Genomic DNA, 56864 nt, shown 5'->3' on the forward strand with positions numbered 1-56864 from the left:
TACGCCCTCATTGTTGTGTTTATGAGCGGGCTTTGGAGTGCCCGCCTATCGGGAGCAGTCGGTCCGGATTGCCTGGTCAAGGTTGTCCGACCTATGGAATATCATATTATGGTATTCCAAACTTTGCGCAAGCACTTTGCCATACCGGTTATCCGCCAACGCTGGGTTTCCAGCCTCAGATGAAGGGTATGCTTTCCACGACTTCCAAGTCGTAACCGGTCAAGCCTGCGTATTTCAGCGGTGGTCCGAGGTGACGCAGTTTGCCCACGCCCAGGTCCTGCAATATCTGCGCGCCGGTACCCACTTCCGAATAAATCCGCGACTGCGACCGGCTGAACTGACGCGGCGCCTGGGTCAACTGCGGTACGCGTTCCAGCAGTGCCTGGGACGATTCATGGTTGGCCAGCACCACCACCACGCCGCTGCCTTCTGCTGCCACGCTTTGCAGGGCGGCCCACAAGGTCCAGTTGGACGGCCCACTGTAGTCGGCGCCGACCAGGTCGCGTAGCGGGTCGATCACGTGCACACGCACCAGTGCCGGTTCATCGCGGCGCAGTTGGCCCATGACCATGGCCATGTGCACGCCGCCGTCGATGCGGTCTTCAAAGGTGATCAGGCGGAAGGTGCCGTGCACCGTGGGCAGGTCGCGTTCGCCGATGCGTACCACGGTGCGCTCGGTGCTGAGGCGGTAGTGGATCAGGTCGGCGATGGTGCCGATCTTGATCCCGTGCTTGCGTGCAAAGACTTCCAGGTCGGGGCGGCGGGCCATGGTGCCGTCGTCGTTCATCACTTCGACAATCACAGAGGCCGGCGCGTGCCCGGCCAGGCGCGCCAGGTCGCAGCCGGCTTCGGTGTGGCCGGCGCGGGTCAGCACGCCGCCGTCCCTGGCGCGCAGCGGGAAAATATGCCCCGGCTGCACGATGTCGGCGGGGCCCGCGTTGATGTCCACAGCCGCTGCTACAGTGCGTGCGCGGTCGGCGGCGGAGATGCCGGTGGTCACCCCGGTGGCGGCTTCGATGGACACGGTAAACGCAGTGCTGAACACGCTCCCATTGCTGGGCACCATCTGCTCCAGGCCCAGGCGTTGGCAATGTTCATCGGTGAGGGTCAGGCAGATCAGGCCACGGGCTTCGCGGGCCATGAAGCTGATAGTCTCGGCGGTGCAGCACGCAGCGGGCAGCAGCAGATCGCCTTCGTTTTCCCGGTCTTCGTCGTCGACCAGAAGGACCATCTTGCCCTGGCGGTAGTCTTCGATGATGTCTGCGATGTTGTTGAAGGACATGAAAGGTGCTCAACTTTTATGGTTGTGTGTATTATGGTATACCACAGATTCTAAACAAGAGGATGTCCCGATGAAGGCCTATTGGATTGCCCATGTGGATGTGTCCGATGCAGAGCAATACACCCAGTACACCCAGCGCGCACCGGCGGCGTTTGCGAAGTTCGGCGGGCGATTTCTGGCCAGGGGCGGGCGCAGTGAGGCGATGGAAGGCGGGCCGGCACGGCAGCGCAATGTGGTGATTGAGTTTGAAAGTTATGAGCAGGCGGTGGCGTGCTATGAGTCCGCCGAATATCAGCAGGCCAAGGGGCACAGAGCGGGGGCGGGAGAGGCGCAGATCATTATTGTGGAAGGGCTGGCGCCCTAGGTATACCTGGCCGAGTGTGGTCCTAATGTGGGAGGGGCTTGCCCCCTCCCACATTTTGAACCGTGTTCAGGCTGAAGATCAGCGCATGAAGTGAATCTTGCCGCTGTCATCATTCCCCATGTAGATGCCATACACCCCAGCCTGGCGTTCCTCGATGTAACGCTCGAGGATCTGCCGGATCGCCGGGTAGTAGATGCTGTCCCACGGAATGTCCTCGGGGGCGAAGAATGTGTAGGCCTGGGTTTCCGGGCCGAACTGGCCGGTGATCTCCAGCGCGATGGCGCGGAAGATGATGTACACCTCGCTGATCTTCGGCACGCTGAAAATCGAGTAGGGCGAGACGATCTCGGCGCGCACGCCGCTCTCTTCCCAGACTTCGCGCAACGCCGCCTCTTCGGTGGTTTCGCCACCTTCCATGAAGCCTGCCGGCAGCGTCCAGGTGCCGGGGCGCGGGGGGATTGCGCGCTGGCACAGCAGGTACTTGCCGTCCTGCTCGATGATGCAGCCGGCGATGATCTTGGGATTGATGTAGTGGATATAGCCGCAGCCCCGGCACATCAGGCGCTCGTGGGTGTCGCCCGGTTGCAGCTGATGACCGAGGTCACGGCTGCCGCAGGTCGGGCAGAAGCTGGGGCTGGGCACGGTCAGTGACCTATGCGCGGTTCTTTAAGCGCGATTGGCAGGGTGATCTCGGGGAGCTTGCCGGTTTCTTCCTGTTTGCGCTTGAGGTAATCCAGGGCCACGGCTGCCGCTGCACGCACGTGATCGACGCAGGCCTGGTGGGCGGCGAGGGGGTCACCGCTCTTGATCGCCTGGACCATGCGTTCCATTTCCTGGTTGCTGGCGCCACGCCGGTTTTGCTGGGACACCGAGGTCGCGCGCAGGTAGCTGATACGCGCCTGCAACTGGCGCAACTGGGTGGCGGCTACGTGGTTGCCGGAGCCTGCGAGCAACACATCGTAGAAGCCCTGCACGGAGTCGATGACTTGCTGCAGTTCGCCTTCCTTGAGGGCCTTGCGGTTTTCCTCGAGGGCTTTTTCCAGGGCCTTGATGTCCTTGGCTTTGGCGCGCAGGGTGAACAACTGCACGATCAAACCTTCGAGTACGCAGCGCAGTTCATAGATATCGACGGCATCGGCCAGGGTGATGATCGCCACCTGCGGACCCTTGGCATCGGCGAATTCCACCAGGCCTTCGGACTCCAGGTGACGCAAGGCTTCGCGCACCGACGTGCGGCTGACGCCGAGGCGATCGCACAGGTCGCGCTCCACCAGGCGGTCACCGGGCAGCAGCTGGAAATTCATGATGGCGCTGCGCAGTTTCTCCAGCACGATTTCGCGCAGGGTGACCGGGTTGTGATTGACCTTGAAGCTGTCGTCGAGGGGCGCGCGTTTCATGGGGTCTGCTCTGAATGTAGCGGTTAACTGGAGGCCTCGGCATCGGCTTCGGCGAAGGCTTCACGGGCCAGCCGGAAGCTGTCCACGGCAGCGGGAACCCCGCAATAAATGCCGACCTGAAGCAAAATTTCGCGTATTTGTTCACGACTCAGCCCGTTGCGCAAGGCGCCGCGCACGTGCAGTTTGAGTTCGTGAGGCCGATTGAGGGCCGAAATCATTGCCAAGTTTATCATGCTGCGTTCCTTAAGCGACAAACCCTCCCGGCCCCACACATGGCCCCAGCAGTACTCGGTGACCATTTCCTGCAGTGGCCGGGTGAAGTCGTCGGCGTTGTCGATTGAACGCTGTACGTAGGCCTCACCCAGCACCTGAGTACGGATTTTCAGGCCTTGTGCATATTTGTCGTTGCTCATGGTTCAGCGCTCCTCAGGCCAGGGTCGGCAGTGGGCCCAGCTTGCCCTTGTGATAGATCATCGGCGTGACCGGCTGCACGGGCAGGATCAGGTTCTTCACCGCGCCAACAATGATCGCGTGGTCACCGCCGTCGTATTCGCGCCACAACTCGCACTCGATGATGGCCGTGGCGTTGGCCAGCAGCGGGTTGCCCAGCTCACTGAGGTGCCACTCGATGCCCTTGGCCTTTTCCTTGCCTTTGCTGGCAAAGGCATAGGCTTCAGCGGTCTGGCCGGCGGACAGCAGGTGAATCGCGAAGCGCTTGCTGTCGCGCAGGATCGGGTAGGTGTCCGACGCGTAGTTGGGGCAGAACAGCACCAGGGCCGGCTCGATCGACAGTGCACTGAATGCGCTGGCGGTGATGCCGACGATGCCGCCGTCCGGATCGAGGGTGGTGACCACCGTGACGCCCGATGGGAACGAGCTCATGACGTCTTTGTAAATGCCGGGTTCGATCATGGTTGTGGACTCTTAACGCATCACAAAGGGATCAGGCATGGGCGCCTGGGAGAGGTTGATCCACACCGTCTTCAGCTCGGTGTAGGCCAGCACCGAATCGATGCCGCTTTCGCGCCCGTAGCCGCTGTTCTTGAAGCCGCCGATGGGCGCCATGGCCGAGACGGCGCGGTAGGTGTTGACCCAGATAATCCCCGAGCGCACGTCTCGGGCCAGTCGATGGGCGCGGCCCAGGTCGCGGGTCCAGATGCCGGCGGCAAGGCCGAACTGCGAGTCGTTGGCAATCGCCAGCGCTTGGGCTTCGTCTTTGAAACGGATCACCGAAGCCACTGGGCCGAACACTTCTTCCTGCATGATTTTCATCGAGTTGGTGTCGCACTCAAACAACGTCGGCTCATAGAACCAGCCTTCACCGAGGTTCGACGGGCGCTTGCCACCGGTGCGCAGGCGTGCGCCTTCGGCGATGGCATCCGCCACCAGGCCTTCGACCACGGCCAGCTGCTGGGCGGTGGCCATGGGGCCCATTTCGCTGGCATCGTCCAGAGGGTTGCCGATGCGGATGCGCTCGGCGCGCTGCACCAGGCGCTCGACGAATTCATCGTAGATGTCTTCCTGGACCAACAGGCGCGAACCGGACACGCAACTCTGGCCCGAGGCCGCAAAAATACCGGCAATCGCACCGTTGATGGCGCTGTCGAGGTCAGCGTCGGCAAAAATGATATTCGGTGATTTACCGCCCAGCTCCAGCGACAGCTTGGCGAAGTTCTCCGCGCTGCTGCGCACCACATGGCGTGCGGTGGCCGCGCCGCCGGTGAAGGCGATTTTGCGCACCAGTGGGTGGCGGGTGAGGGCGGCGCCGGTACTCGGGCCGTAGCCGGTCACCACGTTGACTACGCCCGGCGGAATCCCGGCTTCGAGGGCCAGACGCGCCAGTTCCAGGATAGTCGCCGAAGCGTGTTCCGAGGGTTTGATGACGATGGTATTGCCCGCCGCGAGGGCCGGCGCGAGTTTGATCGCCGTCAGGTACAGCGGGCTGTTCCACGGAATGATCGCGGCGACCACGCCCATGGCTTCGTGGACCGTGTAGGCGAACAGGTCCGGTTTGTCCAGCGGCAAGGTGCCGCCTTCGAGCTTGTCGGCCAGGCCTGCGGTGTAATGGAAGAACTCCGGCAGGTAGCGGACCTGGCCGCGGGTCTCGCGGATCAGCTTGCCGTTGTCGCGGCTTTCCAGCTGCGCCAGTTGTTCTGTGTTCTCGGCGATCAAGTCACCCAGGCGGCGCAGCAATTTGCCCCGTGCAGTGGCGCTGAGGCCGCGCCAGGCCGGGCTCTCGAAAGCCGTTTGCGCGGCCTGTACGGCGCGGTCCACGTCGGCTTCATCGGCATCGGGCAATTGCGCCCACGGTTCGGCCAGGGCCGGGTTGAGGCTGTCGAAAGTCTTGCCGGACAGGGCATCGACCCATTCACCGCCGATGCACATCTGGAAGCGTGCGAGTGTCATGCAACGATCCCCTTTATTGGATTGTTTTGGGCGTACACGGTATTCAGGAACCCCAGCAGCAGGCTGTTGACCAGGCGCGGTGATTCCACCGGCATCATATGTCGTTGCTCGGCCAGCACCGCAACCGTGGCACCGGGAATGCGGTCGGCCAGTTGCCGGGCCATTTCCGGTGTCGAGCCGGGGTCAAGTTCGCCGGTGGCGACCAGGGTGGGTGCGCGCAGCCCCTTGAGGTCGTCGGCGCGATACATGTCCTGGGTCGCAAACAGCTCGTAGGTGGTGAGGTAGCCCTGGGGGTCATTGCCCGCCAGGGTCTGGCGCAGTGCGGCGATCTGCGCCGGGTTGGCCGCCTGGTATTCACGGCTGAACCAGCGCGACAGCGCCGCCTCCGCGTTCGCATCCGGCCCGTGCTCGGCGGCCTGGGCCGTGCGCGCGATTACGCCGGCACGTTGCTTGGGACTGCGGTTGAACACACTGTTAAGCACCACCAGGCTTTTGAGACGGTCGGGGTAATGCAGGGCAAACGCCCGTGCGACCAGGCCGCCCATGGAGAACCCGATCACCGTGGCCTGGGGCAGTTGCAGGTGGTCGAGCAGTTCCAGCAACTGGTCCGCATAGCCGAGCAACGGTGTGCCGGCGGCCGGGCGCGGGCTCGCGCCATGGCCGAGCATGTCATAGCTGATCACGTGGTAATGGGTGGCCAGGCCAACGACTTGCCCGCCCCACATTTCTTTATTCAGGCCCACGCCGTGGATCAAAACCACAGGCTGGCCTTGGCCGGTCGCCAGATAACTGGTGCCAGCCGGGGTGCGTTCAGCGGTGAGCCGAATCATGGAGCGCTCCTGCATGCTTTTTGTTATGGCGGGTTTCGCCTACTGGGCTTTTTCAGCCGCCAGCTCTTCCAGGTCGATGTAACGGTTGCCGATCCGTGGATGCAGGCGCCCGCCATCGGCGCAGCCCAGCACGACGACGATTTCGTCAGCGCGCGGCGCGTCTTCGATTTGCATTTCCAGGGTGATGTAGTGCGAGCGCAGGCCTTCGTCGTCCTTGTGCATCATCGGAATCTGGATCGAGGTGCCCGGACCGCCGCGCTTGTTGGTGAAGCTCAGGTAGCTCTTGGCCTTGACCGCTTCACGGTAGTGGTTGCCGAAGCGCAGGGTATGGATGATCGCGCTCGCGTGTTCGATCTCGCCATCGGCACCTACCACGGCGGCTTTGCCGTAGGCCTCGATTTTTTCGGCGCCACCGATGATGCCCACCAGGCGCTCGACCATCAGCGCGCCGAGGTCGGAGCAGTTGGCGCGGATCTGCGGCTTCAGGTCTTCGACGAAACCACGACCCAGCCAGGGGTTTTTCAGGACCACGGCCAGGCCGACCATTTTCACGGGCGTGTCGGAGGCTTTGCCGCCCTCGATAAAGGTCTCTTCTACATAACTGACGATCTTGCGGATTTCGAAACTCATGGGCTGCTCCGTCTAAGTAAGTGTCTGCGTATGATGGTATACCATAATACGAGAATCGCAATAGGCGGCAGTAAGATCCCAGGCAAGCGCGCATGCGAGCGCTCGAGCAGTGGCTTGATGAGTAGTGAGGATGCAGTGATCAGGCGGTGGAGGGCTCACCGCCTGTTTTGGGAGGGAGAGTCAGTACTTGAAGCGGCCCACCAGACCTTTGAGTTGCCCGGAAATATCGGTCAAGCGCCCCGAACCGGTCTGCGCCGAATGGGCAAACTCTTCAACCAGTTGCGCATCGGCGTGAATCTGCGCGATGTGTCGGTTGATCTCCTCGGCCACTTGGTGCTGTTCTTCGGCAGCGGTGGCGATCTGGGTGTTCTGGTCGCGAATCGAGTCCACCGAACCGCGGATCTTGTCGAAGCTGTCGCGGGCCTGTTGGATGCGTTCCACGCTGGTGTGGGACACCAGCAGGCTGCCTTGCATCTGCTGGGTGACTTCCTGGGTGCGGCGGGCAAGGTTGCCCAGCAGGCTGTCGATCTCGCCGGTGGAGTCGGCGGTGCGTCGGGCCAGGGCGCGGACTTCGTCGGCAACCACCGCGAAACCGCGGCCCTGGTCGCCGGCGCGTGCCGCTTCAATGGCGGCGTTGAGCGCCAGCAGGTTGGTCTGTTCGGCAATCGAACGGATGGTGTCGAGGATGGTGTTGATGTTCTGGCTGTCTTGTTCAAGCAACTGCATGGTCTGCGTGGATTTCTGCAGATCTTCGCTGAGCTTGAGCACGCTGCCGGTGGCTTCGCCGATGTGCTGCTGGCCATTGTGCACATCCCGATAGCCCTCATCGGCGCTCGACGCCGCGGCGCTGCATGAGCGCGCGACTTCGTTGGCGGTGGCCACCATTTCGTTGAAGGCGGTGCTCACCAGTTCCACGGCTTCGCGTTGGCGGCCGGCAGCCTGGTTCATGTTGTTGGCCACTTCGCTGGTGTCGGCGGCGGCGGTTTGCAGGTCCGAGGACGCGTTGCCGATGCGTTGCACCAGTTGCGCAATCATGCTCAGGAACTGGTTGAACCAGCCGGCCAGGCTGGCGGTTTCGTCCTTGCCCTGCACTTTGAGCTGGCGCGTGAGGTCGCCTTCACCTTCGGCGATTTCCTGCAGGCCATCGGCCACGCCGCGAATAGGGCGCACGATCACCCGGGCGAAACTGGCGCCGACGATAGCGAAGACCAGCGCCAATACGGCGGCGATGGCGGCAATCAGCCAGGTCAGGCGGGTGGCGCCGGCCATCACTTCGTCACGCTTGATCAGGCCGATAAAGCGCCAGCCCAGGTCTTTGGAGCTGACCACGTTGGCCATGTAGGCCACGCCGTCGATGTTCACTTCGGTCACGCCATCGCCGTGCTTGGCCAGTTCGGCGTAGTTGGGCCCCAGGTCGGCCAGCGGCTTGAAGTTGTGTTTGGCATCGCTGGGGTCCACCAGCACGTTGCCATCGGCTTCCACCAGCATCAGGTAGCCGCTGTCGCCCAGCTTGATGGTGCGCACCAGTTCAGTGAGCTGCTTGAGCGACACGTCCAGGCCGACCACGCCAAGGAGGTTGCCAGTGGTGTCGGCGACGGTACGTACGGTACCGATCAGCACCACATCGTCCGGCGCCCAGTAGTAGGCGCCGGTGCGCACGGTCTTGCCTGGCGCCGCGATGGCGGCCTGGTACCAGGGGCGCACACGTGGGTCGTATTGAGTCAGTTTGGCGTCGTCCGGCCAGCTGGCGTAGCCGCCATCGCGCAGGCCCAGGGACAGGTAGGCGGTGCTGGGGTGGCTTTTGGCGAACTGGTCGAAGATCGCCAGCAGTTCGGTATTGGTCGGGGTGAGCGGGATTTGCGCGGCGTCCGCGCCGGCATAGCTTTTCAAGTCCTTGGCCGCGACAACGCGCGGGTCCTTGGCCACGTACTCGACGTTCTGGCTGATGCCGTCGAAAAACTGCTTCATGCCGTTGTCGATCTGGCGGATCTCGCGACCGCTGCTGTCGAGGAAGTTGGCGAGGGCTCCTTCGCGCACATTCAGCACCACGATAATGGCGACCAGCACGACCGGAAGGCACGCGATGGCCGCAAACGCCCATGTCAGCTTCTGCTTGATATTCATGACTTCACCCGCGGGTATTTATAGTTTTGGCAAGGGGAGAAACGGTCGTGCTGTGCGTCGCAGGCGTTGTTATGCAGAGAAGGCCATGCTTACCCTCGGTTTATCGACCGAGGGCGCCAGCACTTGAGGGGAGGGAGAATTCAGCCGATCTGGTCGCCAGCCAGGGCGTCACGGCGCATGGATTGCAGGTTCTTCTCGATGGTTTCGCAGATCGCTTCCATTTGAATCTGATGTTCACTGGAGCGAAACGGGCTTTGCAGGTCGGTGCCGATACGTTCGATCGCCAGCAGCATGAAACCCACCACCGTGGAGGCCAGCGGGGTGAACCAGCCCAGGGATTCCACGAGGCCCACGGGGACGATCAGGCAGAACAGCGAGATGAACAGGCGTGGGAAATACACATAGGGGTAGGGCAGCGGTGTGTTGGCGATCCGCTCCATGCCGCCCTGGGCATTGGACAGGTCCACCAGCGTCGACTCCAGCCGCGCCAGGCGGATGCTGTCCAGGTGACCGGCCTTGTATTCGCGGGCCAGCAAGGCGGCCGAGCCCGGTCAGGATATCGTTGGCGAAGTTGTTGGTGGCGCCGTTGCGGGCAAATTCCTCGTCAGGGATGAACGCGCGCACTTCCTCGGGGCAAGGCTCGCCCTTGAGGTGCGCGGCCAGGCAATTCACATAAGCCACATGACGGCGCAACAGCGTGGATTTGATCGGGTTCACTTCGCTGCCGGGGTCATCCAGCAGGGTCAGTACCTGGCGTGCGAAGCTGCGCGAGTTGTTGACCATCGCGCCCCATAAGGTGCGCGCTTCCCACCAGCGGTTGTAGGCGCTGCTGTTACGAAAACTGATCAGCACCACCAACGCCGAGCCGAGCAAGGTCAGGGGCATCAGCGGCAGGTTGATCTTGGTGTTGAGGAACAGCATGAAATCCACCGTGACGGCGATATCCCACAACAACAGCCAGAACAGGGCCCAGCCGACATAGCCCATGGTCTTGATGATAAGGCGGTATTTCTTGAGAAGGGCAGCTTTCAAACGAGAACCTCGCGGCGTGCGGTTGGTAACAGTGCCAGGTTACGACGCCAGTGAGAGGTGAAGGTTCGCCTGAGCAAATCCGCTTCGGCAAATCTGGAACAAGTTTGGTACTGATGACGTCTTGCGCGGCAATCGCTGTACATTGCGGGCGAGGCAAAAAGCCATTAACCGCAGGGTTTATTACCACGTGATTTGTTTTAGGGCCGGGCTGCAGGGATTTCGTAGCTGAGATCAGTGGAATCAAGTTGGATGATCAGGGCTCTTTCATGCATGTCAGTTCGTTGAAGTCGGCTATGTGTAATACCGCGCAAGCGCTCGAACGTCATAAGGATTTTGAATCGTGCTTGAGAGCGCATTACCACGTGCTGCTCGTGCCTTATTCCAGACGACCGTTTTTTTATAAGAGTGCACTTAAATACAGCCGTTTGATGGTGTCGTTTGCCTTATTGAGTGAGTACTTCGCCACACCCTTACCGTTATTGTCCGAAGTTAAAACCCTGTGCGTGACGCGCAGGTATTGTTCGAAAAACAGCCTGGAATCGATCTTTCTATTGTTTCGCGCGCTGGGCTTCATGGAAGTTGCGCCGCACCCCGAAGACAGTCGCTTCCGCGTGTTTGCGCCCTCGGACGAAGCCTGCCGTGAAGCGCGCCTGATGCTGACGTCCCTCACGGAGTCCCTGGCGCGCCTGTACCCCGAAAGGGCGATTTTCCAACAGCTTCGCGAGTTGGATGACCGTGGCTTCCTGGCCCTTTACTTCAGGGGATTTGCCGTCATTCTCGACGCCGACCTCACGGTCGATGTCCTGCTGCCGGAGTGTTACTGGCTGGTGAAAAGAGACGCCGGCCACCTGTTGATGCTGGCCATTTATAACGATGCCTTTGCCCCGGACAACGATCGGACAACGTTCAGGTCATCTTCTTATCTGGCATTGGCCAAGCAACTTTCGGTGTCCAAGACCCACGTTATCCGCATGGTTCAGGAAGGCGTGGAAAAAGGCTATTTCAAAGCTCACTCCAAAACCCGGCTGGAAGTGCTGCCACCCTTCGTCAGCCTGGTAAAGCGGTTCATGGCCTTTTCATTTGCGATTGGCCTGCATGCTATAGAAATGGGAGCGTAAGGATGCCTGCTCACTTGAAGTTAAGGCCCAGGATGCGCAGTTTGCTGTCGCCTGCGGTGACGCAAGCCGAATGGATCGGCATCGTGGCCTGGACAGTTATCGGGCTGATCCAGGCCATGATGTTCGACCTGTCCATGTTGAGCGTCACCCTTGGCTTGTTGTTGGTGTGTCGACTTCATTCGCTGACCACCCACTTTCTGCTTTGGCGCTTACTCGGGGTGACCTACATCGTGCTGTTGTCGGTGGGGTTTGCTTATGTCATCGAGGTCAATCCGCAGTTGCGTATCTATGGCTTGCCCTTGGCCGTCACGTTGGTCGTGGGCAGCGCGATCCTGTTCATCAGTGTTCAGGATTACCTGGTCGGCGCGCTGTCGGTCTGGCTCATCCTGTGGTCTCCAATGCAGGCAGAGCTTTATGCCGGCACCCAGAGCTACCTGCTGATCTTTTGCGCCTCTTCGGTGTCGATCGGTTTTGTCCTCAGTTACTCCTATTTGAAAAACCTGCGTTCGGTGTTGCTGGTGGAAAGTGAGTTTCGCACGTTGGCCGAGACCGATTACCTGACCTCTATCCTCAACCGGCGCGCGTTCATGCAAAGCTTCGAAACGTTGCTTGGCAGTGGCCAGGGCGGCTACTTCATCATGCTGGACGTCGACAGCTTCAAGGCCATGAATGACCGCTATGGCCACGACGTGGGGGACAAGATCCTACGGGCCATGGCGCTTTGCCTGAAAAACGCCAAAGGCAGCCACAGCTTTGGAAGGATCGGCGGGGAAGAGTTCGGTGTGCTGGTGCAGGGCGATGACCCGGCGCTGGCCTGCGAATTTGTGCTGGACTTGTTGCAGGCGATTCGTTGCAGCGTCGCGGCACCGCACAACTACACGTGCAGTGCCGGCATGGCGCGGTTTTCGTCAGGTGATGAGTTGTCGGCGGTACTCAAGATCGCCGACAAAAACCTGTATGGCGCCAAGCGCAATGGCAAGGATTGTGTGCATCTGGACGGTGCGCCGTTGCGGCCTGTCACCGCCTGAAGCCTGGGTAGCGGGGTTTACCGCTGGGCAAGCACACTGGCCAGCAACCCGGGGAAGCGGCCCTCGAGCTCTTCACGGCGCAACGAGTTCATATGGGTGGTGCCGACGTTGCGCGTGTTCACCAGGCCGGCATCGCGTAATACGCGGAAGTGGTGGGACATGCTGGATTTGGGCCGCCCGCCGTCCAGTTCGCCACAACTGGCTTCGGGCACGCCGGCCAGGCAGCGCACGATGTCCAGGCGCACGGGGTCGCTGAGGGCGTAAAGCACGCGCTCGAGGGTCAGTTCTTGTGGGGTAGGGTGTTTGAAGGCTCGCATGCAGCGGATCATAACAGGGGGGTATCGCTCAATACCATAGTTCGATTACCATCGAACTATCGAATCACTCACCCTTCCCCGGAGTATCAGATGTCCGCTTTGTTCGAACCGTTCAAACTCAAAGACGTTACCTTGCGCAATCGCATTGCCATCCCGCCGATGTGCCAGTACATGGCCGACGACGGCATGGTCAACGACTGGCACCACGTGCACCTGGCCGGCATGGCCCGTGGCGGTGCCGGCCTGCTAGTGGTCGAGGCCACCGCGGTCGCGCCTGAAGGGCGTATCACCCCAGGCTGCGCCGGTATCTGGAGCGATGCCCACGCCGAAGCGTTCGTGCCGATGGTCAAGGCCATCAAGGCCGCCGGTTCCGTACCGGGCATCCAGATTGCCCACGCCGGCCGCAAAGCCAGCGCCAACCGTCCGTGGGAAGGCGACGACCACATCCCGGCCTCCGATGCCCGCAGCTGGGAAACCATCGCCCCGTCGGCGATTGCATTCGGCGCGAACCTGCCCAACGTACCGCGTGCCATGACCCTGGATGACATCGCCCGCGTCCAGCAGGACTTCGTCGACGCCGCCCGTCGTGCGCGTGACGCGGGTTTTGAATGGATCGAACTGCACTTCGCCCATGGCTACCTGGGCCAGAGCTTTTTCTCCGAACATTCCAACCAGCGTACCGACGCCTACGGTGGCAGCTTCGACAACCGCAGCCGTTTCCTCCTGGAAACCCTGGCCGCCGTGCGTGAAGTCTGGCCGGAAAACCTGCCGCTCACCGCACGCTTCGGTGTGATCGAATACGACGGCCGCGATGAGCAGACCCTCACCGAGTCCATCGAGCTGGCCCGCCGCTTCAAGGCCGGTGGCCTGGACCTGCTGAGCGTCAGCGTCGGCTTCACCATTCCCGACACCAACATCCCGTGGGGCCCAGCGTTCATGGGGCCGATTGCCGAACGAGTGCGCCGTGAGGCGGGCATTCCGGTGACGTCGGCGTGGGGTTTTGGTACGCCGCAACTGGCCGAAGGCGCGCTGCAGGCCGGGCATCTTGATTTGGTGTCCGTAGGCCGTGCGCACTTGGCTGATCCGCATTGGGCGTACTTTGCGGCCAAGGAGCTGGGTGTGGACAAGTCGTCCTGGACCTTGCCGGCGCCTTACGCGCACTGGCTGGAACGCTATCGCTGAGCTAGCGACTCGGTAAAACTGTGGGAGGGGGCAAGCCCCCCCCCACATTTGGTTTATATACATCAGGAATACTGCGCCGCTGGGTACAAAGCAGATACGCGAAAAATAACGAATGAGAATGGATATCAAACGAGAATGGCTTGATATATGATGCGCGGCGAATTCTTGGCAGGTATGCCGCCCCATCTGGCTCATTCACTAGGTTCACATTTCATGCGTCGTACCCTGATTTCCATCTGTGTGCTTCAGGCGTTTTCCCCCTTGGCGTGGGCAGAGGATGCTCCGGCTGAAAAAACCAGTATCGAGCTGCAAGCGACCAACGTGACCGCTGCTGAGCAGTTTGAGTCAGCTCAGGGGCCGGTGCAGGGCTACCATGCCACACGATCAGCCAGTGCGACGCGCACCGACACCTCGATTCACGAAACCCCGCAGTCCATCAGCGTAGTGTCCAAAGACGTGGTCGAAGACATCGGCGCGACACGCCTGCAGGATGCCCTCGATTATGCCGGCGGTGTCGGTCGGGCCAACAACTTCGGTGGCCAGGGCCTGACCACGTTCACCGTGCGTGGCTTCACCACCGGTGAGTTCTACCGCAACGGTTTCCCGATCAACCGCGGTTACCCGAACATGCCGGATGCCAATACCATCGAGCGTCTCGAAGTGTTGCGCGGCCCCGCGACCATGCTCTATGGCCGTGGCGACCCCGGCGGCACGTTCAACGTGGTGTCCAAGCAGCCGCTGGCCGAACGTAGCGTGACCCTGGGCAGCCAGGTCAATGACCAGGGCATGAAGCGCGGCACCCTCGATGCCTCTGGCCCGCTGGACGAAGAAGGCCGCCTGGCCTATCGCCTGAACGTGGTGGGCGAGGGCGGCGATACCTTTCGCGATCACGTCGAGACCGAGCGTTACGGCGTGGCACCGGTGATTACCTGGCAGGCCAGCGATGACACCAAGGTGATCTTCGAAGGCGATTTCATGCGCAACAACCACCCGCTGGACCGTGGCCTGACGCGCTTTCCCAACCAGCGCGGCACCGCTTCGCGTGACACGTTCTGGGGCGACAAGGATGCCGGCAAGCTGCATAACGACAACAACATGGCGCAGTTGCGTTTCGAGCATGCGCTCAATGACAACTGGACCCTGGGCGGTGGTTTTCAATGGCTGGACGGCAGCTTGAAAGGCAACGCCATCGAGGCGAACGGGCCCGGCAGCCTGGGCGCCGACGGCCGCACCCTGCAGCGCAACTTCAACTACCGCAAGCTGGAGTGGACCGACAAGGACTACCAGCTCAACCTGACCGGGCATTTCTCCACCGGCGGGTTCGATCACACCCTGCTGACCGGCGTCGAGTACGAGGACTACGACTACCAGTCGATCATCCAGCGTTCCGCCGCCGCTGCGGGTACTTACCCGATCGACATCTTCAACCCGGTATATGGCCAAACCCGTCCGCCGCTGACCCGCACGCCGACCCACGATAAGGAAAACCTCAAGACCTACGCCGCCTTCGTGCAGGACCAGGTGGCCCTGACCGAGCGCTTGAAAGTGCTGGCCGGCGCTCGCTTCGAACGGTTCGAGCATGATTACCAAACCTACGTGCCAGGCGCTAAAAACTGGCAGGCCGCCGACAATGCCGTCACCCCGCGCGTGGGCGTGATGTACGACCTGACAGACACCGTCGCGGTCTACGCCGATGCCGCGCGCTCGTTCAAGCCCAACACTGGCGCGAGCCGCGAGGGCGGTGGTTTCGCGCCGGAAAAAGGCAAGTCCTATGAGATGGGCATCAAGTGGGAAGCGCTTGATCGCCAACTGAGCGTTGACGCCGCGATCTACCAGATCGAGAAGAAAAACGTGCTGGCCACCGACCCGCTTGACAACACCTTGAGCGTCGCGACCGGCCAGGTGCGCAGTCGCGGGTTCGACCTCAACGTGGCGGGCAACCTCACGCCGGAGTGGCGCGTGATCGGCGGCTACGCCTACGTGGACGCCGAAGTTACCCGCGACACCACCCTGCGCGCCGGCACGCGCTTGATGAACATCCCGCGCAACAGCTTCAGCCTGCTCAACGTCTACGAATTCCAGGATGGCGCCCTCAAGGGCCTGGGCCTGGGCGCCGGTGGCAAATACGTCGATCAGCGCGCCGGGCAGACCGCCAACACCGCGTTTTCGATGGACGCCTACACCGTGGTCGACCTGCTGGGCTACTACAAGGTCAACGAACAGGTGCGCCTGAACCTAGACGTGAAAAACCTGTTCAACCGCGAGTATGAGGAAGGGGCGTTCGGCAATATCTACGCCTACCCTGGCGCACCACGCACCGTACAGCTTGGAATCTCCTACACCCTCTGACGCTGTACACCGTTCCAAATGTGGGAGGGGGCTTGCTCCCGATTGCAGTGTGTCAGTCTCAATATTTTTGACTGATACACCGCTATCGGGAGCAAGCCCCCTCCCACATTTGATCCCATTTATCCCTTGAGCGGGCTACAACGGCGTCAACACATTCATCACCGTATCCAGCGCCACTCGCGTGTCATCCAGCTGCACCAGCGAGGCGTGCCGCGCGCCCAGGGCGTCGCGATTCTGGATGGCGGTGAGTATCGCCTTGTGCCGGGGCAGGCTCAGGCCCTGGATGTCCGGGCGGCGGTTGGTGATGTTGATCGACTCGCGCAACGGCAGCGACAGCATGTTGCACATATAGGCGAGCAGGTCGTTGCGGGTGGCGTCGGCAATGGCGCGGTGAAAGTCCAGGTCGGCCTGCAACAGTTCGTCGTGGGTCTTGGCGGTTTCCATGCCTTGGTAGGCTTTTTCGATGGTGGCGATGTCTTCATCGGTGGCGGTGGTCGCGGCCATGGCGGCGATTTCCGGTTCGAGAATGCGGCGCACCCCGGCCAGGGTGTTGAAGAACTCACTGTGGGGCGTGGACTGCATCAACCAGGACAGCACGTCCGGGTCGAGCAGGTGCCATTTCAAGCGCGGCCGCACCACGGCACCCACCCGGGGCTTGGAATACACCAGGCCCTTGGCGCTGAGCACCCGCGTCGCCTCGCGCAACACCGAACGGCTGACCTTGTATTCCTCGCACAGCGTGGCTTCCATGGGCAGTCTTTCTTCCGGCTTGAAGCGCCCGGAAACGATGTGCATGCCCAACTCCTGAACGATCTGGGCATGCATGCTCTTGCGCGGCTTGGGCGGCTGGTGATCCATAACGACGGGCAGGCTCTGGCTTAAATTCGCCGCATCATAGCATCCCAATTAGTGGGAATGCCGTGGGACTTCGGCGCCACGGCAGCCCACCAGGAAGTCGAAGTCGCAGCCCTGGTCGGCCTGCAGTACATGGTCGATGTACAGCTGGCGATAGCCACCGACGATGAGTTTTTCGGTGGGCGCCAGGTCCGCCATGCGCGCCGCCAGCTCGGCGTCGGGGATGTCCAGGTGCAAGCGACCATTGGCGCAGTCCAGTTCGATCCAGTCACCTTCCTTCACGGCGGCCAACGGCCCGCCCGCAGCGGCTTCCGGTGCCACGTGCAGCACCACCGTGCCGTACGCGGTGCCGCTCATGCGCGCGTCGGAAATGCGCACCATGTCGGTCACGCCCTGGGCCAGCAACTTGGCCGGCAGCCCCATGTTGCCGACTTCGGCCATGCCTGGGTAACCCTTGGGCCCGCAGTTTTTCATGACCAGGATCGAGCTGGCGTCCACTTCGAGCTCCGGATCGTTGATGCGTGCCTTGTACATGTCGAAGTTTTCGAACACCACCGCACGGCCACGGTGCTGCATCAGTTCGGCGCTGGCGGCGGACGGCTTGAGTACCGCGCCCAGGGGGGCCAGGTTGCCGCGCAGCACGCAGATGCCGCCGTCGGCGCGGATCGGGTTGTCGAGGGTGCGGATCACTTCGTCCTGGCCGTAGATCGGTGAGTCCTTGGTGTTCTCGCCCAGCGACTTGCCGTTGACGGTCAAGGCGTTCGGATGCGGGATCAGGTCGGCCTCGCCCAGGCGGCGCAGTACGGCAGGCAGGCCGCCGGCGTAGTAGAACTCTTCCATCAGGAAGCGCCCCGAGGGTTGCAGGTCAACGATGGTTGGCATGCCACGGCCGATGCGGGTCCAGTCATCCAGGTCCAGTTCCACGCCGATACGGCCGGCGATGGCTTTCAAGTGAATCACCGCGTTGGTCGAGCCGCCAATGGCTGCGTTTACCCGGATCGCATTCTCGAAGGCTTCCTTGGTGAGGATCTTCGACAGCTTCAAATCTTCGCGCACCATTTCCACGGCGCGCATGCCCGACATGTGCGCCAGTACATAGCGCCGTGCATCCACCGCCGGAATCGCCGCGTTGTGGGGCAGGGAAGTGCCGAGGGCCTCGGCCATGCAGGCCATGGTCGACGCGGTGCCCATGGTGTTGCAGGTACCCGCCGAGCGCGACATGCCGCCTTCGGCCGCAAGGAAGTCATCCAGCGTAATAGTGCCGGCCTTGACCTGCTCGCTGAGCTGCCACACCACCGTGCCCGAGCCGATGTCCTGGCCCTTGTGCTTGCCGTTGAGCATCGGCCCGCCGGTAACGACGATGGCCGGTACGTCACAACTGGCGGCGCCCATCAGCAGCGCCGGGGTGGTTTTGTCGCAGCCGGTGAGCAGTACCACGCCATCGATCGGGTTGCCGCGAATGGCTTCTTCCACGTCCATGCTCGCCAGGTTGCGCGTCAGCATGGCGGTGGGGCGCAGATTGGATTCGCCGTTGGAGAACACCGGGAATTCCACCGGGAAGCCACCGGCTTCGATCACGCCGCGTTTGACGTGCTCGGCGATCTGGCGGAAATGCGCGTTGCACGGGGTCAGCTCCGACCAGGTATTGCAGATGCCGATAATCGGCTTGCCATGGAACTGATGGTCGGCAATGCCCTGGTTCTTCATCCAGCTGCGGTACATGAAGCCGTTCTTGTCGGCGGTACCGAACCACTGGGCGGAGCGTAGGCCGGGCTTTTTATCAGACATGATCGATTCTCTTATTGTATGACTATATGTTCTGAGCGTGGTTAAACATAAGCGCAAAATCGCTGCTTTGGAAGAGTTGTTTTGCAAATAGTCCTACTATATAGTTCTTCTCAACTGAGGTATGACCCTGGCGGATTTCCGCGAGAGGCGTCCCCCGAGCTTCTATAAAAACAACAAATCGGAGATCGACCCATGAGCCAGGAATTGCGGCTTATTCGGCGCATCACGCTGAAACTGATTCCCTTCCTGATCCTGCTGTACCTGATCGCCTACGTGGACCGTTCCGCCGTGGGCTTCGCCAAGCTGCACATGGGCGCTGACGTCGGCATCGGCGATGCGGCCTATGGCTTGGGCGCCGGGTTGTTCTTCATTGGCTACTTCCTGTTCGAGATCCCCAGCAACCTGATGCTCGACCGCTTCGGCGCGCGGCGCTGGTTCGCCCGCATCATGATCACCTGGGGCACCATCACCATCGGCATGGCCTTTGTGCAAGGGCCGCATAGCTTCTATGTGATGCGCTTCTTGCTCGGCGCGGCCGAGGCGGGGTTCTTTCCGGGCGTGCTTTATTACATTACGCAGTGGTTCCCGGTGCGCCATCGCGGCAAGATCCTCGGGCTGTTCATCCTCTCCCAACCCATCGCGATGATGATCACCGGCCCGGTGTCCGGCGGCCTGCTGGGTCTGGACGGCACCCTTGGCCTGCACGGCTGGCAATGGCTGTTCATCGTGATCGGCACCCCGGCGATCCTGCTGACCTGGCCGGTACTGCGCTACCTGCCGGACGGCCCCAAGCAGGTCAACTGGATGAGCGAGGACGAGAAAGCCTGGCTCACCGGTGAGTTGAACAAAGACTTGCAAGCCTACGGTCAGACCCGCCACGGCAACCCGCTGCATGCCCTCAAGGACAAGCGCGTGCTGCTGCTGGCGCTGTTCTACCTGCCGGTGACCTTGAGCATCTACGGCCTGGGCCTGTGGTTGCCGACCTTGATCAAGCAGTTCGGCGGCAGTGACCTGACCACCGGTTTCATCTCCGCCGTGCCCTATATTTTCGGCATCATCGGCCTGCTGATCATCCCGCGCAGTTCCGACCGCCTGAATGACCGCTATGGCCACCTCGCTGTGCTTTATGTACTGGGCGCCATCGGCCTGTTCTCAAGCGCATGGCTGAGCGCGCCGGTGCTGCAGATGGCCGCGCTGTGCCTGGCTGCCTTTGCGATGTTTTCCTGCACGGCGGTGTTCTGGACCTTGCCGGGCCGCTTCTTCGCCGGTGCCAGTGCGGCGGCCGGTATCGCGTTGATCAATTCGGTGGGCAACCTCGGCGGCTACATCGGCCCGTTCGTGATTGGTGCGCTCAAGGAATACACCGGCAACCTGGCCTCGGGCTTGTACTTTTTGTCCGGCGTGATGCTGTTCGGGCTGGTGCTGACCTTGGTGGTCTACCGCCTGCTGGAGCGCAAGCATGTGCTGCCCGCCGATCAATTCGCCGCCAGCGCCCGTGGCGCTACACGTACTTAATTCAGGAGAAATGGCATGCGTTTAGTTCAGTTCGAGTTGCCCAACGGCGAACGCCGCGTCGGCGTAGTGCAAGGCACACAGCTGCGCGAAGTTCAGGCTGCGCGCAGCGTGCGCGAGTTGGCCCTGGCCGCCATCGAAGCCGGGGTTGGCCTGGAGCAGCAGGTGAACAGCCTTGGCCTGGGCGACAGCCACGACTACGCCACACTGCTGTCCGACCTCAAGGTGCTGCCGCCGTTGGATCACCCGGACCCTGCGCACATGCTGATCAGCGGCACCGGCCTGACCCACTTGGGCAGCGCCTCGGCACGCGACAAGATGCATCAGGCCGGCGACGAGACCGCCTTGACCGACACCATGCGCATCTTCAAATGGGGCGTTGAGGGCGGTAAACCGGCGGCCGGCCAGGCAGGCGTGCAACCGGAGTGGTTCTACAAGGGCGACGGCAGCACTGTTGTCCGCCCTGGCGCCGCCTTCCCGGTACCGCCGTTTGCCGAAGACGCGGGCGAAGAGCCGGAAATCGGCGGTCTCTACGTGATCGGCCCCGACAGCAAGCCCTATCGCGTGGGCTTTGCGGTGGGCAACGAGTTCTCCGACCACATCATGGAACGCAAGAACTACCTGTACCTAGCCCATTCCAAACTGCGCAGTTGCAGCTACGGGCCGGAACTGCGCGTGGGCGAGTTGCCCCAGCATCTGGCGGGTACCAGTCGTATCCTGCGTAACGGCGAGGAAATCTGGCGGAACGAATTCCTCAGCGGCGAGGCCAATATGTGCCACAGCCTGGAAAACCTCGAGTACCACCACTTCAAATACCGCCAGTTCCTCAAGCCCGGCGATGTGCACATTCACTTCTTCGGCACCGCCACGCTGTCATTTGCTGACGGTATACGTACCCAGGCCGGCGATGTGTTCGAGATCACCCAGGCTGAATTCGGTGCGCCGCTGGTCAACCGTGTCGGCAGCAGTGATGCGGCATTCGAACCCGGCAACGTCATTACCCTTTAAAGGAGAGCCCCATGCCCCAGTTTCTCGGCCACAACTACATCGGCGGTCAGCGCAGCGCCAACGGCAGCATCACGCTGCAAAGCGTCGACGCGGCCACCGGCGAAGCCTTGCCCCAGAATTTCTATCAGGCGACCCCGCAGGAAGTCGATGCCGCCGCCAAGGCCGCCGCCGCCGCTTACCCGGCTTATCGCGCCTTGAGCGCTGCACGCCGTGCACAATTTCTCGATGCGATCGCCGACGAGCTGGACGCGTTGGGCGATGATTTCGTTGAGCTGGTCTGCCGCGAAACGGCGCTGCCGGCGGCGCGTATCAAAGGCGAACGCGGGCGCACCAGCGGCCAGATGCGCCTGTTCGCCACCGTGTTGCGCCGTGGTGATTTCTACGGCGCGCGTATCGACAAGGCCCTGCCGGACCGCCAGCCATTGCCACGCCCGGACCTGCGCCAATACCGCATCGGCCTGGGCCCGGTCGCGGTGTTTGGCGCCAGTAACTTCCCCCTGGCATTTTCCACCGCCGGCGGCGATACCGCAGCTGCGCTGGCGGCGGGTTGCCCGGTGGTATTCAAGGCCCACAGCGGGCATATGGCGACGGCGGAGCAGGTGGCCGATGCGATCATCCGCGCCGCGCAAGCCACCGAAATGCCGGCGGGCGTGTTCAACATGATCTTCGGCGGCGGCGTGGGCGAGGCGCTGGTCAAGCACCCGGCGATCCAGGCCGTCGGCTTTACCGGCTCGCTCAAGGGCGGCCGCGCGCTGTGCGACATGGCCGCCGCGCGCCCGCAACCGATCCCGGTGTTTGCCGAGATGTCCAGCATCAACCCGGTCATCGTGCTGCCACAGGCGCTGGCGGCACGCTCCGAAAGCGTTGCCCGCGACCTGACCTCCTCGGTGGTGCAGGGCTGCGGCCAGTTCTGCACCAACCCCGGCCTGGTGATCGGCATCGCCTCGCCGGCCTTTAGCGCATTCACGCAACAGGTCGCGCAATTGATCGGCGAACAACCGGCGCAAACCATGCTCAACGCGGGCACCCTGGGCAGCTACGGCAAGGGCCTGGAAAAACTCCTGTCGCACCCAGGCATCAAGCATCTGGCGGGCAACCCACAATCGGGCAACCAGGCCCAGCCGCAGTTGTTCAAGGCTGATGTGGGCCTGTTGATCGACGGCGATGAGGTGTTGCAGGAAGAAGTGTTCGGCCCGACCACGGTGTTCGTCGAAGTCGCCGACCAGGCCCAACTCAGCGCGGCCTTGCACGGCCTGCACGGACAATTGACCGCCACCATCATTGGCGAGCCGACCGACCTGCAACAGTTCGCCGAGCTGACGCCGCTGCTGGAGCAGAAAGTCGGGCGCATCCTGCTCAACGGCTACCCCACCGGTGTGGAAGTCTGCGATTCGATGGTGCACGGCGGGCCATACCCGGCCACCTCCGATGCCCGTGGTACCTCGGTCGGCACCTTGGCCATCGATCGTTTCCTGCGCCCGGTGTGCTTCCAGAACTACCCTGATAGCCTGCTGCCCGACGCGCTGAAAAACGCCAACCCGTTGCGTATCCAGCGGCTGGTGGATGGCGCGCCGTCTCGAGAATCGCTGTAACGCATCAGGAGGCTTCATGTCGTTGAGCGCAGTCACCCCACACCGTGCACGGTTGGGCGAAGGGCCGTTCTGGGATATCCCGTCCCAGGCCCTGTATTGGGTGGACATCGCCGCCAGGCAGGCCCTGCGCCTGATGGACGGGCAGTTGCGCGTGTGGCAATTGCCCGAGCACGTCTCGGCGTTCATCCCCTGTGAAAGCGGGGATGCGCTGGTGACCCTGAGCAGCGGTGTATACCGCCTGGACTTGAGCACCGAAGCCCTGACCCTGCTGTGCGTAGCCGACCCGCACGCGGGCAACCGTGGCAACGAAGCGCGCTGTGATGCCCAGGGCCGACTGTGGCTGGGCACCATGCAGAACAACATCGGTGAGCAGGGCGAAGACCTGCCCATCACCCGGCGCTCCGGCGGCCTGTTCCGTGTCGATGCCGATGCGCGGGTCACGCCGTTGCTGACCGGCCTGGGCATTCCCAACACGTTGCTTTGGAACGAGGAGGGCAGCCAGGTGCATTTCGGCGACAGCATGGACGGCACGCTCTATCAGCATTCGATCCGGTCCGACGGCCAGCTCGAACCCGCCCAGGTGTGGTTTGCACCTCACGAACGCGGTGGGCCGGACGGCTCGGCCATGGACAGCGAGGGCTACATCTGGAATGCCCGTTGGGACGGCAGCTGCCTGTTGCGCCTGACACCCTCGGGTGAAGTGGATCGCATCATCGAACTGCCCGTCAGCCGTCCCACCAGTTGCGTGTTTGGTGGGCCGGATCTGACCACCCTGTACATCACCAGCGCCGCGAGTCCCTTGGATCACCCCCTGGACGGTGCGGTGCTGGCCATAGAAGTTGATGTCCCTGGAAAACCCTGCACTCGCTTTGCCGGATAAACCCTGTAGGAGCCGGCTTGCCCGCGAAAAACGTCAACGATAACGCGTTCATCCTGGATGAACGCGGTGCTATCAGGTTTTTCGCGAGCAAGCTCGCTCCTACAAAAAAACACAAAACAACAACAAGGAGTCACCCGCATGAATCGTCGTCCTGGTTTGCGTTCCCTGTGCTGCGCCGCTGTGGCGGTCTCGGCCATGAGCTTGAGCGGCCTGCTGCTGGCCGCTGAAGAAGTGAAGATCGGCTTTCTGGTCAAACAGGCCGAAGAACCCTGGTTCCAGACCGAGTGGGCCTTTGCTGAAAAAGCCGGCAAAGAGCACGGTTTTACCGTGATCAAGATCGCCGTGCCGGACGGTGAGAAGACCCTCTCGGCCATCGACAGCCTGGCCGCCAACGGCGCCAAGGGCTTTGTGATCTGCCCGCCGGACGTATCGCTGGGCCCTGCGATTGTCGCCAAGGCCAAGGTCAATGGCCTGAAAGTGATCGCTGTGGACGACCGTTTCGTCGATGCCAAGGGCAACTTCATGGAGGACGTGCCGTACCTGGGCATGGCTGCCTTCGAAGTGGGCCAGAAGCAGGGCGCCGCCATGGCAGCCGAAGCGAAAAAACGCGGCTGGGACTGGAAGGACACCTATGCGGTGATCAACACCTTCAATGAATTGGACACCGGCAAGAAACGCACCGACGGCTCGATCAAATCCTTGAAAGAAGCCGGCATTCCCAAAGACCATATCCTCACCGCCGCGCTTAAAACCCTCGACGTTCCGGGCAGCATGGACGCCACCAACTCGGCCCTGGTCAAACTGCCCAGCGGCGCGAAAAACCTGATCATCGGCGGCATGAACGACAACACCGTGCTGGGCGGCGTACGCGCCACTGAAAGCGCCGGGTTTCGCGGCCGCCAACGTGATCGGCATCGGCATCAATGGCACCGACGCCATCGGCGAATTGAAGAAAGCCAACAGTGGTTTCTTCGGCTCGATGCTGCCTAGCCCGCACATCGAGGGCTACAACACCGCGCTGATGATGTACGAGTGGGTGACCAAGGGCACCGAACCGCCCAAGTACACCGCCATGGACGAAGTGACCTTGATCACTCGTGCCAACTTTCAGGAAGAGTTGACCAAGATCGGGCTGTGGAAATGACCGCTGCGGCCCTTCGTTTTGACGCAATCGGCAAAACCTTCCCTGGGGTCAAGGCGCTGGATGGCATCAGCTTCACCGCCCACCCCGGGCAAGTGCATGCGTTGATGGGCGAGAACGGTGCGGGTAAATCGACGCTGCTGAAGATCCTCGGCGGCGCCTATATTCCCAGCACCGGCTCGGTGCAGATCGGCGAGCAGGTCATGGCCTTCAAATGCGCCGCCGACAGCATCGCCAGCGGCGTTGCGGTGATTCACCAGGAGCTGCATCTGGTGCCGGAAATGACCGTTGCCGAGAACCTGTTCCTGGGGCATCTGCCGTCGCGCTTTGGCGTGGTCAACCGCGGCGTGCTGCGCCAGCAAGCTTTGGCGTGTCTCAAGGGCCTGGCCGATGAAATCGACCCTGAAGAAAAGCTTGGTCGCTTGTCCCTGGGCCAGCGCCAATTGGTGGAAATCGCCAAGGCGCTGTCCCGTGGCGCCCATGTGATCGCCTTCGATGAGCCGACCAGCAGTTTGTCGGCCCGCGAAATCGACCGTTTGATGGCGATCATCACGCGCCTGCGCGACGAGGGCAAAGTGGTGCTCTACGTGTCGCACCGCATGGAGGAGGTGTTCCGTATCTGCAATGCGGTGACGGTGTTCAAGGACGGCCGCTTCGTGCGCACCTTCGATGACATGAGCGCGCTGAGCCATGACCAGTTGGTGACCTGCATGGTCGGTCGCGATATCCAGGACATCTACGACTACCGCCCGCGCGAGCACGGCGAAGTCGCGTTGAAGGTCGATGGCCTGCTCGGAACCGGTTTGCGCGAGCCGATCAGCTTCCAGGTGCGCAAAGGCGAAATTCTCGGTCTGTTCGGGCTGGTGGGGGCAGGGCGTACCGAGCTGTTGCGCCTGCTCAGCGGCCTGGAACGCGCCAGTGCGGGCAGCCTGGAACTGTGCGGCGAGCCTCTGCAGTTGCGCACGCCACGTGATGCGATTGCCGCCGGCGTGCTGTTGTGCCCCGAGGACCGCAAGAAGGAGGGCATCATTCCGCTGTCCAGCGTCGCCGAAAACATCAACATCAGTGCCCGTGGCGCGCATTCCGCGTTCGGCTGGCTATTGCGCGATGGCTGGGAAAAAGGCAACGCCGATCGCCAGATCAAGGCGATGAAGGTCAAGACCCCGAACGCGGCGCAGAAGATCATGTACTTGTCCGGTGGCAACCAGCAAAAGGCCATTCTTGGCCGCTGGCTGTCGATGCCGATGAAGGTGCTGCTGCTGGACGAACCGACCCGTGGCATCGATATCGGCGCCAAGGCCGAGATCTACCAGATCATCCATAACCTCGCGGCGCAAGGCATCGCGGTGATCGTGGTGTCCAGTGACCTGATGGAAGTCATGGGCATTTCCGACCGCATCCTGGTGCTGTGCGAAGGCGCCATGCGCGGTGAACAACTGCGCGTACACGCGACTGAATCCAACCTGCTGCAGCTGGCCTTGCCGCGCGGCGTGGCGAACTGAGAGACGACCATGACCATTCAAAACAACGCGTTGCCTTCGGCACGCAAACCCCTCGATATGCGCGCGTTGCTCGACAACTGGGCGATGCTGCTGGCGGCGGTGGGCATCTTTGTCCTGTGCGCCTTGCTGGTCGATAACTTCCTCTCGCCGCTGAACATGCGCGGGCTGGGCCTGGCGATTTCCACCGTGGGCATTGCGGCGTGCACCATGCTGTTCTGCCTGGCGTCCGGGCACTTCGACTTGTCGGTGGGTTCGGTGATTGCCTGCGCCGGTGTGGTGGCAGCGATCGTGATGCGCGATACCGACAGCGTGATGCTGGGCATCGGCGCGGCGCTGTTGATGGGCCTGATGGTGGGGCTGATCAACGGCATCGTGATTGCCAAGCTGCGGGTCAACGCATTGATCACCACCCTGGCGACCATGCAGATCGTGCGTGGCCTGGCCTATATCTTTGCCGACGGCAAAGCGGTGGGCGTGTCCCAGGATCAGTTCTTCGTGTTCGGCAATGGCCAGCTGTTCGGCGTGCCGGTGCCGATCCTGATCACCATCGTGTGCTTCCTGTTCTTCGGCTGGTTGCTCAACTACACCACCTACGGGCGCAACACCATGGCCATCGGCGGCAACCCGGAAGCAGCGTTGCTGGCGGGGGTCAATGTCGATCGCACCAAGATCCTGATCTTCGCCGTGCACGGCTTGATCGGCGCGTTGGCCGGGGTGATTCTTGCCTCGCGCATGACCTCCGGCCAACCGATGATCGGCCAGGGTTTCGAACTGACGGTGATCTCGGCCTGTGTGCTGGGTGGGGTGTCGTTGAGTGGCGGGATTGGCATGATCCGGCATGTGATTGCCGGCGTGTTGATCCTGGCGATCATCGAGAATGCGATGAACCTGAAGAACATCGATACCTTCTACCAATACGTGATTCGCGGCTCGATCCTGCTCTTGGCCGTGGTCATCGACCGCATGAAACAACGCTGAACCCAAGTCATCTGGAGATCAAATGTGGGAGGGGGCTTGCCCCCGATGAGGGAGTGTCAGTACATGCATCTGTAACTGACACACCGCTATCGGGAGCAAGCCCCCTCCCACAGTTTTAATCGGCAGTGAATTTGAAGACGGTGTTCTGGGTGTAGGTCTGCCCAGGGTTCAAGCGGGTCGAGGCAAAGGTGGGCTGGTTAGGCGCATCCGGAAAATGCTGGGTCTCCAGGGTGAACCCGCTCCAGTGCTGGTAAGTCTTGCCGCCCCTTGCCCTTCACCGAACCGTCCAGGAAGTTACTGGTGTAGAACTGCACGCCCGGTTCGCTGGTGTAGAGCTGCAAACGCCGGCCCGACTCGGGGTCATGCACGTCGGCTGCAAGCTGCTTCACATCGCCCTTGGTGTCCAGCGCCCAGTTGAAGTCGAACCCGCCCTGTTTCGGCTCGGCAAACTTGAGTTGCGGATGGTCGGCCTTGATGTGCTGACCGATGGCGGTAGGCTTGAGGAAGTCCATCGGCGTGCCCTTGACCGGCGCCAGTTCGCCGGTGGGGATCAAGGTGGCGTTTACCGGTGTGTAGTGGCTGGCATGCAAGGTGGCGACCTGCTTGAGAATGTCGCCGTTACCCGCGCCGGCCAGGTTGAAGTAGCTGTGGTTGGTGAGGTTGAGCACCGTCGGCTTGTCGGTGGTGGCGGTGTAGTCGATGTGCAGTTCGTTCTTGTCGTTGAGGCGGTACGTGACCTCGGTTTTCAGGTTGCCGGGAAAGCCCATTTCACCGTCCTTGGACAGGTAGGTGAGGGTGACCCCGACCGAGTCCTTGTCCTTGACCGGCTTGGCCTGCCACACCTGCTTGTCGAAGCCCTGGGCGCCGCCATGCAGCGAGTTGGGGCCGTCGTTGAGCGGTACCTGGTAGCGCTTGCCATCGAGTTCGAAGGCGCCGCCGGCCAGGCGATTGCCGAAGCGGCCGATGGTCGCGCCAAAGAACGCGGTACCGGCTTGATAGCCTTGCACGTCGTCAAAGCCCAACACCACGTCGTCGACCTTGCCGTGCTTGTCCGGCACCTTCAGCGACTGCAACACACCGCCGTAAGTGATCACCGTGGCTTGCATGCCATGGCTGTTGCGCAACACGTACTGTTCGACGGCGGTGCCGTCATTGGTTTTGCCGAACGGTTTCTGCTCGCTGGTCAGGCCGGCGGCCTGGGCGCCGCCACTGGCGATCAACATGGACAGCGCCAGGCCGGACAGCAGGTATCGAGGGTGCTTCATGGTCGAACTTCCTTTTGTTGTTTTTGGATTGAATAGTTCTACTAATGTGCGATATTTCGTCACTGAGACAGCGAATTTATAGCCTTTAACGCCGATTTCGTAAAATAAAATAAGACTAATTGATCGAGGCATCACGTTATGAGTACTGAGCAAGCCCTGTATCCCGACCTCAAGGGCAAGACCGTATTGATCTCCGGCGGGGCTTCCGGGATTGGCGAGTTCATGGTGCGGGCGTTCGCGGCCCAGGGTGCCAAGGTGGCGTTCGTGGACCGCGCGCAAAGCCAGGGTGAACGCCTGGCCGCGTTGTTGAACTCCAAGGGCCAGACCGTTGAGTTCGAATGCTGCGATATCACCGACGAAATCGGCTACCGCGCCGCCATCGGCCGCTTCGAGCATTCCCTCGGCCCCATCACGGTGCTGGTGAACAACGCCGCCAACGATGTGCGCCATACCTTGGATGAAATCGACTCGGAAATGTTCGATCGGTTGATTGCAGTCAACCTCAAGCACGCATTTTTTGCCGCCAAGGCGGTGGTGCCGATGATGAAACAGGCCGGTGGCGGCTCGATCATCAACCTGGGCTCCGTCGGCTGGATGATGGCCTCCGCCGGCTACCCGGTGTACGCCGCCAGCAAGGCCGCCGCCCACGGCATGACCCGCGGCCTGGCACGGGAGCTGGGGCCGCACCACATCCGCGTCAACACGCTGGTGCCGGGTTGGGTGATGACGGAGAAACAGCTGGCCATGTGGGTGGACGACGCGGCCCGCGAGCTGATCGCCCGCAGCCAGTGCCTGCCGGGCAGCGTGATGCCTGAGCACATCGCCAACATGGCGCTGTTCCTGGCTTCGGATGCCTCGGCGATGTGCTCGGCGCAGAACTTCATCGTCGATGGCGGTTGGGTGTAGCGCCTCTACTTCTCGGTTTATGCGGTGCCGGGGCTATCTGAATTCGAGCCAGTCGGTAAGATGGGCCACGAATGCGTTGATCCCCAGCACCTCAGGAGCAGTGAGCATGTCCGATTCATCCAGCTATGTCCCACCCAAGGTCTGGACCTGGGACGCCGAAAGCGGCGGCACCTTCGCCAGCATCAACCGGCCCATCGCCGGCGCTACCCACGACAAGGCGCTGCCGGTCGGCAAGCACCCCTTGCAGCTGTATTCCCTTGCCACGCCCAATGGGCAGAAGGTCACCATCCTGCTTGAAGAACTGCTGGCGCTCGGGCACTCCGGGGCCGAATACGATGCCTGGCTGATCAAGATCGGCGACGGCGACCAGTTCGGCAGCGGCTTCGTGGCGGTGAACCCGAACTCGAAGATTCCGGCGTTGATGGACCACAGCGGCGCGGCGCCGATTCGCGTGTTCGAATCGGGCGCGATCCTGCAGTACCTGGCCGAAAAATTCGGCGCGTTTTTACCCACCGAACCTGCCGCCCGTGCCGAATGCCTGTCCTGGCTGTTCTGGCAGATGGGCAGCGCGCCTTACCTGGGTGGCGGCTTTGGGCATTTCTACGCGTATGCGCCGAGCAAGATGGAATATCCGATCAATCGCTTTGCCATGGAAACCAAGCGCCAGCTGGATGTGCTGGACAAGCGCCTGGCGGTGAGCGAATACATTGCCGGTGATGAGTACACCATTGCCGATATCGCCATCTGGCCGTGGTACGGCGGGTTGGTGAAAGGGCGGTTGTATGGCGCGGCCGAGTTTCTGTCAGTGCATGAATACAAGCACGTCGTGCGCTGGGCGGATGCCATCGATGCGCGGCCGGCGGTGCAGCGTGGGCGGCGGGTGAATCGCGTTTCGGGCGACGATCAGTTGCCCGAACGCCATAGTGCCAGCGATCTGGACTGAAAGTGTGGGAGGGGGCTTGCTCCCGATGGCGGAGTGTCAGTCACTGTAGTTGTTGACTGACCCACTGCCATCGGGAGCAAGCCCCCTCCCACATTTGGATCTTCTTGGCTTCGATTTATTTGTAGCGCTGTTCGAACACTGCCACCTGCTCAGGCTTGATCAGCTCGAAGGGCACCCACACCTGCGCTTCAATCGGCTCGCCTTTGATCATCCGCACCGCTGCCTGTAGCGCTTGAGTCGCCTGGGCTTTCGGGTCCTGGAACACCGATGCTGTGAGCGCGCCGCGCCGGATCGCCGCCAAGCCGTCGGGCAGGCCATCAATGCCGACAATCGCCACTTCGCCCTTGGTCTTGCCGGCTTGCTGCAGGGCCATGGCCGCACCAATCGCCATTTCATCGTTGTTGGCCACAATCGCATCGAACTGCGTGCCCGCCAGCAGCCAGTTGCTGGTCAGGTCCATGGCCTTGCTGCGTTGCCATTCGGCACTTTGTTGCTCAACGATCTTGATCCCGGGAAAGTCCTTGAGCACCTGTTTGGCACCCTCAGTGCGGTCATGGGTGGCGTTTTGCGCCAGGTCACCCATGATGATCGCCACGTTGCCCTTGCCACCGAGTTTTTCCGCGAGGTAGCGCATCTGCAATTGTCCGGCTTCGATATCGTTGGACGCCACGGTCACCACCCCCTTGGGCAGCGTGGGTTGATCGGGATGGCGGTTGACGTACACCAATGGCTTGTTGGCGGCCACGGCGGCGCGCGTCATGTTGGCCGTGGCGGCGGTGTCCACCGGCAGCACGATGACCGCGTCGACGTTCTGGTTGAGAAACCCTTCGACCTGATTGAGCTGGCGCACCACGTCACCCTGGGCGTCTTCGAACTGGATCTGCACGTCCTGTTGCTTGGCGGCCGCTTCAAGGCCGGTGCGCACGTAGGTCATGAAGTTATCGTCGACCCGCGCAATGCTCACGCCGATGCGGTACGCGGCGAAGGTCCATTGGCTGAACAGCAGCAACAGGGTGGCAACCATCAATGAGTAGCGATGCATGGGGTATTCCTCTTGTTGTTATAGGGTGAATGCCTGGCGAAAACGCTCCAGGGCCGCTTCGCTGTCGCCGCTGGCCCAGCCTTCCAGACCGACCACGCCGCTGTAGCCGATGGCATGCAGTGCGCGGGCGATCGCCGGGTAATGGATTTCGCCAGTGCCGGGCTCCTGGCGCCCGGGCACGTCTGCCACCTGGATTTCACCGATGGCACTGCCGGCGCGCTGGATCAGTTCAATCAGGTTCCCTTCGCCAATCTGCGCGTGGTAAAGGTCCAGGTTCATCTTCACGTGCGGGCTGCCCACCGCTTCGATCAGCGCCAGGGTTTCGTCGGCACGGGCGAAGGGCGTGCCGGGGTGGTCGACGTCGGTGTTGAGGTTTTCCAGCAGGAACACGCGGCCGGCGTCTTCGCCCAGGCGCGCAATTTTTTCCAGCGTCTTGCAGGCGCTCAGCCACATGCGCCCGGTGGTGCGGCTGACGGGTTGCACCGGCAGGCCGCCATCACCCAGGCCGGTGCCGTGCAGGTTGAGGCTGGGGCAGTTCAGGCGCGCGGCGACGCCCAGTGATTCCTGTGCGCTGTGAAGCAGTTGGCGGATGCCTTCGGGGTCGGTGAGCGTGCCGCTGATGTAGCCGGTCATGGAGGTGAAGTCCGCGCCGGTTGCAGCCAGGGCGCTGATGTCCTTGTCTGTCCAGTTCCAGATTTCCGCGCTGAAGCCGAGTGCATGAATGCGTTTGACCCGTTCGACGAACGGCAGGTCGAGGAACACCATCTCGGCACAGATCGCCAGCTTGAACGGGATCATAGGCTCACCGCCGTGCCTTGCTCGTAGGCCTGGATGCACGCGCGGGCAATCGCCAGGGCGGCCCGTGCATCTTCGCCGCTGGCCAGGGGCTTGGCGCCGCTGCGCAGGCAGTCGACAAAGTGGTTGAGCTCGGCGATGTAGGCATCGCGCAGCAGGTCGGTGTCCAGGCGCTGAGTGTCTGCCTGAATGCCTTGGGCCTGGTAGCGCACCAGGTCGGATGCCTGCACGCCGCCCATGGTCAGCATGCCGGCGCTGCCGAACACTTCACCGCGCACGTCATAGCCATACACCGCCTGGAAGTTGGCCTCGGCGGTGGCTATCGCACCGTTATCGAAGCGGAGGGTGACCACGGCAGTGTCGAGAAAGCCTTTGCTTTTGTAATCCGGGGCGATCAGGGCGTCGGCCATGACCTGCACCTGCACCGCCTCGGCACCGGGGTTGAGGTAGCGCAGGGTGTCGAAGTCGTGGATCAGGGTTTCCAGGAAAATCACCCACTGCGGTGACGCGCCGGGGTTGTTCAGCGCCGGGTCGCGGGTGAGCGAGCGCAGCAGCTGCGGGGTGCCGATGCGACCTGCGACGACGTCGAGGTGAGCGGTGCGAAAGCTCTTGGCGAAACGCCGGTTGAAACCGACCTGCAAGGGCACGCGAGCATCGGCGGCGGCGGCGATGGCGCGGTCGGCTTCATCCAGGGTGATGGCCATGGGTTTCTCGCAAAAGATGCCCTTGCCGGCACGGGCGGCGCTGATCACCAGCTCGGCATGGCTGCGGGCGGGGGCGGCGATGAGTACGCCGTCGATATCCGGGTCGTCGAGCAGTTGTTGGGGGTCGGTATAGACCTTGTCCACACCCAGTTCCGCCGCGAGGCGGGCGGCCTGCCCTGGGGTGGGGTCGGCTATCGCGGCAAGGCAAGCGCCTGGAATGTGGCGGGCGGCGGTCAGGCCGTGGAAGCTGCCCATGCGACCGGCACCGATCAAGCCCAGGCGGATATGTTTAGTGCTCATGTATGACCCCTTCTTATTGTTGGCCTCAGGACGGTCCTGATGGATAAGGGGACGAGAGCAAGGGCTGTGCCAATAGTTAAGTTGCTGATATTTAAAGATATTTAACGGCGCCATAAATAAATAGTGTCTATTTAAAAGACATGTCTATGCTGACATGTCGAAAACATGAACATGGATACCGCTTATGAGCCCGGCGATCAGTGCGCAAGACCTCGATTACCTGACCGCGCTGGGCCCGGCCGCGCTCAATGACGGCCCCGTCGCAGCGCTGGAACAGGCGTGGCAGGCCTGCCTGGGTGGGCAGGTCCGGCGCCCGCCGCAGGTTCGTCAGATGATCTGGGATTCCTGGCGGCGCAGCGTCGCGGCCGGCATCGGTCCGGCGGACAGCGCTTACCGCTTTGTCGCCGCCGACGCACTGGCGGCCACGCTGGCCAACCACCGGGTGCTGATTGCCGCTGCCGCGCAAGTCATGCATGGATTGCTGGCGTACAACCCGCGCGGGCATATCAACCTCACCGACGCCGACGGCACGACCTTGTATTTCTGCGGACTGGACATCACGCCGGTGGGCAGTCGCCTGCTTGAATCGGTCCAAGGCACCAACTGCACCGGCCTGGCGCTGGCTCAGGACCATCTGGTGTATGTGCTGGCCGAAGAAAATTTCGCCGTCGGCCTGCGTCAACGCCGCATGCATTGCGCCGCCGCGCCGATCAAGAACGCCCAGGGCCAGACCTTGGCCATGCTGACGCTCACGGCCGAGCCCGGCTGGTTTCACTTCCATACCCTGGGCACCGTCCAGGCGGCGGCGGAAGCCGTGTCCCGGCAGATGGCGTTGCAGGCGTTGCTGCAAGAGCAGCAAACCGTACTCGAAGTGCTGAACGAAGGCTTGGTGGTGCTGGATGAGCGCGGCTGCATCAAGGCCATCAATCGCTACGCACGGCAACTGTTCAATGTGGGGCTTGATGTGCTCGGCAGTCCCTTGCAGCGCCTTGGTCGCAGTGAGCTGAGCGAGGCGATGCTGCAGGGTGGTGAGAGTGTGCGCGACCTCGATTGCACCTTTCGACTGCCCGACCGTAGCCAGCTGGCCTGCCTGGTCTCGGTGTGCCCGCTGGAGCAGGGCGGGGTGATTGTGTCGGTGCGCGAAAACCGCCGCATCCGCGAAATCACCCGGCGTATCGTCGGCACCCAGGCCCGCTACACCTTTGAAACCATCCAGGGCACGTCGCGCGCGATCCAGGATGCACTGCACCTGGGGCGCATCGCCAGCCGCAGTGACTCCACCACGCTGATCCTCGGCGAAAGCGGCACGGGCAAGGAGTTATTTGCGCAGGCGATTCATAACGGCAGCGAACGTTGCAATGGCCCCTTCGTGGCGGTGAACTGCGGCGCGATTCCACGGGACCTGGTGCAAAGCGAATTGTTCGGGCATATCGAAGGCGCCTTCACCGGCTCGGCGCGCGGCGGTTCGGCGGGCAAGTTTGAACTGGCCGACGGCGGCACGATTTTTCTCGATGAAATCGGCGACATGGCCTTCGATGCTCAGGTCAGCCTGCTGCGCGTCTTGCAGGAAGGCGAAGTGACCCGCGTCGGCGCCAAGCACTCGCGGCCGGTGGATGTGCGCATCATTGCAGCGACCCACCGCAATCTCAGCCAGGCGGTGGCCGAGGGCGCGTTTCGCGAGGACCTTTACTACCGCCTCAATGTGCTGAACATCACGGTGCCACCCTTGCGCATGCGGCGCGAGGATATCCCCTTGCTGGCGCGCTATTTCCTGCAGCGCTGCGCGCGCTCGTTGCGTAAACCGCTGCAAGGTTTCGCGCCGGATGCGTTGGCATTGCTCTCCGCGCATGGCTGGCCGGGCAATGTGCGTGAGCTGGAAAACGCTATCGAGCGCGCGACCAACCTGGCGATGGGCGAGTGGATCCAGCCGGGGGATTTGCCGCTGGACGCCAGGCCGCGCATTACAGCCAGCCCACATGCGTCGCAACCGACGCAGGAGCTGAGCAGCCACGAAATGCACGCCATCGTCACGGCCCTGACGGCTACCGGCGGCAATATCCGCCTGGCCGCGCAACAGCTGAAAGTCTCGCGGGGCGGGTTGTACAACAAGATGAGCCGGTTTGGCCTGAACGCGGCTGATTTCCGCAGGCCCTGAAAGGCCAACCAACCCAAATCCGAAGAACGCCGACCGTCCCCTGTGGGAGCTGTCGAGCTTTAGCGAGGCTGCGATAGCGGTGGGTCAGGCAACACAAGTGCCAGCAGTACCGCCGCCTTCGTAGCCTCGCCGGGGCTCGACAACTCCCACATTTGATTTGCGTTGGCTGTGAGTGCGGTGCCCGGCTTGCGAACCCAAATCCAACCAACACCGACAATCCCCTGTGGGAGCTGTCGAGCTTTAGCGAGGCTGCGATAGCGGTGGGTCAGGCGACACAAATGCCAGCAGTACCGCCGCCTTCGTAGCCTCGCCGGGGCTCGACAACTCCCACATTTGATCTGCGTTGGCTGTGAGTGCGGTGCCCGGCTTTCGAGCCAAAATCCAAGCAACACCGACAATCCCCTGTGGGAGCTGTCGAGCTTTAGCGAGGCTGCGATAGCGGTGGGTCAGGCAACACAAGTGCCAGCAATACCGCCGCCTTCGTAGCCTCGCCGGGGCTCGACAACTCCCACATTTGATCTGCGTTGGCTGTGAATGCGGTGTCCGGCTTGCGAACCCAAATCCAAGCAACACCGACAATCCTCTGTGGGAGCTGTCGAGCTTTAGCGAGGCTGCGATAGCGGTGGGTCAGGCAACACAAGTGCCAGCAATACCGCCGCCTTCGTAGCCTCGCCGGGGCTCGACAACTCCCACATTTGATCTGCGTTGGCCGTGAGTGCGGTGTCCGGCTTTCGAGCCAAAATCCAAGCAACACCGACAATCCCCTGTGGGAGCTGTCGAGCTTTAGCGAGGCTGCGATAGCGGTGGGTCAGGCGACACAAATGCCAGCATTACCGCCGCTTTCGTAGCCTCGCCGGGGCTCGACAACTCTCACATTTGATCTGCGTTGGCCGTGAGTGCGGTGCCTGGCTTGTGAACCCAAATCCAACCAACCCCGACAATCCCCTGTGGGAGCTGTCGAGCTTTAGCGAGGCTGCGATGGCGGTGGGTCAGGCAACACAAATGCCAGCAGTACCGCCGCCTCCGTAGCCTCGCTCGGGCTCGACAACTTCCACATTCGGTCTGTGTTGGCTGTGAGTGCGGTGCCTGGCTTGTGAACCCAAATCCAACCAACCCCGACAATCCCCTGTGGGAGCTGTCGAGCTTTAGCGAGGCTGCGATGGCGGTGGGTCAGGCAACACAAATGCCAGCAGTACCGCCGCCTTCGTAGCCTCGCTAAAGCTCGTCAACTCCTACCTTCGATCCCCTCAGGTGCCCATATTTTCCGAAGTCACGATCTGCGGCGGGATATGCACCCGGTGTCGCGCAGGTTCGAAGGTCTCTTCAGTCTGCAACTGCACCAGCAGCTCGATCAGGGCCACGGCCGTCTGGCGCGGCTGGGAATCCATCACCACGTCGATCAATCCCTGGCTCAACGCCTGGCGCGACAGGTCGGTGGACTCCTGCAAAATGGCGCACAACGCCGGGCGCTTGGGCAGTTGCGCCAGGGCGTTGATCACGCCGTCACCGCCACCGCCCACCACACAGAGCCCGCGCAGGTCGGTGTGGCGGCTGAGCAGGTCGAGGGTGGCTTCTTCGGTGATGTCGCAGTTGTCCAGGTTGATCAGCGGTTCCAACGGCTTGAGCCCCGGTGCGTGTTCGGCCAGGTAGCTGTGCAAACCTTCGACCCGCGCCTGGTGGCCGAGAAAGCGATGCCCGCCCAGCAGAATGCCCACGCTGCCTTTGCGCGCACCGCACGTGCGCGCCAACAGCCAACCCATGGTGCGGCCGACGACCTGGTTATCCTGGCCCACATAAGGTTCGGCGGCCTGTTCGTGAATATCCGAGAGCAGCGCCACCACCGGCACCCCGGCCTGGCGGATGTGCGCCAGGCAGGCATTGATCAACGGATGGGCGAAGCTGACCACCGCCAGGGCGTCGCACTGCACGGCCAGTTGCTCGATCTGCGCGACGATGGCGCTGGGTGTGCGGTCGACGATGTACTCGAACTGGCAGCTCAGGTTGGCGCTGGCGTGATGCTGCGCCGCCGTGCTGATCGACTGGGCCAGGTTGGCGTAGAACGCCTGGGCGGTGCCCAGCAGGAGAATGCCGAAACGGTAGGTCGGACGCCGTTCGCGGATGCGCTGGCCGATCAGCCGCGCGGCGAAATAACCGACTGCCTCGGCGGCCTGGAACACGTGTTCGGCGGTGTCCGGGTTGACCGGCGCGCGGGCGTTCAACACGCGGTCGACGGTGGCCACGCTGAGGCCCGCCTGGGCGGCGACGGTGGCGATGGTCGGGCGTTTACTGGTGTTCATGGCAAGCCCCTTGAGCGTCTTGATAGAAAACTATCAAGCCCCGCTGGGCCTGGATGATAGCTTGATAGGGAATGGATTCAAGGCCTTGAGGCTGATTTAGCCGCACTCTATCGTTGGTCTCGCAAAGCCCCTGTAACCCCCACGCTTGCGGAGAACAATAACAATGCCTGAACACACCGCTCACCGCGCCCGGCGCGATTACAGCCTGACCGGCCCCGAAGCCGCCCGCGCCGCCGAAAAAGGCCTGGTCTCGGCCCGTTGGTACCAGTCGCCGATCCCGCGCAAACGCATGAAGGAACTGATGCAGCGCCGTGACGGCCCGGCGCTGCTGGACACGGCGATCTGGTTCACGGCGTTGTTCGTCACCGGCTTTGGCGGCTACTGGTTCTGGGGTTCCTGGGCCTGTGTGCCGTTCTTCCTGGCCTATGGCGTGCTCTACGGCACCGCCTCCAACCCGCGCTGGCACGAAACCGGCCATGGCACGGCGTTCAAGACCCGCTGGATGAATGACGCGCTGTACCCGGTGGCGTGTTTCATGTGCCTGTTCGAACCCCATGTATGGCGCTGGAGCCATGCCCGGCATCACACCGATACCATCGTCGTCGGCCGTGACCCGGAGATCGTCGAGCCGCGTCCGCCAAGCTTCTGGATGATGTTCCTGAGCCTGTTCAACCTGCCCCTGGCCTGGAAGACCTTCAGTGGCGTGGCCCGCCATGCCATCGGCCGGATGAGCGCCCAGGAGCAGGACTTCATTCCCGAATCCGAATGGCCCAAGGTGTTTCGCGCTGCACGTATCTGGGTGGGCATCTATGCGTTGGTCATCGGCACTGCCTTGTACCTGCACAGCTGGTTGCCGCTGATGCTGGTGGGGCTGCCGAGCGTGTATGGCGCCTGGCTGGGCTACCTGTTCGGCCTTACCCAGCACGTGGGCCTGGCCGAAGATGTGCTCGACCACCGCAGCAACTGCCGCACCATTTACATGAACCGCGTGCTGCGCTTTATCTACATGGACATGAACTACCACCTCGAACACCACATGTACCCGATGGTGCCGTACCACGCGCTCGAACAGCTGCACGAAGAAATCCGCGGCGACTGCCCGCCGCCGTACGCCAACCTGTTCGAGGCCTACAAGGAAATCCTGCCAACCCTGTGGAAACAGCGCAGCGACCCGTCCTATTTCGTCCAGCGCCCCACCCAGAGTGGCGAGCGAGCTTGCTCGCACTGGGCTGCGCAGCAGCCCCAATAACCTCACGCAGTCTTTTCAGATAACCCTCAATCGCGACCCTGGGGCCGCTTCGCAGCTCAGCGCGAGCAAGCTCGCTCGCCACAAGGGACGTTATTCACCTGGAGAAAAGTCATGAACGATCAATGGATCGACGTCTGCGCCGTGGGCGAAATAGACGAAGAAGACGTGCTGCGCTTCGACCACGGCGCCCACACCTATGCGGTGTTCCGCTCAGCCGACAATGAGTTTTTCGCCACTGCGGGCCTGTGCACCCACGAGAAGATCCACCTGGCCGACGGCCTGGTCATGGACCATGTGATCGAATGCCCCAAGCACAACGGGCGCTTCGATTACCGCTCCGGCAAGGCCCTGGGCGCGCCGGTCTGCGTCAACCTGAAAACCTACCCGGTACGGGTCGAAGCGGGGCGAGTGCTGCTCGCTGTCACGGCTTGATGATGAGCGCGCCCCTGATTATCGTCGGCGCCGGCCATGCCGGTGGCCGCGCGGCGTTGACCCTGCGCGAAGAGGGTTACGACGGTCGACTGATCCTGATCGGCGACGAACCACACGTCCCCTACGAACGACCGCCGCTGTCCAAGGCCCTGTTGCAAGGCAGCCTGGACCTGGCCGGGTGCAGCCTGTGCGACAGCGCGCGGCTGGCCGAGCTGGGCATCGAGCATATCGCCGGCAATGCGGTCAGCCGGCTGGTGCCGCAGCACCAGCAGCTGCAGCTGGCCGACGGCCGCTGGCTGGACTATGCCGGTGTGGTATTGGCCACTGGCGGTCGGGCGCGGCGTTTGCCGCAGGCCCAGGCCAACGTGCTGTACCTGCGCACTCACGACGAAGCATTGGCCCTGCGCGCAACGTTGCGCGCCGGCACCCGGCTGGTGGTGGTCGGCGGTGGGTTTATCGGCCTGGAAGTGGCGGCGACCGCGCGTGGCCTGGGCTGCGTGGTAACGGTGCTGGAAGCCGGGCCGCGCCTGGCGGGCAGGGTACTGCCGCCGATCATCAGCGAAGCATTGCTGAAGGTGCACCGCGAGCAGGGCGTGGATGTGCGCTTGAACGTCGCCGTCGAGTGCATCCATGCCGATTCCGTGCAACTGGTGGATGGGCAAACGCTGCCCTGTGATTTAGTGGTGGTCGGCATCGGCATGCAGCCGAACGTCGAACTGGCCGCCGCGGCCGGGCTGGAAGTCGGGCAGGGCATTCGCGTTGATGAGTACCTGCGCACCAGTGCGGCGAATATCTACGCGGCGGGGGATGTCTGCGAGTTCCGGCTGGGCGGCGTCTATCAGCGTCAGGAAACCTGGCGCAACGCCGAGGCTCAGGGGCGACATGCCGCGTTGAACCTGCTGGGTCGAGCATTGCCTTTCGACGCTGTACCGGGTTTCTGGTCCGACCAGTATGACTGGGGCTTGCAGACGGTGGGTGTGATGACGCCGAGGATGCTCAGCCGCGCCTTGCCCCAGGGCGGCGTGCTGCTGTTCTACCTCGATGCCGACGGTTATTTGCAAGGCGCCTGCGGTTGGGCGCCGGGCAACAGCGTGGCCAAGGACATCAAGCTGTGCGAACGCCTGATACTCGCACGTGTTGCGTTGTCGACGGCTGACTTGGCGGATCCGGCGGTCTCCCTTAAACACTGGCTGCGAGGCTGACATGCGCCAATTACTGGTATTCCAATCCTTGTGGGCCATGCAAACCGAACCGGGTCCGCTCGAAGCGCAACTGGATCGCATCGTCGCCGCCGGTTTCGATGGCGTCACCGATCACTACTGGAAGGCCGCCGAGGTCGCTCGCCTGCACACGGCCACCGCCGAGCGTGGCTTGCAGATCGAAGGCCAACTGTTTCCGCAGTCGGTGGATGACCTGGCGCGGGCCCTGGACGTGATCAGCCGCTACGGCTGCCATCACCTCACCCTGCAAGCCGACGTGCGGCCGCGTAGCCAGACCGAGGCGGCCCGCATGGTCGAAGGCTGGCAACGCCTGGCCGAGCAGGTAGAGTTCCCGATCCTGCTGGAAACCCACCGTTATCGCCTGACCAGTGACCTGCTGTTTACCCTCGACCTGCTGGCGCAGATGCCCGACCTGAAACTGCTGGCGGACCTGTCCCATTACGTGGTCGGACGCGAATTGCCCGAGCCCGGCGCCGCTGAGGATGACGAGCAGATACGCACGATTCTGCGCCACAGCTGGGGGTTTCATGGCCGTGTGGCGAGCAGCGAGCAGGTGCAGGTGTCGCTGGATTTCGTGCAACATCAAGCCTGGGTAGAGCGTTTTATCGGTTGGTGGCGCTACGGGATCGAGGACTGGCTGGCCCGTCCCGACACCCCGCAAAGCCTGCCCTTCACCTGCGAACTCGGCCCGCCGCCTTATGCGATCACCGACGCGGATGGCCGAGAACTCAGTGACCGCTGGGCGCAGGCGCTGACAATGAAGCGCCTGGTTCGCAGCCTGTGGCAGCAGTGCTTAAGCGATCAGGACAGCAACCCGGTGCTGACCGCCACAATCAAAAACACGCCCAATACCGCGCGGTAGATCACGAACGGCCAGGTGGAGAAGCGTTCCAGAAACTTCATCAGGCCCCAGATCGCGAAGAACGCCGAGATGCTCGCCACCACCAGGCCGAAGATCAAGTGTGGCCAGGCATGGGCGGGCATGTCGGCGTGCAGCAACACCCACAGTTCTTTCATGCCGGCGAGGGCGATGGCGGGCAGGCCCAGCAGAAATGAAAACCGCGCCGCTTCTTCGCGCTTGAAGTTGAGGAACAGCGCGGCGGTCAAGGTCGAGCCCGAACGCGACACCCCGGGAATCAACGCGCCAATCTGCGCGATGCCCACGATCAGCGCATCACGCAAACGCATTTGGCTCACCTCGCGGGTGTGGCGTGCGCGCAGCTCAGCCGCTGCCAGCAACACCGCCATCACCACGCAGGCGATACCGATCACCATCAAGCCGCGCAGGGGCGAGTTGCAGGTATTCAAGGTCGAAGACAGCGCCAGGCCGGCAATGCAGATCGGAATAGTCGCCAGCACGATCGCCACCGCCAGCTTGAACCAGCGGTCGTTGTAGTCACCCCGGCGCACGGCACTGATGCTGCCGGTGGTCACTTGATGCACGTCGCGCCAGAAGTAGCTCACCACCGCTGCCAGCGCCGCCAATTGCATCGCCGCCGAAAACGCCGAGCCCGGATCCTGCCAGCCGAGCAGGGCAGGGACCACGCGCATGTGGGCGGTGGACGAAACCGGCAGCAGCTCGGTGATGCCCTGGATCACGCCCAGGATAAAAATCTGCAGGTAATCCAGGGAGGCGAAACCCACATCCAGGCCGGCGGAGCAGACGTTAGTCAAGATAGATGTCCTTGCAAAAAGAGAGAGCCGGCGAAGTTTATTCTAAATGTTTCAGAATTTCGGGCAGGGCTGCGGCTATCTGCAATCGGTTCAGCCAATAGAAAGGTTGGACGATGTATTGGCCTGGCCAGTGGATTTGTGAACAATGGCGCCCTGCGTTTTTTCACCGAGAGCCCCATGCCTGAAACCACCGTCGAATTGATCCAGACCGGCCCTGAACACGCCGAGCTGATCCGCAATCTCTACCAGTACTACGCCTATGAATCCTCCGACTGGGAACAGGAAGACGTCGAGGCCGATGGCCGTTTCTATATCCACGACGGACACCTGACCCGTTACTGGCAAGACCCGCAGTGGAGCGCCAACCTGTTATTGGTGGACGGCTATATCGCCGGTTTCCTGCTGATCGAAGGCAGCGAACTGCCCGGCATCGATGCCTTGGAACTGGCCGACCTGTTCATCCTCAAGCGCTACCGCCGCAAAGGCATCGGCCGCGCCATCGCCACCCAGGTGCTGTGCAGCGCAGAGGCCAATTGGCTGGTGCGTTTCTATGATCAGGACGAAGTGTCCCAGGCGTTCTGGCGCACGGTGCTGGATAACCTGCCGCGCCCGGTGCAGATGCTGGAACTCGAGGATGAGCCGAGCTTGGTCAGCTACCTGGTGACCCACGCTTCACTGCATTGACCGGCTGGCCTGAGGCGGACTGAACAACACCTGCTGCATCGCCTGTGGCGGTTGCCCGAACGCCCGCAGAAACGCCTGGCGCATGCGCTCGCGATCACCAAAGCCGGTTTCGCGGGCCACCACTTCGACCGGGTGGCGACTGGTTTCCATCATCGCGCGTGCGGCTTCCACGCGCAGGGCCTCGATGGCCTTGGCGGGCGTCTGCCCGGTTTCTTCGCGAAACACCCGGCTGAACTGACGCGGGCTGAGGCGGGCGACGTCGGCCAGGGCTTCCACCGACAGGTCGTGGGTGAGATTTTCACGGGCGTAGGCCAGGGCCAGTTGTACGCGGTCGGACTTGGGGTCCAGTTCCAGCAAGGCCGACAGTTGCGATTGCTCGCTGCCGCGCCGTTGTGCGATCACCAGCTTGCGTGCAATGCGCCGGGCCAGGTCGCTGCCCAGGTCGTTCTCCACCATGGCCAGCGCCAGGTCGACCCCGGCGCTCATGCCGGCGCCGGTCCACACCTGGCCGTCGACCACGAATAACTTGTCTTCCTCCAGATGGATATGCGGGTAGCGTTTGCGAAACGCCGGCGCGTGGATCCAGTGGGTGGTGGTGCGTTTACCTTCCAGCAAGCCGGCTTCGGCCAGCACGAAAATGCCCATGCACAGCGAGGCCACGCGGCGCGATTGCGCGGAGGCGGCCTTGACCATCTCCAGCAGATTGGCTTCCGGCAGGCGAAACTCCAGGTAGCCGCTGACGATCAGCGTGTCATAACCCTGCGGCCGAATCGGCGAGGTGTTCACCGAAAAGCCCTGGGACGTCATCACCGCGCCGCCGCTTTCCGACACCAGGTGAAACTCATAGGCCGGCTCGCCCCGCAACAGGTTGGCGCACTCGAACACCGAACCCAGGCTGAGGCTCAACGACTGGAAGTTCGGGTACACCATCAGCGCAACGCTGTGCATTGTCATTCTCCAAGGGGCGCGGGAGGGTGGATTGTCGGCGCGTGCCCGGTAAACGGCAACTGCCTTTGGCCGATGGCCGGAATCCTTGCGCATCTGACATTGTGAGCCAGCGAGCGCGGCCCTAACATTCCTCCAACGAACTAGACGACTGGTCTAATCGTCAGGAGGCCAAGCATGAACAGCCAAATCAGAAGTGCACGACAGACCATCCTTGAAAGCGCGCAAGCGATTGTGGGCGCCAAGGGATTTTCCGCGGTGGGCTTGAACGAAATACTTCAAGCCGCCGCCGTGCCGAAGGGTTCGTTCTATCACTACTTCGCTTCCAAGGACGCTTTCGGTGTGGTGCTGCTCGATACCTACTTCGATAACTACGTACATGGCATGGAGCAATTGTTCAGCCAGGCGGATGTGTCCTGCTACACCAAGCTGATGCGCTACTGGCAGGCCTGGATCGACAACCACACCGGCTGCACCGATACCGGCAAATGCCTTGCCGTCAAACTCGGCGCCGAGGTGTCAGACCTTTCAGAGCCGATGCGCCTGGCATTGCAGCGCGGTACGTCACGCACCATCGATTTGCTTGCCACGGCCCTGCGCCAGGGTGTGCAAGAGGGTTCGCTGAGTATCGAGCAAGACCCGCAAAGCCTGGCCCGACGCCTGTATGCGTTGTGGCTGGGGACCAGCGTCATGGGCAAGATCAACCGTACCACCGCGCCGTTCGACGAGGCGCTGGGGCTGACCCGGCAGTTGCTGGGCCAGCCTGAATATCCCGCTAATCACAACGATCGAGGCACTGGAAAATGAAAGTATTAATGGTACTGACCTCTCACGACCAGCTTGGCGATACCGGCCGCAAGACCGGCTTCTGGCTCGAAGAGTTTGCCGCTCCCTATTACGCGTTCAAGGACGCCGGCGCCGATATCGTGCTGGCATCGCCGGCCGGTGGCCAGCCGCCGCTGGATCCGGTCAGCGATCAGCCAAACTTCCAGACCGAACAGACCCGGCGCTTCGCCGCTGACCCGGCCGCGCAGCAGGCCCTGGCGACCACGGTGAAACTGGAGTCGGTCAACGCCGCCGACTTCGACACCGTGTTCTACCCAGGGGGCCACGGCCCGCTGTGGGACCTGGCCGAGTCGCCGGTGTCCATCGCGCTGATCGAATCGTTCGAGCGCGCCGGCAAGCCTATCGGGTTTGTCTGCCACGCACCGGGCGCCCTGCGTCACGTCAAGGCGGTCAACGGCGCGCCACTGATCAAGGGCCGTCGCGTCACCGGGTTCTCCAACTCGGAAGAAGCCGCGGTGGAATTGACCGAGGTGGTGCCCTTCCTGATTGAAGATGAATTCAAGAAACTGGGCGGCACGTACGAGAAGGGCGCCGACTGGCAGTCTTTCGTGATTGTCGATGGCTTGCTGGTGACGGGGCAGAACCCTGGCAGTTCCAGCGACGTAGCCAAGGCCCTGCTCAAACTCACCGCTTAACTTAAACAACCGATTGATGCGTTGGCGGCTCGCAAGAGTCGCCAGTGTTTTCGCTCGTCCTGAATTTGGAATATACCCATGGCTCATTCATTGAACACTCCAGTAAAACTGGGGCATCACACCTTGAACAATCGCGTCGTGCTGCCGCCCCTCACGCGCCAGCGCAGCGCCCAAACCCGGCGATATCGCCACCGACTTGATGGCTGAGTATTACCGTCAACGCGCCAGTGCCGGTTTCATGGTCAGCGAGGGCACCCAGATCGAGCCGCGTGGCCAGGGTTATGCGTGGACACCGGGGATCTACACGCCGGCGCAGATCAACGGCTGGCGCAAGGTCACCGAGGCGGTGCATGCCGAAGGCGGCGTGATCTTCGCCCAGTTGTGGCATGTGGGCCGCGTGTCCCATAACGCCTTGCAACCCGACGGCGCCGCGCCGGTCGCCCCGTCGGCAATCCAGGCCCTGCAGGCGAAGGCGTTCATCGAAACCGCGCCGGGCGTCGGCGAACTCAAGCAACCGCCGGTACCCCGCGCCCTGACGGTGCTGGAGATCGAGGAACTGGTCGGCCATTACGCACAAGCGGCGCGCAATGCGTTGGACGCAGGCTTCGACGGGGTGGAGATTCATTCGGCCAATGGTTACCTGGTCAACCAGTTCATCTCGGCCCATTCCAACCAGCGTGAGGATGAATACGGCGGGTCCCTGGAAAACCGCCTGCGCTTTTTGCGCGAGATCGTCGAGGCCGTCTGCCGCGTAGTGGGCCCTGAGCGTGTGGGCGTGCGTTTTTCACCGTTGTTCAGCGGCACCGATCAGGAGCGGGTGTACATCGGCCTGGTGGAAGAAGACCCGCACCACACCTACATCGAAGCGATCAAAGTGCTGGAACAGTCGGGTATCGCTTACGTCTCCATCGCCGAAGCCGACTGGGACAATGCCCCCGTCCTGCCCGACAGCTTCCGCCAGGCCGTGCGCAGCACCTTCAGTGGGCGCATCCTTTATGCCGGCCGCTACACCGCCGAACGTGGCGCACAGTTGGTCGACGCGGGGCTGGCCGACCTGATTGCCTTCGGTCGCCCGTTCATTGCCAACCCGGACCTGCCGCAGCGGCTGTTCAATGGCTGGCCGTTGAATGCACTGAAGGCTGATGGGCTGTATGGCGGGACGGAGGCGGGGTACGTAGATTACCCGACTTACATTCAGCCATAGACCCCGTGCAGCTCGTCAGATGCGGGTCATGGAAATAGACAGGTAAAGTCGCACTTGCTACCGTATCAAAAGGTAATACCTTTGAATAACGGAGGGGTCGCACGATGGCCACGTCTATAAAAATTGACGATGAGTTGAAGCAGCGCATTCAGCTGTTGGCCGGTGCGCGGCAGCGTACCGCGCATTGGATCATGCGCGAAGCGCTCTCTCAGTATGTCGAGCGAGAGGAGGCGCGTGAGAGCTTCAAGCAGGAAGCGTTGTCGTCCTGGAAAAACTATCAGGAAACGGGGTTGCACTTGAGCGGCTCCGAGACGCGAGCCTGGCTTGATACCTGGGGTACGGAGCACGCTTCGGAGCCGCCCAAGTGCCACGACTGATAATCACCGCAACGGCGCTGACAGGGTTGGAGCGCTGTCGGCATTTCCTGATGGAGAAAGACCCGCAGGTCGCCCGCAGGGCCGCCCAGACGATCAACACGCAACTGTTGCGTCTGGAGTCCGACCCTGATGTCGGCCGGCCCTATGAGCCATCCCCCGAGTTGCGTGAGCTTGTGATCGCCTTCGGGGACGCCGGTTATGTTGCGTTATACCGCTTCATCCCTGCGGATTCAGCGGTTGTGGTCTTGGCCTTTCGGCACCAACGGGAAGCCGGATACTGACCCTTCACTCCACCCGCAACACAATCTTGCCGATATGATCGCCACCTTCCATCCGCGCGTGCGCCTGGGCGGCGTCGGTGTATTCATACACCTTGTCGATGATCGGCAGGCAGCGCCCTTCGCTCAACACCGGCCATACATGTTCACGCAATTGATCGGCTATCGCGGCCTTTTCTTCGCGGGTGCGGGCGCGCAAGAGCGAACCTGTGATCACCGCGCGTTTGCCGAGAATGGTCAGCAGGTCGACATCATTGGCCTTGCCGCCACCCAGGAAGCCCAGCATTACCAGGTGGCCGTCCATGCCCAGCGCCTTGAGGTTGTTGTTGAGGTACGAGGCACCCATGATGTCGAGGATCACATCGACGCCTTGGCCGGCGGTTTGCTCGGCGATGACCTCGGCAAAATCCTGTTCACGGTAATTGATCGGCTGCGCCCCGAGCTTGGCAATCGCCGCGCATTTCTCGGCGCTGCCGGCGGTGGCAAACGCCTGGATACCGAATTCCTGGCAGAGCATCAAGGCGGTGGTACCGATGCCGCTGGTGCCGCCGTGGATCAGGGCGCGTTCGCCGTTACAGGCGCCGCCGAGACCGAACAGGTTGGCCCAGACGGTGAAAAAGGTTTCCGGCACGGCAGCGGCTTGAATCCAGTCCATGCCTTCGGGAATCGGCAACGCCTGGCTGGCCGGCACTGCGCAGAACTGTGCATAGCCGCCGCCATTGGTCAGGGCGCAGACCTTGTCGCCGAGCGCGTATTGATCCACGCCTTCGCCCAGTGCGACCACTTCACCGGCCACTTCCAGGCCTGGAATCGGGCTCATGCCGGGTTTCATCGGGTACTTGCCGGCCCGTTGCAGGGCGTCGGGGCGGTTGACCCCGGCCGCATGCACGCGAATCAGGATCTCGCCCGGGCCGGCCACCGGTACGTCGGCGCGACGCGGTTGCAGCACGTCGGGGCCGCCAGGGGCGGTGATTTCGATCAGGGTCATTTCTTGTGGCAAGGTCATGAATGGGTTCCTGTAGCAATGAGCGTATGGGTTGGGACCGTGGCGAGCGGTGGACGGTTCAGCCAGATGATGCCCGAGCAGGCAACGTTTAGCTGCACCCTACCGCACAGGTTTGTCAGCGTCGACCGCGTAAGGACAGCACACACCTGCAAGCCCGCCGTCGCGGCCAGCGCCACACTGGCAGCCGGTCATGTTGACGGACACAGGTGGCGTATGAGCGAAGCAAGAAATCAAGATATCGGGCTGTTGTTTCTGCGGGTCAGCGGGGCGCTGTTTCTGCTGTGGGTGCACGGTTTGCCGAAACTGCTGCACTACAGCGAGCAACTGAAGCTGATCGAAGACCCGTTTCACTTGGGGGCGTCGGTTACCTTGCTGCTGGCGATATTTGCCGAGGTGCTGTGCCCGCTGTTGATCATCGCGGGAATGTGGGTGCGCCTGGCCTGCCTGCCGATCCTGGCGGTGCTGGTGATCGCGCTGCTGGTGGTGCATCCAGAGTGGACGCTGTTCGAAGGGCAGTTTGGCTGGCTGTTGATGATCATCTTCAGCAGCCTCCTGATCGCGGGGCCGGGGAGTCTGCGGCTGGGGCGGCGATTGGCCTGAATTAAAAAGGCCGGGCAAACCCTGATGCCAGTCATCCAGGGCTTTTTTTGTAGGAGCGAGCTTGCTCGCGAAGAACTCAGAGCCGCCGCGTTTATCCAGAATGAACGCGTTGCCTGGGCGTTTTTCGCGAGCAAGCTCGCTCCTACAGGGATTACTCAGCGGTTCAGGAACGCCAGCAGGTCTTCATTGAGCGCTTGGGCGTGGGTCACGGCAAACCCGTGCGGCGCGTCCTTGTACACCTTCAGTTCGGCGCCCTTGATCATCTGGGCGGCAACCTTGCCGGTGGTTTCGAACGGCACGATCTGGTCGCCGTCACCGTGGATGACCAGGGTCGGCACGTCGATCTTGGCCATGTCCGGGCGGAAGTCGGTCTGGGAGAAAGCGGTCACGCAGTCCACGGTGGATTTGAGCGAGGCTTGCAGCGCGATCTGCAGGGTCTGGGTGAGCACACCCTCCGAGACTGTCTGGCCCTGGTTGATACCGAAGAACGGCGTGTTGAAATCGCTGATGAATTGCGCACGGTCCTTGAGCAGGCCAGCCTTGATGCCGTCGAATACGTCGTTGGGCACGCCCTGTGGGTAGTCGGGTTTCTGGCCGAAGATCGGCGTCACCGCACCGAGCAGTACCAGCCCGGCGACCCGTGCGCTGCCATGGCGCGCGATGTAGCGGGCCACATCACCGCCGCCCATGGAGAAGCCCACCAGGGTCACGTCCTTGAGGTCCAGGTGTTCGATCAACTGGGCGATATCGTCGGCGAAGGTGTCGTAGTCGTTGCCAGTCCACGGCTGGTCCGAGCGACCAAAGCCTCGGCGGTCGAACGCAATGGTGCGAAAGCCGCGGCTGCTCAGGTATTCCATCTGGTATTCCCACATATCGGCATCCAGCGGCCAGCCGTGGCTGAACAGCACGGGCTTGCCGCTACCCCAGTCCTTGAAATAGATCTGGGTACCGTCTTTTGCAACGAATGTGCTCATCTGAAACTCCTTTGTGCATGAACGAGTGGGTGAAAAATCCGCCTTAGTGCATCAAGAAAAGCCTGCGCCAAAAGCCGACGCCCGGCTTGTATCGGTGTGCTCGCCTGCGTTACCAACTGAACTTGAGTTCCACGCCCAGGTAATTGCTGTCATGCCCGCCGGCATCGCGCAGGGTCTGGCCAACCGCGTAGTGCACGGCTTCGACCGCGCCGGTCAGGTTCGAGGTGAAGGCGTAGTCGGTGCGCAGCTGACCGTAGGCACCGGTCCAGCGTTCGCCCTGGCCCGCAGTCCCGGCGACTGGCAGGTTGGGCTGGGTGTAGACCGCGTCTGCGGTGGTTTGCCGCCACAACAAGCCGACGGCGGTTTGCACGCTGAGCTTGGCGATGGGCTTGATGGTGATCGACGGCTTGACGTGAATCAGGTTGCTGTAGCCGGTATAGCCCGCCAGGGAAAAGTAGTAGCCGTTGGGGAACAGCGGGTTGAAGGTGCCCACGGTTCCATCACCGGTTTTGCGGTCGCCGGAGGCGATGTCCAGTTGCAAGCCGAGGCGCGGTTTCCACGCCAGGCTGTCGAAGGTGTAGCCGGTGCGGCTGCCGCCGGCCCAGGCGCGGATAGCCTTGTTGCCCACCGAGCCACGTTGCAGCATGGCTTCGATGTCCCAGTCGAAGCCTTGTGCCGCGCCGCCCAGGCGCGCATCCAGCAGCTGACGCGTCTCGTCGCCGTCAGCGTCCAGATAGTGCGCCGCGCTGCGCTCATACACGCCGTAGTAGGCCGACAGTTCATTCGTACCGCCCACCAGACGCTCGACCCGCAGCAGGTGAAAGCGCGCGTCACTGTTGGACTTGTCATCGAAATGCCGGCCGTCCTGGTACTGCACCGGTTGGCTGGCAATCCCGATAAAGCGCCAATTCGACGTTTCCCAGTCGGCCCACAACGCATCGAACGACTGCCGCACATTCGGGCCGTCCCGTGACGAAATGAAGCGCTGCAAGTCGAAGGCAAAATCCTGACGGCCGATACGGCTCTTAAACGTGCCGTTGCTGAAGGTGTTCACGTACTCGGCAAAGGCCAGGCGCACATCCACGCGGTTCTGATCGGCGCCACCGACGGTGGTCTTGTCATAGGCGCGCACGTCTTCGAGCTGGGTGAACACGCGCCAGTGCTCATTCAAGTGCAGGTCGGCGTGAACCTGGAAGCGCTGGATCAGGTAGCGATCACGGGCCACGTTCTTCACGCCGAAACCGCTGGCGTCATTCATCTCGAAGCGCTCGCGCAAGGTCGCGCCCAGGGACAGGTAGGTGAACGGGTTGGCGCCCGACAACGGGATGTACTTGAGGTTATCCAGCGGCTGCGTGCGCAGCGCCGGATCCTTGAGCACCGACCAGTCTTCCTGCCAGCGGTTGGCCTTGATCGCCGGTCGGCTCGGTTGATCGTCGGCATGGACGCCACCGACGAGCAGCGGCCACAGCACGGCCAGGCTCCAGCCTGTGTGACGAATCATTTTGCCGCGGTGAGCTGGTGAATTTCCGCGACATAACCGCCGGGGAATTCGACCAGTGCACTGCGCCGGCCTTTGCTGTCGAACGCCGGCACCAGCACCTTGGCCCCGGAAGCGTTGGCCTTGCCGAGGGTGGCGGCCAGGTCGCTGACCTGATAACCGGTGGTGTCGTGGCCGAACGGGTAGGGCAGTTGGCCGTTGGTGACCAGCACCGCCATGCGCCCGAAGGCTGACTCGATCTCGACGCGACGATAATTGCCGTTCGCCTGGCCCACATCGGCCGCAGGGGCGTGCTTGTCGTCGCTCACGATTTTGCCGTGGGAGAAACCGAGAAACGCCTTTATAAAGCGCTCGGCGCTGTCGTTGGACACGTACACGCGGTTTTCCGGAACGGTCTCGAACGCCGCGTAATCCGGGGTCTTGGTGTGCCAGTAGAGCTGCATGTTCACACCGCCCGGCCACTGCACCACGGCGTCACGACCGATGGGGTCGGGAAAATCGCTGACGATCACATCGGCGCCATTGTCCCGCGCCGCCTTGAGGGCCACGTCCATGTCCTTGACCAGATAGCCGTTGCGCTCCTGGCCGAACGGGTGTGGCACGGGCGTGGTAAAGCCGAACAGCGAAACCGTGCCCGCCGGGGTCTGCAGCAATTGCGAGGTGGTGCTGCTCGGCACCGGCAGCACATTCACCGCCACCTGGGGCGTGCTCTTGCCGCCGAACGTGGCCAGGAAGCTCTGGGCGAAACGGTCGACATCGGCCGGCGCGACATACACATGGCTGGTGTCGTATTGCGGCGCGACCGCTACGCTTGGGGTGGCCGCCAAAGCGCTGTTCATCACTGCGCTTGCCAACAGCGTCAATGCCACGGATATCTTGATTGCTTTGTTACGCATGCCCATTCTCCAGCGCTTCTACGGGTTCGAAAGCCGTGAGGTTAGGGCGCGGGGGGCAGTGGGAATTGTACGGACGTGCTCGGTTGAACGTTTCAGCGGCCAGGCATGTCCACCGAACTCTTCCGTCAGATCACACAGGTGAACGAAATGGCCAAGACTTACAGCTATGCCGCTCGGGACTCCAAGGATTCGCTCAAACCCTTTACTTTCGAGCGCCGCGCCCCCGGCGCGGATGACGTACAGATCGACATTCTGTATTGCGGCGTGTGCCATTCAGACTTGCACACGGCCCGTAACGAGTGGAACAACACCCTTTACCCGTCGGTGCCCGGCCATGAAATTGTAGGCCGTGTGACGGCAGTGGGCGCCAATGTGAAGAAATTCAAGGTGGGTGACCTGGCGGGCGTTGGCTGCATGGTCGACAGCTGCCAGCACTGCGCGTCCTGCGCCGAGGGTGAGGAGCAGTATTGCGAGAACGGCTTTACCGGGACCTATAACGGGCCTCTGTTCGGTGGCGAGAACACCTACGGCGGCTATTCGGACAACATTGTGGTCAAGGAGCAGTTCGTACTGCGTATTTCCCACGACGACTCGAACCTGGCGGCGGTGGCGCCTCTGCTGTGTGCCGGGATTACCACGTATTCGCCGCTGCACCACTGGAAGGTTGGGCCGGGCAAGAAGGTCGGGGTGGTCGGGCTTGGGGGGCTTGGGCACATGGCGGTGAAGATTGCTCATGCGATGGGGGCGCATGTGACGTTGTTTACCACGTCGCCGAACAAGCGTGAGGATGGGTTGCGCTTGGGGGCTGATCAGGTGGTGGTGTCGAAGAATGCCGACGAGATGGCCAAGGTGGTCAACAGCCTGGACTTTATTCTCAACACGGTGGCTGCGCCGCATGATCTTGATGCGTTTGTCAGTTTGCTCAAGCGGGATGGGACGATGACGCTGGTGGGGGCTCCGGACAGTCCGCATCCTTCGCCTGCGGTGTTCAACTTGATCTTCAAGCGTCGCAGTTTGGCGGGGTCTTTGATTGGTGGGATTCAGGAGACTCAGGAGATGCTGGATTTTTGCGCTGAGCATGGGATTGTTTCGGATGTTGAGATGATTGATATCCAGGGGATTAATGAGGCGTATGAGCGGATGTTGAAGGGGGATGTGAAGTATCGGTTTGTGGTTGATATGGAGAGTTTGAAGAAGGAGAGTCGGGTGGCTTGATCCAGTTGGGTTGGATTGAGTACATATCCGTTGCTGCGGTAACGGCTACTTAGGGTTCCGCTCTTACAGCGGGTCACTTTTGGAGGGACCCAAAAGTAACCAAAAGGTCCTCGCCCCACCACTCGGCACCTCGCCCAGGCTCGGTGTGCCCGAACGCAGGCTTGAATCCGTGGGCCGCCGCCATGCGCCATCCATGGCGCAGGGCGGCTAACCCGGCGTCCTGCCGGGTTACCCACGGATTCAAACCTGCGTTCGGCCAGCGTGGTTTGACGGGGCGACCGGGATCAAAAGCAAGAGCGACTCGCTTCGCATCGTAGATAGGCAAGAATCAGCGCCGTACTGTGGCGAGGGAGCTTGCTCCCGCAGGCGCGCGAAGCGGCCCTCGCTCTTCAAGACTGGGACTGCTACGCAGTCCAGCGGGAGCAAGCTCCCTCGCCACAGGTTATTGATTGGCTGAGCGGTCGTGCACCCCCCACCGATCAGGTCGGCTCTAAGGCCGCCTCGCTTTGCTTTTGCTTTTGATCTTAAGCGCCCCGTTAAACCACGCTGGCCGGAATTCGATAGTGATTTGGGGGGTAAACCGGCAGGACGCCGGTTTAGCCGCCCCGCGCCATGGATGGCGCGTGGCGGCGGCCCCCCAAATCACTGTCGGATTACGGGCACACCGAGCGTGAGCGAGGTGCCGAGTGGTGGGGCAAGGGCCCTTTGGTTACTTTGGGGCTTTTCCAAAGTGACCCGCTGTAAGAGCGGAACCCTAAGCCGCCGTTACCTAAATAACGGATATGTACCCGATCAACTCCAATCCAACATCAGGCCACCATGATGATCTTGGACACCAACTCCACCACCGTCTTGGCCTGCAACTTCCTCATCAACCGCGCCCGATGCACCTCCACCGTCCGGTGCGAAATCCCCAGCCGCAGCGCAATCTCCTTGGACTTGAGCCCATTGACAATATGCATGGCAATTTCCCGCTCCCGCGGCGTAAGGTCCCCCGTGCCCTGATGGGTACGGTCCAGCCGCTCGAAATGCCAGATCATCAGCTTGAACGGATCCCTGGGCGTAAGTGTGTAGCCATGGGACTTGGCCCAGAACACCTCGCCGTTGCGATGCTGCATAAAACGCTCGTCGGAATAAAACCCGTTGTCGCTGTCAAGCAACCAGTCATGGCTGCGCTTGCCGATGGCCTGGTAGTCGGCCTGGGACGGGTAGATCAGCAGGGTCAACTGATTGAGCAGCGTCTCGCGGGTGTAGCCGAACAGATTGAGGAACGCGTCGTTGCAGTCGAGCATCACGCGGTTGCTGGTGACCAGCTGCGGAGCGGGGGACAGCTTGAACGCCAGGCGTTCGAGGTCTTGGAGGGGCTGGGTAAACACGGTCATTGGGCATCCTGCCTCGTTGTTCAACTCACTGGCAGACTACTTATCCATGTAAGTAGTTACACGAATTGGCGCGCGACCAGAGGTGAGTCATTGTAGGGAAAATCCGGTTCAAGAATAGAAGAAACTGATTATGCCTGTTGATTGCGTGTCTATCGTTGCCGCTGGTCATTCGCGTTTTGGTCGCCTGGAAGGCACCACGCTGGAGGATCTGATTGTCCAGGTCACGCGCGAGGCCCTCAGCGATGCCGCACTCGATGCGTCGCAGATCGACGCGCTGTTCCTTGGCCATTTCAATGCCGGGCTGGTGCCCGATGGGTTTGCCGCTTCGTTGCTGCTGCAGGCCGACCCAGGGTTGCGCTTCAAGCCGGCCACGCGTTGTGAGAACGCCTGTGCGTCCGGTTCGGCGGCGATCCAGGCCGGGGTCAATGCAATTTTGTCCGGCAGCGCCGAGTTGGTGCTGGTGGTGGGGGCGGAGAAAATGACCCACACCTCAACGGCCGCCGTCACCCAGGCGCTGGCCGGTGCCGGTTACCAGAACGATGCAGCCGAAGCCGGCTTGAGTTTCCCGCAGTTATTCGGCCGCGCCGCTCGCCAATACGCCGAGCGCTATCACTGCCCGCTGGGCTCGATGGCGGCGATTGCCACCAAGAACCACTCCAATGCCATGGCCAACCCGTTGGCGCAGATGCACCGGGAGATGAATTTCGAACACTGCAACAATGTGTCCCAGAGCAATCCTTTCGTGGCCGAGTCGCTGCGCCTCACCGATTGTTCGCTGATCAGCGATGGTGCGGCGGCGATTGTGTTGGCTTCGCCCAAGCGCGCGCGCGCGTTCCGCCGCGATGTGCAGATCCGTGCGATGACCCAGGTCAATGACACCTTGCCCATCGCCCAGCGCGACATCCTGGCATTTGAGGGACCGCAGCGTGCGATTCATTCGGCGCTGCGCGGGGCGAATGTGACCCTGGCGGACCTGAGCTTCGCCGAGGTGCACGATTGCTTCACCATCGCCGAATTGCTGATCTATGAAGCCATGGGCCTGGCGCCCAAGGGCGAAGGGCATCGTGTGCTTGACAGTGGCGTGGTGCGCGCCGGCGGGCGCTTGCCGGTGAACCTGTCCGGCGGGCTCAAGGCCAAGGGCCATCCCGTCGGCGCCACCGGTGTGTCGATGCATGCCCTGGCGTTCCGGCAGTTGACCGGCGAGCCGATTGGCCTGGCGGTGCCCAATGCGGAGTTCGGGCTGGTGTTCAACATGGGCGGCATGGCGGTGGCCAACTACGCCTCGGTCCTGCACGCGCGCCGGTACTGAGCCATGAACATCGCCAATTGGTTGCACGATACCCAGCGTCGCGATCCGCAACGCCCGGCCCTGTTCGAGGGCTCCCGGCAAGTGGCCGACTACGCCACCTTCACCGCCCATGTGCGCCAGCGCGCCGCGCACCTGGTGGACCAGCACGGCTTGCAGCCAGGCGATGCGGTGGCGGTGCTGATGAAAAACAGCTGCGACTACCTGGAGTTGCTCTACGCCATCTGGTGGATGGGCGCGGTGGTGGTTCCGATCAACGCCAAGCTGCACCCGACCGAAGCGGCGTGGATCGCCGATAACGCCGAGGCACGCTTGATCTTTACCGATGGCGGCCGGGTGTTTTCATCGCGGGATCTGCCGGTGCGCTGCACCGAGCTCGATGGTCACGTGCTGCCGCCGAACCGGGGCTGGCCGACCCTGGAGCAACCGGTGCCGCGCCAAGACCATGACCTTGCCTGGCTGTTCTACACCTCCGGCACCACCGGACGTTCCAAGGGTGTGATGCTGTCCCATGGCAACCTGATCGCGATGTCGTTGTGTTACGCCACCGATGTCGACCCGGTGAGTGCCGACGATGCTGCGCTGTACGCCGCGCCGATGTCCCATGGCGCCGGGCTCTACAACTTCATCCATGTACGCTGCGGTGCGCGGCATGTGGTGCCGGCGTCCAACGGCTTTGACGCTGCCGAACTGTTTGGCCTGGCGGCCAAGCTGGGCAGTG

49 protein-coding genes and 6 pseudogenes (1 of these 55 only partly in view) are annotated in these 56864 nt (G+C 62.2%); 29 read left to right on the top strand and 26 right to left on the bottom strand.

Going from position 1 to position 56864, the window contains the following annotated elements:
• Positions 1–175: 175 nt before the first annotated feature.
• Entirely contained in the window at positions 176–1282 is a 1107-nt protein-coding gene (gene ribBA / locus QF045_RS13335; RefSeq protein WP_306492595.1) for a bifunctional 3,4-dihydroxy-2-butanone-4-phosphate synthase/GTP cyclohydrolase II, read from the bottom strand.
• A gap of 70 nt (positions 1283–1352) precedes the next feature.
• On the opposite strand from ribBA, the gene QF045_RS13340 reads away from it, so the two are divergent.
• Positions 1353–1646, top strand: coding sequence for a DUF1330 domain-containing protein (locus QF045_RS13340; protein ID WP_306492596.1), 294 nt, complete (start codon positions 1353–1355; stop codon positions 1644–1646).
• Between the two features lie 78 nt (positions 1647–1724).
• Here the strand turns inward: QF045_RS13340 and QF045_RS13345 are convergent, their stop codons facing one another.
• The 10 genes and pseudogenes from QF045_RS13345 to QF045_RS13385 all read right to left on the bottom strand — a co-directional run bounded on the left by QF045_RS13345 (position 1725) and on the right by QF045_RS13385 (position 10065).
• Positions 1725–2288 (bottom strand): NUDIX hydrolase, encoded by a 564-nt coding sequence (locus QF045_RS13345; RefSeq protein WP_306492597.1) that lies wholly within the window; start codon positions 2286–2288, stop codon positions 1725–1727.
• A 2-nt stretch (positions 2289–2290) separates the two neighbouring features.
• Positions 2291–3043 carry a GntR family transcriptional regulator gene (locus tag QF045_RS13350; protein ID WP_306492598.1) on the bottom strand — a complete coding sequence of 251 codons (753 nt, stop codon included), beginning with the start codon at positions 3041–3043 and terminating at the stop codon, positions 2291–2293.
• A gap of 23 nt (positions 3044–3066) precedes the next feature.
• On the bottom strand, positions 3067–3456 hold the full coding sequence (locus QF045_RS13355; protein WP_306492599.1) for a carboxymuconolactone decarboxylase family protein: 390 nt from the start codon (positions 3454–3456) through the stop codon (positions 3067–3069).
• 13 nt (positions 3457–3469) lie between these two features.
• Positions 3470–3955, bottom strand: a complete 486-nt coding sequence (locus tag QF045_RS13360; protein WP_306492600.1) for a flavin reductase family protein — start codon at positions 3953–3955, stop codon at positions 3470–3472.
• Between the two features lie 12 nt (positions 3956–3967).
• Positions 3968–5449, bottom strand: coding sequence for an aldehyde dehydrogenase (locus tag QF045_RS13365; protein ID WP_306492601.1), 1482 nt, complete (start codon positions 5447–5449; stop codon positions 3968–3970).
• Entirely contained in the window at positions 5446–6279 is an 834-nt protein-coding gene (locus tag QF045_RS13370; RefSeq protein WP_306492602.1) for an alpha/beta fold hydrolase, read from the bottom strand. Before QF045_RS13370 ends, QF045_RS13365 begins: the two co-directional genes overlap by 4 nt.
• A gap of 39 nt (positions 6280–6318) precedes the next feature.
• Positions 6319–6909, bottom strand: a complete 591-nt coding sequence (locus QF045_RS13375) for an amino acid synthesis family protein (protein ID WP_306492603.1) — start codon at positions 6907–6909, stop codon at positions 6319–6321.
• Between the two features lie 180 nt (positions 6910–7089).
• A pseudogene (locus QF045_RS27750) lies at positions 7090–7626 on the bottom strand (methyl-accepting chemotaxis protein); the annotation flags it as partial.
• A gap of 327 nt (positions 7627–7953) precedes the next feature.
• Positions 7954–9033: pseudogene (locus QF045_RS27755) on the bottom strand (cache domain-containing protein); the annotation flags it as partial.
• A 140-nt stretch (positions 9034–9173) separates the two neighbouring features.
• Positions 9174–10065: pseudogene (locus QF045_RS13385) on the bottom strand (bestrophin family protein).
• Between the two features lie 266 nt (positions 10066–10331).
• On the opposite strand from QF045_RS13385, the gene QF045_RS13390 reads away from it, so the two are divergent.
• Positions 10332–11183, top strand: a complete 852-nt coding sequence (locus QF045_RS13390; RefSeq protein ID WP_306494890.1) for a hypothetical protein — start codon at positions 10332–10334, stop codon at positions 11181–11183.
• Between the two features lie 2 nt (positions 11184–11185).
• A complete protein-coding gene (locus QF045_RS13395) occupies positions 11186–12211 on the top strand; it encodes a GGDEF domain-containing protein (protein WP_306492605.1) in 1026 nt (341 codons plus the stop codon).
• A 17-nt stretch (positions 12212–12228) separates the two neighbouring features.
• Here QF045_RS13395 and QF045_RS13400 read toward each other — a convergent pair whose 3' ends face one another.
• On the bottom strand, positions 12229–12528 hold the full coding sequence (locus QF045_RS13400) for a helix-turn-helix transcriptional regulator (RefSeq protein WP_124366712.1): 300 nt from the start codon (positions 12526–12528) through the stop codon (positions 12229–12231).
• A gap of 90 nt (positions 12529–12618) precedes the next feature.
• On the opposite strand from QF045_RS13400, the gene QF045_RS13405 reads away from it, so the two are divergent.
• Both QF045_RS13405 and QF045_RS13410 read left to right on the top strand, forming a co-directional pair.
• Entirely contained in the window at positions 12619–13710 is a 1092-nt protein-coding gene (locus tag QF045_RS13405) for an NADH:flavin oxidoreductase/NADH oxidase (RefSeq protein ID WP_101220917.1), read from the top strand.
• 213 nt (positions 13711–13923) lie between these two features.
• Positions 13924–16059: a TonB-dependent siderophore receptor gene (locus QF045_RS13410; RefSeq protein WP_306492606.1), complete on the top strand. Its 2136-nt coding sequence runs from the start codon at positions 13924–13926 to the stop codon at positions 16057–16059.
• Positions 16060–16194: 135 nt separating this feature from the next.
• On the opposite strand, the gene QF045_RS13415 is transcribed toward QF045_RS13410, so the two are convergent.
• Together QF045_RS13415 and QF045_RS13420 are read right to left on the bottom strand one after the other, a co-directional pair.
• Positions 16195–16917 (bottom strand): FadR/GntR family transcriptional regulator, encoded by a 723-nt coding sequence (locus QF045_RS13415; RefSeq protein WP_306492607.1) that lies wholly within the window; start codon positions 16915–16917, stop codon positions 16195–16197.
• Positions 16918–16965: 48 nt separating this feature from the next.
• Positions 16966–18702, bottom strand: a complete 1737-nt coding sequence (locus tag QF045_RS13420) for an IlvD/Edd family dehydratase (protein WP_306492608.1) — start codon at positions 18700–18702, stop codon at positions 16966–16968.
• 192 nt (positions 18703–18894) lie between these two features.
• Here QF045_RS13420 and QF045_RS13425 point away from each other — a divergent pair, with 192 nt between their 5' ends.
• From QF045_RS13425 to araH, 7 genes and pseudogenes are all read left to right on the top strand, one after another.
• On the top strand, positions 18895–20217 hold the full coding sequence (locus QF045_RS13425) for an MFS transporter (RefSeq protein WP_306492609.1): 1323 nt from the start codon (positions 18895–18897) through the stop codon (positions 20215–20217).
• Between the two features lie 15 nt (positions 20218–20232).
• Positions 20233–21222 (top strand): AraD1 family protein, encoded by a 990-nt coding sequence (araD1, locus tag QF045_RS13430; protein WP_306492610.1) that lies wholly within the window; start codon positions 20233–20235, stop codon positions 21220–21222.
• Between the two features lie 11 nt (positions 21223–21233).
• On the top strand, positions 21234–22814 hold the full coding sequence (locus tag QF045_RS13435) for an aldehyde dehydrogenase (NADP(+)) (protein ID WP_306492611.1): 1581 nt from the start codon (positions 21234–21236) through the stop codon (positions 22812–22814).
• Between the two features lie 16 nt (positions 22815–22830).
• Positions 22831–23694, top strand: a complete 864-nt coding sequence (locus QF045_RS13440) for an SMP-30/gluconolactonase/LRE family protein (protein ID WP_306492612.1) — start codon at positions 22831–22833, stop codon at positions 23692–23694.
• 138 nt (positions 23695–23832) lie between these two features.
• Positions 23833–24838 (top strand): annotated as a pseudogene (locus QF045_RS13445) (substrate-binding domain-containing protein).
• Positions 24835–26337: an L-arabinose ABC transporter ATP-binding protein AraG gene (gene araG, locus QF045_RS13450; RefSeq protein ID WP_306492613.1), complete on the top strand. Its 1503-nt coding sequence runs from the start codon at positions 24835–24837 to the stop codon at positions 26335–26337. Before QF045_RS13445 ends, araG begins: the two are co-directional and overlap by 4 nt.
• Positions 26338–26346: 9 nt before the next feature.
• On the top strand, positions 26347–27315 hold the full coding sequence (gene araH / locus QF045_RS13455) for an L-arabinose ABC transporter permease AraH (RefSeq protein ID WP_306492614.1): 969 nt from the start codon (positions 26347–26349) through the stop codon (positions 27313–27315).
• A gap of 115 nt (positions 27316–27430) precedes the next feature.
• On the opposite strand, the pseudogene QF045_RS13460 reads toward araH, so the two are convergent.
• A pseudogene (locus tag QF045_RS13460) lies at positions 27431–28580 on the bottom strand (aldose epimerase family protein).
• Positions 28581–28718: 138 nt separating this feature from the next.
• On the opposite strand from QF045_RS13460, the gene QF045_RS13465 reads away from it, so the two are divergent.
• Positions 28719–29486 carry an SDR family NAD(P)-dependent oxidoreductase gene (locus tag QF045_RS13465; protein WP_124386181.1) on the top strand — a complete coding sequence of 256 codons (768 nt, stop codon included), beginning with the start codon at positions 28719–28721 and terminating at the stop codon, positions 29484–29486.
• A 106-nt stretch (positions 29487–29592) separates the two neighbouring features.
• On the top strand, positions 29593–30429 hold the full coding sequence (yghU, locus tag QF045_RS13470) for a glutathione-dependent disulfide-bond oxidoreductase (protein WP_306492615.1): 837 nt from the start codon (positions 29593–29595) through the stop codon (positions 30427–30429).
• Positions 30430–30544: 115 nt separating this feature from the next.
• Here yghU and QF045_RS13475 read toward each other — a convergent pair whose 3' ends face one another.
• From QF045_RS13475 to QF045_RS13485, 3 genes are read right to left on the bottom strand one after another with little or no spacing between them, the layout of a single operon-like run.
• Positions 30545–31471 (bottom strand): sugar ABC transporter substrate-binding protein, encoded by a 927-nt coding sequence (locus tag QF045_RS13475; protein WP_306492616.1) that lies wholly within the window; start codon positions 31469–31471, stop codon positions 30545–30547.
• A gap of 18 nt (positions 31472–31489) precedes the next feature.
• A complete protein-coding gene (locus QF045_RS13480; protein ID WP_306492617.1) occupies positions 31490–32269 on the bottom strand; it encodes a TIM barrel protein in 780 nt (259 codons plus the stop codon).
• A complete protein-coding gene (locus QF045_RS13485) occupies positions 32266–33270 on the bottom strand; it encodes a Gfo/Idh/MocA family oxidoreductase (RefSeq protein WP_306492618.1) in 1005 nt (334 codons plus the stop codon). Before QF045_RS13485 ends, QF045_RS13480 begins: the two co-directional genes overlap by 4 nt.
• Before the next feature lie 184 nt (positions 33271–33454).
• Here QF045_RS13485 and QF045_RS13490 point away from each other — a divergent pair, with 184 nt between their 5' ends.
• On the top strand, positions 33455–35425 hold the full coding sequence (locus QF045_RS13490) for a sigma-54-dependent Fis family transcriptional regulator (RefSeq protein ID WP_306492619.1): 1971 nt from the start codon (positions 33455–33457) through the stop codon (positions 35423–35425).
• Positions 35426–36672: 1247 nt separating this feature from the next.
• Here the strand turns inward: QF045_RS13490 and QF045_RS13495 are convergent.
• On the bottom strand, positions 36673–37722 hold the full coding sequence (locus tag QF045_RS13495) for a LacI family DNA-binding transcriptional regulator (RefSeq protein ID WP_306492620.1): 1050 nt from the start codon (positions 37720–37722) through the stop codon (positions 36673–36675).
• A gap of 163 nt (positions 37723–37885) precedes the next feature.
• Here QF045_RS13495 and QF045_RS13500 point away from each other — a divergent pair, with 163 nt between their 5' ends.
• From QF045_RS13500 to QF045_RS13515, 4 genes are all read left to right on the top strand, one after another.
• Complete coding sequence (locus QF045_RS13500) at positions 37886–38971, top strand: fatty acid desaturase family protein (RefSeq protein ID WP_306492621.1); 1086 nt, start codon at positions 37886–37888, stop codon at positions 38969–38971.
• 111 nt (positions 38972–39082) lie between these two features.
• The gene (locus tag QF045_RS13505; protein ID WP_053128781.1) at positions 39083–39403 is read left to right on the top strand and encodes a MocE family 2Fe-2S type ferredoxin; all 321 of its coding nucleotides are present in this window, start codon (positions 39083–39085) and stop codon (positions 39401–39403) included.
• A gap of 2 nt (positions 39404–39405) precedes the next feature.
• Positions 39406–40605, top strand: a complete 1200-nt coding sequence (locus QF045_RS13510) for an NAD(P)/FAD-dependent oxidoreductase (protein WP_306492622.1) — start codon at positions 39406–39408, stop codon at positions 40603–40605.
• A 1-nt stretch (position 40606) separates the two neighbouring features.
• Complete coding sequence (locus QF045_RS13515; protein ID WP_306492623.1) at positions 40607–41485, top strand: sugar phosphate isomerase/epimerase; 879 nt, start codon at positions 40607–40609, stop codon at positions 41483–41485.
• Here QF045_RS13515 and QF045_RS13520 read toward each other — a convergent pair.
• The gene (locus QF045_RS13520; RefSeq protein ID WP_306492624.1) at positions 41425–42297 is read right to left on the bottom strand and encodes an undecaprenyl-diphosphate phosphatase; all 873 of its coding nucleotides are present in this window, start codon (positions 42295–42297) and stop codon (positions 41425–41427) included. The genes QF045_RS13515 and QF045_RS13520 overlap by 61 nt on opposite strands.
• 177 nt (positions 42298–42474) lie before the next feature.
• Here QF045_RS13520 and QF045_RS13525 point away from each other — a divergent pair, with 177 nt between their 5' ends.
• A complete protein-coding gene (locus QF045_RS13525; RefSeq protein ID WP_306492625.1) occupies positions 42475–42981 on the top strand; it encodes a GNAT family N-acetyltransferase in 507 nt (168 codons plus the stop codon).
• Here the strand turns inward: QF045_RS13525 and QF045_RS13530 are convergent.
• Positions 42970–43929 (bottom strand): GlxA family transcriptional regulator, encoded by a 960-nt coding sequence (locus QF045_RS13530; RefSeq protein WP_306492626.1) that lies wholly within the window; start codon positions 43927–43929, stop codon positions 42970–42972. The genes QF045_RS13525 and QF045_RS13530 overlap by 12 nt on opposite strands.
• A 174-nt stretch (positions 43930–44103) precedes the next feature.
• On the opposite strand from QF045_RS13530, the gene QF045_RS13535 reads away from it, so the two are divergent.
• The 5 genes and pseudogenes from QF045_RS13535 to QF045_RS13555 all read left to right on the top strand — a co-directional run bounded on the left by QF045_RS13535 (position 44104) and on the right by QF045_RS13555 (position 47269).
• Entirely contained in the window at positions 44104–44733 is a 630-nt protein-coding gene (locus QF045_RS13535) for a TetR/AcrR family transcriptional regulator (protein WP_306492627.1), read from the top strand.
• Positions 44730–45407: a type 1 glutamine amidotransferase domain-containing protein gene (locus tag QF045_RS13540; RefSeq protein ID WP_306492628.1), complete on the top strand. Its 678-nt coding sequence runs from the start codon at positions 44730–44732 to the stop codon at positions 45405–45407. Before QF045_RS13535 ends, QF045_RS13540 begins: the two co-directional genes overlap by 4 nt.
• A 78-nt stretch (positions 45408–45485) precedes the next feature.
• Positions 45486–46611 (top strand): annotated as a pseudogene (locus QF045_RS13545) (alkene reductase).
• Between the two features lie 104 nt (positions 46612–46715).
• A complete protein-coding gene (locus QF045_RS13550; RefSeq protein WP_124386200.1) occupies positions 46716–46988 on the top strand; it encodes a CopG family ribbon-helix-helix protein in 273 nt (90 codons plus the stop codon).
• Between the two features lie 26 nt (positions 46989–47014).
• The gene (locus tag QF045_RS13555) at positions 47015–47269 is read left to right on the top strand and encodes a type II toxin-antitoxin system RelE/ParE family toxin (protein ID WP_306494891.1); all 255 of its coding nucleotides are present in this window, start codon (positions 47015–47017) and stop codon (positions 47267–47269) included.
• 4 nt (positions 47270–47273) lie between these two features.
• Here QF045_RS13555 and QF045_RS13560 read toward each other — a convergent pair whose 3' ends face one another.
• On the bottom strand, positions 47274–48272 hold the full coding sequence (locus QF045_RS13560) for an NAD(P)H-quinone oxidoreductase (RefSeq protein ID WP_124386202.1): 999 nt from the start codon (positions 48270–48272) through the stop codon (positions 47274–47276).
• Positions 48273–48485: 213 nt separating this feature from the next.
• Here QF045_RS13560 and QF045_RS13565 point away from each other — a divergent pair, with 213 nt between their 5' ends.
• Positions 48486–48872 (top strand): DoxX family protein, encoded by a 387-nt coding sequence (locus QF045_RS13565; RefSeq protein WP_306492629.1) that lies wholly within the window; start codon positions 48486–48488, stop codon positions 48870–48872.
• A 155-nt stretch (positions 48873–49027) separates the two neighbouring features.
• Here the strand turns inward: QF045_RS13565 and QF045_RS13570 are convergent, their stop codons facing one another.
• The 3 genes from QF045_RS13570 to QF045_RS13580 form a co-directional block, all read right to left on the bottom strand.
• A complete protein-coding gene (locus QF045_RS13570) occupies positions 49028–49846 on the bottom strand; it encodes an alpha/beta fold hydrolase (protein WP_306492630.1) in 819 nt (272 codons plus the stop codon).
• Positions 49847–49955: 109 nt separating this feature from the next.
• Positions 49956–51347: an alginate export family protein gene (locus QF045_RS13575; RefSeq protein WP_306492631.1), complete on the bottom strand. Its 1392-nt coding sequence runs from the start codon at positions 51345–51347 to the stop codon at positions 49956–49958.
• Positions 51344–52240 (bottom strand): VOC family protein, encoded by an 897-nt coding sequence (locus QF045_RS13580; protein WP_306492632.1) that lies wholly within the window; start codon positions 52238–52240, stop codon positions 51344–51346. Before QF045_RS13580 ends, QF045_RS13575 begins: the two co-directional genes overlap by 4 nt.
• 147 nt (positions 52241–52387) lie before the next feature.
• On the opposite strand from QF045_RS13580, the gene QF045_RS13585 reads away from it, so the two are divergent.
• On the top strand, positions 52388–53455 hold the full coding sequence (locus tag QF045_RS13585) for an NAD(P)-dependent alcohol dehydrogenase (RefSeq protein ID WP_306494892.1): 1068 nt from the start codon (positions 52388–52390) through the stop codon (positions 53453–53455).
• 809 nt (positions 53456–54264) lie between these two features.
• Here the strand turns inward: QF045_RS13585 and QF045_RS13590 are convergent.
• Entirely contained in the window at positions 54265–54837 is a 573-nt protein-coding gene (locus QF045_RS13590) for a LuxR C-terminal-related transcriptional regulator (protein ID WP_124386210.1), read from the bottom strand.
• Between the two features lie 130 nt (positions 54838–54967).
• Here QF045_RS13590 and QF045_RS13595 point away from each other — a divergent pair, with 130 nt between their 5' ends.
• Together QF045_RS13595 and QF045_RS13600 are read left to right on the top strand one after the other, a co-directional pair.
• Entirely contained in the window at positions 54968–56146 is a 1179-nt protein-coding gene (locus QF045_RS13595) for an acetyl-CoA acetyltransferase (RefSeq protein ID WP_306492633.1), read from the top strand.
• A 3-nt stretch (positions 56147–56149) separates the two neighbouring features.
• A protein-coding gene (locus QF045_RS13600; protein WP_306492634.1) for a class I adenylate-forming enzyme family protein crosses the window boundary here: on the top strand, positions 56150–56864 show its start. Its footprint extends 815 nt past the window's final position; 715 of the gene's 1530 nt are visible here — the first part of the coding sequence; its start codon is at positions 56150–56152; its stop codon lies off the right edge, out of view.

Origin of the sequence: Pseudomonas sp. W4I3, from assembly GCF_030816195.1 — a bacterium.
Lineage (GTDB): Bacteria > Pseudomonadota > Gammaproteobacteria > Pseudomonadales > Pseudomonadaceae > Aquipseudomonas.

What these genes read in the sequence shown, in the direction of transcription:
- ribBA (WP_306492595.1), bottom strand. Translation starts at nt 1,282, where the DNA reads ATGTCCTTCAACAACATCGCAGACATCATCGAAGACTACCGCCAGGGC.
- QF045_RS13595 (WP_306492633.1), top strand. Translation starts at nt 54,968, where the DNA reads ATGCCTGTTGATTGCGTGTCTATCGTTGCCGCTGGTCATTCGCGTTTT.
- QF045_RS13360 (WP_306492600.1), bottom strand. Translation starts at nt 3,955, where the DNA reads ATGATCGAACCCGGCATTTACAAAGACGTCATGAGCTCGTTCCCATCG.
- QF045_RS13365 (WP_306492601.1), bottom strand. Translation starts at nt 5,449, where the DNA reads ATGACACTCGCACGCTTCCAGATGTGCATCGGCGGTGAATGGGTCGAT.
- QF045_RS13580 (WP_306492632.1), bottom strand. Translation starts at nt 52,240, where the DNA reads ATGCGTAACAAAGCAATCAAGATATCCGTGGCATTGACGCTGTTGGCA.
- QF045_RS13525 (WP_306492625.1), top strand. Translation starts at nt 42,475, where the DNA reads ATGCCTGAAACCACCGTCGAATTGATCCAGACCGGCCCTGAACACGCC.
- QF045_RS13585 (WP_306494892.1), top strand. Translation starts at nt 52,388, where the DNA reads ATGGCCAAGACTTACAGCTATGCCGCTCGGGACTCCAAGGATTCGCTC.
- QF045_RS13340 (WP_306492596.1), top strand. Translation starts at nt 1,353, where the DNA reads ATGAAGGCCTATTGGATTGCCCATGTGGATGTGTCCGATGCAGAGCAA.
- QF045_RS13485 (WP_306492618.1), bottom strand. Translation starts at nt 33,270, where the DNA reads ATGAGCACTAAACATATCCGCCTGGGCTTGATCGGTGCCGGTCGCATG.
- QF045_RS13490 (WP_306492619.1), top strand. Translation starts at nt 33,455, where the DNA reads ATGAGCCCGGCGATCAGTGCGCAAGACCTCGATTACCTGACCGCGCTG.
- QF045_RS13405 (WP_101220917.1), top strand. Translation starts at nt 12,619, where the DNA reads ATGTCCGCTTTGTTCGAACCGTTCAAACTCAAAGACGTTACCTTGCGC.
- QF045_RS13435 (WP_306492611.1), top strand. Translation starts at nt 21,234, where the DNA reads ATGCCCCAGTTTCTCGGCCACAACTACATCGGCGGTCAGCGCAGCGCC.
- QF045_RS13390 (WP_306494890.1), top strand. Translation starts at nt 10,332, where the DNA reads ATGCATGTCAGTTCGTTGAAGTCGGCTATGTGTAATACCGCGCAAGCG.
- QF045_RS13475 (WP_306492616.1), bottom strand. Translation starts at nt 31,471, where the DNA reads ATGCATCGCTACTCATTGATGGTTGCCACCCTGTTGCTGCTGTTCAGC.
- yghU (WP_306492615.1), top strand. Translation starts at nt 29,593, where the DNA reads ATGTCCGATTCATCCAGCTATGTCCCACCCAAGGTCTGGACCTGGGAC.
- QF045_RS13505 (WP_053128781.1), top strand. Translation starts at nt 39,083, where the DNA reads ATGAACGATCAATGGATCGACGTCTGCGCCGTGGGCGAAATAGACGAA.
- QF045_RS13510 (WP_306492622.1), top strand. Translation starts at nt 39,406, where the DNA reads ATGAGCGCGCCCCTGATTATCGTCGGCGCCGGCCATGCCGGTGGCCGC.
- QF045_RS13465 (WP_124386181.1), top strand. Translation starts at nt 28,719, where the DNA reads ATGAGTACTGAGCAAGCCCTGTATCCCGACCTCAAGGGCAAGACCGTA.
- QF045_RS13570 (WP_306492630.1), bottom strand. Translation starts at nt 49,846, where the DNA reads ATGAGCACATTCGTTGCAAAAGACGGTACCCAGATCTATTTCAAGGAC.
- araH (WP_306492614.1), top strand. Translation starts at nt 26,347, where the DNA reads ATGACCATTCAAAACAACGCGTTGCCTTCGGCACGCAAACCCCTCGAT.
- QF045_RS13370 (WP_306492602.1), bottom strand. Translation starts at nt 6,279, where the DNA reads ATGATTCGGCTCACCGCTGAACGCACCCCGGCTGGCACCAGTTATCTG.
- QF045_RS13515 (WP_306492623.1), top strand. Translation starts at nt 40,607, where the DNA reads ATGCGCCAATTACTGGTATTCCAATCCTTGTGGGCCATGCAAACCGAA.
- QF045_RS13415 (WP_306492607.1), bottom strand. Translation starts at nt 16,917, where the DNA reads ATGGATCACCAGCCGCCCAAGCCGCGCAAGAGCATGCATGCCCAGATC.
- QF045_RS13540 (WP_306492628.1), top strand. Translation starts at nt 44,730, where the DNA reads ATGAAAGTATTAATGGTACTGACCTCTCACGACCAGCTTGGCGATACC.
- araG (WP_306492613.1), top strand. Translation starts at nt 24,835, where the DNA reads ATGACCGCTGCGGCCCTTCGTTTTGACGCAATCGGCAAAACCTTCCCT.
- QF045_RS13400 (WP_124366712.1), bottom strand. Translation starts at nt 12,528, where the DNA reads ATGCGAGCCTTCAAACACCCTACCCCACAAGAACTGACCCTCGAGCGC.
- QF045_RS13420 (WP_306492608.1), bottom strand. Translation starts at nt 18,702, where the DNA reads ATGTCTGATAAAAAGCCCGGCCTACGCTCCGCCCAGTGGTTCGGTACC.
- QF045_RS13375 (WP_306492603.1), bottom strand. Translation starts at nt 6,909, where the DNA reads ATGAGTTTCGAAATCCGCAAGATCGTCAGTTATGTAGAAGAGACCTTT.
- QF045_RS13495 (WP_306492620.1), bottom strand. Translation starts at nt 37,722, where the DNA reads ATGAACACCAGTAAACGCCCGACCATCGCCACCGTCGCCGCCCAGGCG.
- QF045_RS13350 (WP_306492598.1), bottom strand. Translation starts at nt 3,043, where the DNA reads ATGAAACGCGCGCCCCTCGACGACAGCTTCAAGGTCAATCACAACCCG.
- QF045_RS13425 (WP_306492609.1), top strand. Translation starts at nt 18,895, where the DNA reads ATGAGCCAGGAATTGCGGCTTATTCGGCGCATCACGCTGAAACTGATT.
- QF045_RS13395 (WP_306492605.1), top strand. Translation starts at nt 11,186, where the DNA reads ATGCCTGCTCACTTGAAGTTAAGGCCCAGGATGCGCAGTTTGCTGTCG.
- QF045_RS13500 (WP_306492621.1), top strand. Translation starts at nt 37,886, where the DNA reads ATGCCTGAACACACCGCTCACCGCGCCCGGCGCGATTACAGCCTGACC.
- QF045_RS13530 (WP_306492626.1), bottom strand. Translation starts at nt 43,929, where the DNA reads ATGCACAGCGTTGCGCTGATGGTGTACCCGAACTTCCAGTCGTTGAGC.
- QF045_RS13535 (WP_306492627.1), top strand. Translation starts at nt 44,104, where the DNA reads ATGAACAGCCAAATCAGAAGTGCACGACAGACCATCCTTGAAAGCGCG.
- QF045_RS13550 (WP_124386200.1), top strand. Translation starts at nt 46,716, where the DNA reads ATGGCCACGTCTATAAAAATTGACGATGAGTTGAAGCAGCGCATTCAG.
- QF045_RS13355 (WP_306492599.1), bottom strand. Translation starts at nt 3,456, where the DNA reads ATGAGCAACGACAAATATGCACAAGGCCTGAAAATCCGTACTCAGGTG.
- QF045_RS13410 (WP_306492606.1), top strand. Translation starts at nt 13,924, where the DNA reads ATGCGTCGTACCCTGATTTCCATCTGTGTGCTTCAGGCGTTTTCCCCC.
- araD1 (WP_306492610.1), top strand. Translation starts at nt 20,233, where the DNA reads ATGCGTTTAGTTCAGTTCGAGTTGCCCAACGGCGAACGCCGCGTCGGC.
- QF045_RS13480 (WP_306492617.1), bottom strand. Translation starts at nt 32,269, where the DNA reads ATGATCCCGTTCAAGCTGGCGATCTGTGCCGAGATGGTGTTCCTCGAC.
- QF045_RS13575 (WP_306492631.1), bottom strand. Translation starts at nt 51,347, where the DNA reads ATGATTCGTCACACAGGCTGGAGCCTGGCCGTGCTGTGGCCGCTGCTC.
- QF045_RS13440 (WP_306492612.1), top strand. Translation starts at nt 22,831, where the DNA reads ATGTCGTTGAGCGCAGTCACCCCACACCGTGCACGGTTGGGCGAAGGG.
- QF045_RS13590 (WP_124386210.1), bottom strand. Translation starts at nt 54,837, where the DNA reads ATGACCGTGTTTACCCAGCCCCTCCAAGACCTCGAACGCCTGGCGTTC.
- QF045_RS13565 (WP_306492629.1), top strand. Translation starts at nt 48,486, where the DNA reads ATGAGCGAAGCAAGAAATCAAGATATCGGGCTGTTGTTTCTGCGGGTC.
- QF045_RS13560 (WP_124386202.1), bottom strand. Translation starts at nt 48,272, where the DNA reads ATGACCTTGCCACAAGAAATGACCCTGATCGAAATCACCGCCCCTGGC.